Origin of the sequence: Alloyangia mangrovi (genome assembly GCF_002300555.2) — a bacterium.
Lineage (GTDB): Bacteria > Pseudomonadota > Alphaproteobacteria > Rhodobacterales > Rhodobacteraceae > Salipiger > Salipiger mangrovi.
Genome location: NZ_NTHN02000029.1, coordinates 1 through 55,838, shown reverse-complemented (window position 1 = coordinate 55,838; position 55,838 = coordinate 1). Strand labels below are relative to the sequence as shown.

The window sequence follows — 55,838 nt, the reverse complement described above, 5'->3', positions numbered from 1 at the left end:
CTCGCTGCGATCATGGGGGTGGGCGGCGGCTTCATCATGGTGCCGGCGATGATCTACCTGCTCGGCATGCCGACCAAGGTGGTGGTCGGCACCTCGCTCTTTCAAATCATCTTTGTCAGCGCCTTTACCACCCTGCTGCATGCCACGACCAACTACACGGTCGACATCATGCTGGCGCTTGTGCTGATCCTCGGCGGGGTGATCGGCGCCCAGATCGGCACCGCCTTCGGCACCCGGCTGAAGGCCGAGCAGCTGCGCATCGCGCTGGCCTCGCTGGTGCTGCTGGTCTGCGGCAAGCTGGCGCTCGATCTCTTCATCACCCCCTCCGAGCTCTACGAGCTGGTGTCGCGATGAGGGTGCTTGCGGCTGTCCTGCTCCTGCTCGCCGCGCTGCCCGCACGGGCCGAGGAGGTGGTGATGGGGCTCAGCCAGTCGAACGTGTCGATCACCACCGACTTCGACGGCTCCGACATCCTCATCTTCGGCGCGGTCAAGCGCGAGGTGGCGATCCAAGAGGAGCCGCCACTGCAGGTGATCGTCACCGTCGAGGGGCCGCTAGAGCCGGTCACCGTCTGGCGCAAGGCGCGCAAGCTCGGCATCTGGGTCAACGCCGAGGCCGTCGACGTCGACAGCGCGCCGGGCTTTTACGCGGTCGCCACCTCGGCGCTCTGGGCCGAGAGCATCTCGGCGGTGGAGGATCTGCGCCACAAGGTCTCGATCCCGCGCGCCATCCGTTCGGTCGGCGCACCGATGGAGATCATGGACAGCGAGGCCTTCACCGAGGCGCTGATCCGCGTGCGCGAGCGGCAGGGGCTCTACAGGGTCGAGGAAGAGAGCGTCGAGCTGCGCGAGTCGACGCTGTTCGACACCTCCATCTCGATGCCGGCCAACATCTCGGAGGGGCGCTACCTGTCCCGGGTCTTCCTGACCCGCGCGGGCAAGGTCGTCTCGGTGCATGAGAGCGAGATTCAGGTCGGCAAGGTCGGGCTGGAGCGCTGGCTCTTCACCCTGTCGCGGCAGATGCCGCTGGTCTACGGGCTGCTGTCGCTGGCGATCGCGGCGCTCGCCGGCTGGGGCGCCTCGGCACTGTTCCGGGCGATCCGTTCGGGATGAGCCGCCAGCCCCCCGGAACCCGCGCCGACTATTGCGCCTTCTTTCCCATCGCCACGCGGTGGAAGGACATGGACGCCTACGGGCATCTCAATAACGCCTCCTACCTGTCCTACCAGGACACGGCGGTGACGCTCTGGCAGCTCGAGGCGGGGATGGAGATCTACCGGCCCGGCGGGCTTCGCTTTCTTGCGGCGCAGAACGGCTGCACCTACCATGCCGAGGCACGCTTCCCGGACGTGCTGCATGCCGGGGTGCGCTGCGGGCATCTGGGGCGCAGCTCGGCGCGGTTCGAGGTGGGTTTCTTCCGCAACGACGACGACCTGGCCTGCGCCGAGGGGTTCATCGTGCATGTCTCGGTGGACGGCAAAACCCGGCCCGAGCCGATCCCCGACCGCTTCCGGCCGGTGATCGAGGCGATCATGCGCCGCGGCTGAGACGGGGTCTTGGGCCGGAAAAGCGCCGGCCCGCATCCCGGTAGAGAGAAGGAGACACCGATGAGCACGCTTCCCGTCGATCCCCAGCGCTTCCTCGGCGACCTGCACATGCTGCGCTCCTTCGGCGCCACCGGCACCGGCAAGGGCGTCTGCCGCCCGGCCTTTTCCGAGGCCGATCTCGCAGCGCGCGATTGGCTGGCCGGGCGCATGGAGGAAGCGGGGCTGCGGGCGCATTTCGACCCGGTGGGCTCGGTCTTCGGGCTGGTCGACGGGCCATCGCTGCTGATCGGTTCGCATTCCGACAGCCAGGTCGAGGGGGGTGGCTGGATGGTGCGCTGGGGGTGATCGCCGGGCTCGAGGTGGCGCGCGCGGCGCAGGAGTCAGGCGGCCCGCCGGTGTCCTGCGTGTCCTTCCAGGACGAGGAGGGGCGCTTCGGCGTCACGACCGGCAGCGCGATCTGGGGCGGCAACATCTCTCTGGCCGAGGCCGATGCGCTGAAGGCGCCGGATGGAACCCCCCTTGCCGAGGCGCGGAAAAGGCTGGGCGCACGCGCCGGGGCGTTTCTTGATCCCGACCGGTTTACCGGCTTTCTCGAGATGCACATCGAGCAGGGGCCGGTGCTCGACACCGAGGGCGGCAGCCTTGGTGTGGTCGATGCGATTGTCGGGCTGCGCAACCTGACAATGTCGCTGAAAGGCGCGCAGAACCACGCGGGCACCACGCCGATGCACCTGCGCAAGGATGCCTTTCAGGGGCTTGCGGCCTTTACCACCGCGCTCAACGACCGCTTCCGCAACGTGGTGACCCCGGCGACGGTCTGGACCATCGGTCACGTCGAGCTGCACCCCAACGCCCATGCCATTGTCCCCGGCGAAGTGCGCTTCACCCTGCAATGGCGCGACGGCTCACCCGACCGTCTCGACCGGATGGAGGCCATCGCCCGCGAGACGGCAGAGGAGATCAGCGCCGAGCGTGGCCTCGGGCTGGAGTTTGCGCCGATGCTGAAGCTCGCGCCGATGACCATGGACGCCCGCCTGCGCAAGGCGCTGGAAGAGGGCGCCGAGGCGGCTGCGCCGGGCGGCTGGCGGGTGATGCCCTCGGGCGCGCTGCACGATGCGACCAATCTGTCGAACCTGATGCCCGTGGCCATGCTCTTCGTGCCCTCGATCGGCGGCGTCAGCCATGATTTCGCCGAGGACACGGCGGAGGCGGACCTCGTCACCGGGCTGAAAGCGTTGGCCGCGGCGGTGAGCGCGCTCGGTTGACGGCGGGAACCGGCGCGGGGCAGCGGCGTTTGTTCGGTGACACAGATCGGAGGACCGAGCCATGAAGGATGCCCCAATCGCGCCGAAAGCGATCACCGCGAGCCCGCAGCAACTCGATTTGCTGAACCACCTGCAGGCCCGCAGCATCGGCGCCCGCGGCTGGTTCGACGAGATGGTCGAAAAGGCCGACCCCGAGTTCCGCTTCGTCGCCGTGCGCTTCCACGGGCTGCACGTCGAGCAGGTCCAGCGCCTGACTTCTCTGATCACCGCCGTGGGCGGCGACGCCGACCCCTCGGACAACATGAGCGCCGCGCTGAAGCGTGCGGGCCTCTCGGTGCGCGCGGTCTTCGGCGGCATCGACGGCGACATGATGGACCGTATCCGCGAGTCCGAGGCCAAGGTGCTCGCCGGCTTCACCGAGGTGATCAAGGCCATGGAGCCCTCGCGCTACCGCGATGAGCTGGTGCAGATGCAGGCCGAGCTTCAGGACCTTCTGCAGGCGGTGCAGGGCGAGGAACGCTCGCTTCCGGAAGATCCGAAGGAAGGGTGAGCCCCACTCAGCCCCACTCTACATCCCCGAGGAAGATATACCCGGCGCCGTAGATCGTCTTGATCAGGCGCGGGTTTTTCGGATCCTCACGGAGCTTCGTGCGCAGGCGCGAGATGCGGACATCCATGGCCCGGTCGAAACTCTCGCCCGCCGCTCCGCCGAGGCTTTCCTGCATGTGTGCCCGGGTGATCAGCCGTTTCGGGCTTTCCAGAAACAGCCGCAACACCTCTCCCTCGGCATGGGAAAACGGCGTCTCTTGTCCCTCGGCATCTTCCAGCGCGTAGCGGTCGAAATGCGCGGTCCAGCCGACGAAGCTGGCGGTCTCGCCCCGCGAGGGCGCAGCGCGCGGGCTGCGCAGCCGGGCACGCACCCGGGCCACGACCTCGGCCGGATCGAAGGGCTTGATGATGTAGTCGTCGGCCCCGAGCTCGAGCCCGGTTACCCGGTCCTGCACCTGCGCCCGTCCCGAGACGATGATCACCACCGCCCCCTGTTCCAGCGCCAGCCGGTGCACGAGGCTCAGCCCGTCGCGATCCGGCAGGCTCAGGTCGACCAGGCAGACGTCGGGCGTGGCGCGCTTCAGCGCCGCCTCGAACTCGGTGGCGCGGGCGAAGGCCATGGTGCGGAAGCCGGCCTCGGTCAGCGCCTCCGACAGGATCGCCCGGATCGCCGGCTCGTCGTCAAGGATGGAGATCAGCGGCGCGCTCATGCGTGCACCCCGTTCAGGAAGGTGGCGAGCTGGCCTTGGGTGAAAGGCTTGGCGATCACCGGGGCCGCGGCCTCGGCGGCGGCGCGGCGGGGATCGCCCGGCGGCAGCGAAGTCATCAGCCGCACGTCGAGCCCGGGCAGGGCAGCGGGAAGGGCCGAGCCGGGCTCGTCCCCCTCCAGCATCAGGTCCGAAAGCACGAGGTCGAGCGAAAGCCCCTCGGCCAGCGCCCGGGCCTCGGCGACCGAGCTCGCCTCGACAACTGCGTGGCCAAGCCCGGTGAGCATGTCGCGCAGCTGGGCGCGCAGCTCGGTGTCGTCCTCGACCAGCAGCGCCAGCCCGCGCGGACGATCCGGCGCGCTCGGCGCGCGGCGCAGCGGCAGGCGCAGCGTCACCCGGGCGCCGGGGGCAGCGTTGCCGATCTTGATCGTGCCGCCCGCCAGCTTGACCATGTCATAGACCATCGCCAGCCCCAGCCCCGAGCCGGACCCTCCCTTGGTGGTGAAGAAGGGATCCAGCCCGTGCTTCAGCGCCTCGGGCGAGAACCCCGGGCCGCTGTCGCTGACCGCCAGCTCGAGCCAGGTGTCCTTGACGCAGCGCATCTCGACCCGGATGTGCCCGCCTCTCGCCCTGCAGGCGTCCCGCGCGTTGAGCACGAGGTTCAACGCGGCGTCCTGCAGGAGGCCGCGGTCGAGCAGGAAGGCGCCCTCGGGCGCGGGGGCAATCTCCAGCATGACGTTCCCGGGCAGGGTCGGGCCGGTCAGCACCTGCAGATCGCGCAGGAAATCGCCGGGTGCCACCGCCTCGGGGGTCCAGGCGCGGTGCGAGGTGATCCCGGCGATCCGGTCCAGCAGGTCGCCGCCGCGCCGCGCCGCCTGCAGCGTGCCCGCGGCGAGGTCCGCCGCCTCGGGCGGCAGCTCCATGCGCACCAGCTTCGACTGCATGCCGAGGATGATGGTCAGCAGGTTGGAGAAGTCATGCGCCAGTCCCGAGGTGAGCTGCGCCGCCAGCTCGCGCCGACGGGCGTGCTGCAGGGCGGCGCGGGCCTGCGTCTCTTCGGTCACATCGAGCGAAAGGATATAGACCCCGCGCTCCGAAGGATCGGGGGTGAAGACCGCGCGGATCCGCCGCGAGGAGCCGTCGTCGGTGAATTCGAAGATGCTCTGCGTGCCTTCGAGCGCGCGCTGCAGATGCGGGCGCACCTTGGTGTAAGCGGGCCCCAGCGCTTCGGAGACATGCAGCCCGATGATCTCCGAGGGGCGACCCGGCATCACCTGCGACAGGCGGCGGTTGGAATAGGTGTAGCGCCCCGCGGCATCGACCCGGGCGATATGCGCGGGCATCATCTCGGTGGTGAGGCGGGTGCGCGCCTCCATCTCGGTCAGCTCGCGCCGGGCCTCTTCCAGCGCGGCATTGGTCGCGGCGAGCTGGCGGTTGCTGGCGGCCAGTGCCTCGGCGCGGCGGATCACCTCCTCCGACAGCAGCTCCGAGCGGGTACGCAGCAGCGCCTCCTGCGCCTTCACGGCGGTGATGTCGGTATAGACGGTCACCCAGCCGCCCTGCGGCAGCGGTGCCCCCTCGACCGAGATGGTCCGGCCGTTGGCGCGCGTGCGTTCCATGTAATGCGGCGCAAAGGCGCGGGCCTGGTCGACCCGGGCACGGATGAAGTCCTCGGGATCGTCCACCGTGCCATATTCGCCCGCATTCACGAGGTGGCGGATGGTTTCCTCGAAGCAGGCACCGGGCCGGGTGAGCCGTTCGGGCAGGTCGAACATCTGCGCGAAGGGGCGGTTGCAGACGGCCAGCTTCAGCTCGCGATCATAGATCGAAAGCGCCTGCTGGATCAGGTTCAGCCCCGCCTGTGTGAGCGCGTCCTTGTCCATGAAATCTCCTCCGCCCCAAGGGCTAGCACCCTGCCGCAACCGAGAGAAGCGCGCCGCGACGTCGCAGGGGATCCTGCCTTTTCTTCTAGGCAAAAATATCCCGGGGGAGTCTGCCGCAGGCAGGCGGGGGCAGCGCCCCCATCGCTGCCGCGTTACAATTCGTTAGATTCGGGCAAAGATCACGAAAACATTGACGCTCAGGCTGGCCGAACCCCTTAATGGGGCTGACTCGCAAAATAGCGCGTCCCAGACTGCGGAGGAGGCGGCCTGAGACGTCCGGGAGACGACAAAATCCCGGGAGCCTAGGGAGGAGACACTTTGGCTTACATGTCCGAGGGCGCGGAAGGTCTGCGCTCCGTTCCGGCCCTGTTGCAGCGCAACGCCACGCGCTTTGCCGGCCGTCCCGCCTATCGGGAGAAGGAGTTCGGCATCTGGCAGAGCTGGAGCTGGGCCGAAACGCAGGAGGAGATCGAGGCCTTTGCGCTCGGTTTGCTGAACCTCGGCGTGGCGCCGGGCGACCACGTGGCGGTCATCGGCCGCAACCGTCCGACGCTCTACTGGGCCATGGTCGCGGCGCAGATGGCCGGGGCAGTGCCGGTGCCGCTTTACCAGGACGCGGTGGCCGACGAGATGGAATACGTCCTGCAGCACTGCGGCGCACGCTTCATCATCGCCGCCGACCAGGAGCAGGTCGACAAGGTCATCGAGATCCAGGACGACCTGCACCAGTTCGAGCACATGATCTACGTCGATCCGCGCGGCATGCGGAAATACGACCACCGCGCGCTGCACGACTACGCCCACGTTCAGGCGCAGGGCCGCGCCGCCCGGGATGAGCTGATCGGCGAGCTTGATCGTCGCCGCAATGGCCTGGGCTACGACGACACCTGTGTGATGCTCTACACCTCGGGCACCACCGGCAAGCCCAAGGGCGTGGTGCTGTCGAACCGCAACATCATCGAGACCGCCAAGTCCTCTTCGGAGTTCGATCACCTGACCCCCGGTGAGGAGGTCCTTGCCTACCTGCCGATGGCCTGGGTCGGCGATTTCATCTTCTCGATCGGGCAGGCCTACTGGAACGGGTTCTGCGTGAACTGCCCCGAGTCCGCCGAGACGATGATGACCGACCTGCGCGAGATCGCGCCGAGCTATTATTTCGCCCCGCCAAGGGTTTTCGAGACGCAGCTCACCCAGATCATGATCCGGATGGAGGACGCTGGTGCGATCAAGCGGAAGCTCTTCCACCACTTCCTGAACCACGCCAAGGTGGTCGGGCCGAAGATCCTCGACGGCAAGCCGGTCGGTCTACTGGAGCGTCTGCGCTACGCGCTTGGCGAGTTCATGGTCTACGGGCCGCTGAAGAACACGCTGGGTTTTTCCCGGGTCCGTGTCGGATACACCGCCGGCGAGGCGATCGGGCCGGAGATCTTCGATTTCTACCGGGCGCTGGGGATCAACCTCAAGCAGCTCTACGGCCAGACCGAGGCCTCGGTCTTCATCACCCAGCAGCCAGACAACGAGGTGCGGCCCGACACCGTGGGCGTGCCGTCACCCGGTGTCGAGATCCGCATCGCCGAGAGCGGCGAGGTTTTCTACCGCTCGCCCGGCGTCTTCGTGGAATACTACCAGAACCCTGAGAGCACCGCGGGCACCAAGGACGCCGAGGGCTGGGTCGCCACCGGCGACGCGGGTTTCATCGAGGAGGCGACGGGCCACCTGCGGATCATCGACCGGGCCAAGGACGTGGGCAAGATGGCGGATGGCGCGCTCTTCGCGCCCAAGTACGTCGAGAACAAGCTGAAGTTCTACCCCAACATCCTCGAGGCCGTGGTCTTCGGCAACGGCCGCGACCGCTGCACCGCCTTCATCAACATCGACCTGACGGCGGTCGGCAACTGGGCCGAGCGCAACAACATCGCCTATGCCTCTTACCAGGAGCTGGCGGGGCACCCGCAGGTGCTCGACACGATCCAGCGTCATGTCGAGGAAGTGAATGCCTCGGTCGCACAGGACGAGATGCTCTCGGGCTGCCAGATCCACCGTTTCCTCGTGCTGCACAAGGAGCTGGATGCGGATGACGGCGAGCTGACCCGCACCCGCAAGGTGCGCCGCAATATCATCGCCGAGAAATACGCCGACCTGCTGACCGCGCTCTATGACGGCTCGGAGAGCATCTACACCGAGACCGAGGTCACCTACGAAGACGGGCGCAAGGGACGGATCAAGGCGACGCTGGCGATCCGCGATGCGCAAGTGGTGCCGGTGGCGCCGATGAAGGTGGCGGCGGAATGATGGACGGGTCGGATCTTGGAATTCTGGGGAAAGACGAAAGGCGGGACGCCGTGAAGGATGCCAGCAAGGGCCGCGAGAAGGACGAGGGCTACGTTACCGAAGACGGACGGCAGATCGGCGGCGTGTTGATGGAGTTGCGGAACATCACCCTCAAGTTCGGCGGGGTTGTCGCGATCAAGGACATTTCCTTTGACATCCGCGAGGGGGAAATCCGCGCGATCATCGGGCCGAACGGCGCCGGCAAGTCTTCGATGCTCAACATCATCTCGGGCTTCTACACGCCGTCCGAGGGCGAGCTCTGGTACAAGGGGGCCAAGCGCCCGCCGATGAAGCCCTACGAGGTGGCACGGCTGGGTGTGGCGCGGACCTTCCAGAACATTGCGCTCTTCGAGGGGATGACGGTGCTCGACAACGTCATGACCGGGCGGCTCACCCACATGAAGGCGGGCATCGCCAGCCAGGCGATCTGGTGGGGCAAAGCCCGCGACGAGGAGATCGCCAACCGCGAGATCGTCGAGAAAGTCATTGATTTTCTTGAGATCCAGAACATCCGAAAGACGCCGGTGGGGCGGCTGCCCTATGGCCTGAAGAAGCGGGTCGAGCTGGCGAGGGCGCTCGCGGCCGAGCCGTCACTCCTGTTGCTCGACGAGCCGATGGCGGGGATGAACGTCGAGGAGAAGGAGGACATGAGCCGCTTCATCCTCGACGTGAACGACGAGTTCGGCACCACCATCTGCCTGATCGAGCACGACATGGGCGTGGTCATGGACCTCTCGGACCGGGTGGTTGTCATGGACTACGGCAAGAAGATCGGCGACGGCCCGCCCGAAGAGGTGCGGAGCAATCAGGACGTGATCGACGCCTATCTCGGCGTGGCGCATTGAAGGAGCAGGCGACATGCTGAACGACATCTTCATCCAACCCTTTGCCGACATGTTCGGCGCGCCGGATTTCCTGCTGCAGGTGCTCTGGGAGGGACTGGTCTCGGGCATCCTCTACGCGCTGATCGCGCTCGGCTTCGTGCTGATCTTCCGCTCGAGTCGGATCTTCAACTTCGCGCAGGGCATCATGGTGGTCTTCGCGGCGCTGACGCTGGTCGGCCTGCATGCCATGGGGATCCCCGCCTGGATCAGCGTGGCGCTGACGCTGGCGGTGATGTTCGTCCTCGCGGTCAGCATCGAGCGGGTGGTGCTGCGGCCGCTGGTCGGTCAGCCGGACATCATCCTCTTCATGGCCACCATCGGCATCACGCTGTTCCTGATCGGCTTCGGCGAGATCATCTTCGGCGGCGAGAACAAGGTGATGATCACCGAGGAACTCGGCATCCCGACGGACTCGGTGGTGCTGGAACCCTGGGGCGGGCTGCTGATCCTCGAGCAGAAGGACATCACGGCGGTCGTCGTCGCGGGTCTGCTGGTGGTGGCGCTGCTGCTCTTCCTCGGCAAGACCCGCATGGGCCGCGCCATCCGCGCGCTTGGCGACGACCACCAGGCGGCGCTTTCGGTCGGCATCTCGCTGCAGACGATCTGGGTGCTGGTCTGGTTCATCGCGGGCATCATCGCGCTGGTGACAGGCATCGCCTGGGGCGCCCGCGCCGGAGTGAGCTTCGCTCTGGAAGTCATTGCCTACAAAGCGCTTCCTGTTCTCATGCTAGGCGGACTCGAAAGCATCACCGGGGCGATCATCGGCGGGCTGATGATCGGCATGCTGGAAAAGCTCTTCGAGATTTACTGGGGCCAGCCGCTGATGGGCGGCAATACCGAAACCTGGTTCGCCTTCGTGCTGGCGCTGATCGTGCTGCTGTTCCGTCCGCAGGGACTGTTCGGAGAGCGCATCATCGAAAGGGTCTAGACCGGCTCCCGGTGCCGAAGCGGTGCCGGGAGGAACTCAACGCAGACGAGCGCCCGCAGGAGGCGGGCCTTTGTCGAAGAAACCAAGGGGGGAGAACGAGATGGCGAAACTTGTGGCGATCCTGAACGTGGTGGCCTGGGCGGGCTTCTGGGCCTTTGGCTACCTCGCGCTGACCGGTACCGAGGGGCACGTAGTTCCGGCGCTGCTGCTGGCGGCGGCGGGCGGCGGAGCGGGGCTCTGGGCCTGGTTCTGGCTGGTGCGGCACTCCGAGGCGATCGGTTACGCCGTGCCGCCGAAGCGCGCCTATCCGGAAGAGACGCACGAACCCGTCTGAGCGCGGTTCGGAAGAGACAAGAGGACCGCAGGATCGGGGAAGAGGAGCCCCGCGCCCGCGGCAGGACCTGAAGGAGCGGCATCGCAGGGTGCCGGGAGAGGGAGAGACGGATGCTCTATCGCACGGCGGGGCAATTCAAGACGAGCTACAAGTCGGACATGGCGCTTTTCCCGGTCCGCCAGGACGCGGTGCTCTTGATGGTGATCCTCGGTTTCGCCTGGGTGGTCTTCCCGCTCACCGCGAGCGAGTTCGCCTTCCAGACATTGCTGATCCCGATCCTGATCTACGCGCTTGCGGCGCAGGGGCTCAACATCCTGACGGGCTACGCGGGGCAGCTGTCGCTCGGGACCGCGGCATTCATGGGGGTTGGCGCCTATGCCTGCTACAAGCTGGTGACGCTGTTCCCCTGGATGAACCCCATCGTGGCGATCCTGCTCTCGGGCATCTTCAGTGCGGGCGTGGGTGTGGCCTTCGGCATTCCTTCCTTGCGGATCAAGGGGTTCTACCTCGCAATTGCCACGCTGGCGGCGCAGTTCTTCCTGGTCTGGCTGTTCGAGAAATGGGGCTGGCTTTACAACTACAACGCCTCTGGCGCGATCCAGGTGCCGAACCTCGAGATGTTCGGGCACTACGTCGCCGGGCCGCAGGCGAGCTCGATCACCCAGTATTACGTGGTGCTGGCGGTCGTCACGCTGATGACGGTGCTCTGCATCAACCTCACCCGCGGCACCCTCGGACGGAGCTGGAAGGCGACGCGCGACATGGACATCGCGGCCGAGCTCATCGGCATCAACCTGATGCGCTCGAAGCTCACCGCCTTTGCCGTCTCGTCTTACGTGGTCGGCGTGGCGGGTGCGCTCTTCGTCTTCATGTGGCGCGGCGCCGCCGAGCCCAACCTCTTCGACATCCCGCTGAGCTTCCGTATCCTGTTCATCGCCATCATCGGCGGGTTGGGGTCGATCCTCGGCAACTACCTGGGCGCCATCCTCATCGTCGGTCTGCCGGTGGTGCTGGGAACGGTGCCGCAGGCGCTGGGGCTGCCGGTCAGCTCGGCCATGGTCGAGCATCTCAACATCATGATCGTCGGCGCGCTCATTGTCTTCTTCCTGATCATCGAGCCGCACGGGCTCGCACGTCTCTGGGCGCTGATCCGGGAGAAGCTGATCATCTGGCCCTTCCCGCACTGAGGAGACGCGGGCCGGGCTTTCCATATCATCGAAGATCTCAGGGAGGAGACAGGATGAAAATGTTGACCAAACTGGCAGGGGCCGCGGCACTTGGCGCGCTGCTCGCCGGAGGCGCCATGGCCGAAGGGCTCTACGCGCCGAACCTCGCCTACCGGACCGGGCCCTTTGCCGCCACCGGCATTCCGCTGATGAACGGGCAGAAGGATTACATGGAGTTGATGAACGCCCGCGACGGCGGCATCGGCGGCATCGCCATCGACTTCGACGAGTGCGAGACCGGCTATTCCACCGAGAAGGGGGTCGAGTGCTACGAGAAGACCAAGGGCAAGGCGATCGTGACCCAGCCCTGGTCCACGGGCATCACCCTGCAGGTGCTGCCGAAGACCAACGTTGACGAGATCCCGATCCTCGCGCCGGGCTACGGCTTTTCGCCCATGGCCGACGGCAAGGTGTTCCAGTGGGCGTTCAACACGCCGCTGAGCTATTGGGACGGGGCCTCGATCCTGATCAAGTACCTCGGCGCGCAGGGCGACCTGAAGGGCAAGAAGATTGCCTTCCTGCACCTCGACCACCCGTTCGGCAAGGAGCCGCTGCCCTTCCTCGAAGCCGCCGCCGAGGCGCAGGGCTTCGAGCTGCTGCCGATCCCGGTGGGTCTCAAGGAGATGCAGAACCAGTCGGCGCAATGGCTGCAGATCCGCCGCGAGCGTCCCGATTACGTGATCATGTGGGGCTGGGGCGCGATGAACGCCGGGGCGATCACCGAGGCGGTCAAGACCAAGTTCCCGATGGAGAACATGTTGGGCGTCTGGTGGGCCGGGCACGATGCCGACCTGAAAATCGTCGGCGACGCCGGCAAGGGCTACAAGTCCGTCAGCTGGTCCTTCCCGAACCCCGAGGCGCCGATCATGGCCGACCTGCAGAAATACGTGGTCGAGCCGGGCAACACCCAGAGCAACGCCGAGGAAATGTCGGGCGTGTTCTACTCGCGCGGGCTCGTCATCTCGATGATCCTCGGCGAGGGCATCCGGGTGGCGCAGGAGCACGCGGGCAAGGCCGAGATTTCGCCGGCCGACCTGCGCTGGGGCCTCGAGAACCTCGACATCACCGAGGCGCGTCTGGACGAGCTGGGAATGACCGGCATGGTGCCGCCCTTCTCGACCTCGTGTGACAACCACACCGGCCACTCCGGCGGCTGGATCCTCGAATGGGACGGCGAGAAATTCGTCAAGGCCTCGGATCTCATCATGCCGGATTCGGACATGATCACCCCGCTCGAGGAGAAGGCGGCGATGGAATACGCCGACGCCAACCAACCCTGGCCGGTGAACGACAGCTGCGGCGGCTGAGCTGACACCTCCGGCGGCGGCGCGGGTGTCGCCGCCGGATTTTGCGTATTTGGGAAGAGAAGAAGATGCTGGACGGAGTGCGAAGCGATTTGACCTCGGCCCGCGACGGCGCGGCGCGCGAGACGCTGCTCGAGGTCAACAACATCGAGGTGATCTACAACCACGTGATCCTCGTGCTGAAGGGCGTGTCGCTCTCGGTGCCTCAGGGCGGGATCACCGCGCTCTTGGGTGGCAACGGTGCGGGCAAGACAACGACGCTCAAGGCGATCTCGAACCTGCTGCAGTCCGAGCGCGGCGAGGTGACCAAGGGTACGATCTCCTATCGCGGCGAGCGGGTGCAGGACCTCGATCCGGCGGCGCTGGTCAAGCGCGGGGTGATCCAGGTGATGGAGGGGCGGCACTGCTTCGAGCACCTGACCGTGGAAGAGAACCTGATGACCGGCGCCTTCACCCGGCGCGACGGGAAAGCCGCGGTGTTGCGCGACCTCGAGATGGTCTACGAGTATTTCCCGCGGCTGAAGGAGCGGCGGAAGTCGCAGGCCGGCTATACCTCGGGCGGCGAGCAGCAGATGTGCGCCATTGGCCGCGCGCTGATGTCGCGCCCGGAGATGGTGCTGCTGGACGAGCCCTCGATGGGGCTGGCGCCGCAGCTGGTCGAGCAGATCTTCGAGATCGTGAAGGCGGTCAACGAGGGCGAGGGGGTCTCGTTCCTGCTGGCCGAGCAGAACACCAACGTGGCGCTGCGTTATGCGCACTACGGCTACATCCTCGAAAACGGCCGGGTGGTGATGGACGGGCCGGCGCAGGCGCTCCGCGAGAACCCGGACGTCAAGGAATTCTACCTCGGCATGTCGGATGAGGGGCGCAAGTCGTTCCGCGACGTGCGCTCCTACCGCCGCCGCAAGCGGTGGCTGGCGTGAATGCGCGCCTTCCTTGCCTTGCCGCTGCCCGAGCCGCTGATCCCCCCGCTGCTGGCGGTGCAGGAGGCTCTGCCGGTCGGGCGGGCGGTGCCCGAGGAGAATCTGCACGTGACGCTCGCCTTCCTCGGCGAAGTGGAGGAGGCGGAGCTGCAGGAGTTGCACCTCGAGCTGGAGGGGCAGGCGCTGCCGGGCTGCCGGTTGCGGGTGACCGGGCTGGAGAGTTTCGGCGGGCGCGCCCCCAGGCTCCTGGCGGCGGAGATCGCGTCCGAGCCGGGGCTGCTCGCCCTGCACGGGCGCGTGGTGCGGGCCTGCCGCGCGACGGGGATCCAACTCGAGCGGCGGCGGTTCCGTCCGCATGTGACATTGACGCGCTTCGGCGCGGGGCTGCGCGGCGAGGCGCTGGCGCGGTTTGAGCGGGGGGTGGCGGGGCAGGTTGCGCTCGCCACCGGGGCAGAGGCGGCCGAGGAGCTGCGGCTTGTCGCCTCGACGCTGAGCCCCGAGGGGGCGATCTACGAGACATTGGCGGCCTATGCGCTGCCACTCCCGTCCGGGGATGCCGGGGGCGGGGCAGGATAGGACTGGGCTGGAAGGGAGGCTCGGATGAGCGGTTACTACGACGATCTGGAGACACGCAGCGCGGCGGAGCGGGCCGCGGCGCTGGCCGAGGCGCTGCCGGAGCAGATCGCCCGGGCGCAGGCGCTGCCGGGATATGCGGAGCTGTTGGCGGAGGTCGACGCGGCAAGCGTCACCACGCGCGACGCGCTGGCGGCCCTGCCGGTGCTGCGCAAGTCCGAGCTCGGCCGCGCGCAGAAGAGCGCCGCGCCCTTCGGCGGTTTCACCACGCGGCCCGCACCGGGTTTTGCCCATGTCTTCCAGTCGCCGGGGCCGATCTACGAGCCGGGCGGAATGGAACACGACTGGTGGCGGCTCGGGCGTTTCCTGCATGCCGCCGGTATCGGTGCGGGCGACATCGTGCAGAACTGCTTCGGCTACCACCTGACGCCCGCAGGGATGATCTTCGAAAGCGGCGCGCGGGCGGTCGGCGCAGCGGTGCTGCCCGCTGGCACCGGCCAGACCGAATTGCAGGTGCAGGCGGCGGCGGACGTGGGGGTGACGGCCTATGCCGGCACGCCCGACTACCTGAAGATCATCCTCGACAAGGCCGAGGCCATGGGCGTCGCGCTGGGGATCACCAAGGCCGCGGTCTCGGGCGGGGCGCTCTTCCCGTCGCTGCGGGAGTTCTACGCGGCGCGCGGCATCGCCTGCCTGCAGTGCTATGCCACCGCCGATCTGGGGCTCATCGCCTATGAGACGCCAAGCATGGAGGGGATGATCGTCGACGAGCGGGTGATCGTCGAGATCGTCACCCCCGGCACGGGCGATCCGGTTCCCGAAGGCGAGGTCGGCGAGGTCGTGGTCACCACGCTCAACCCCGACTACCCGCTGATCCGCTTCGCGACCGGCGACATGTCGGCCGTGCTGCCGGGGATGAGCCCCTGCGGGCGCTCGAACATGCGGATCAAGGGCTGGATGGGGCGCGCCGATCAGACCACCAAGATCAAGGGCATGTTCGTGCGCCCCGAGCAGGTGGCGGCGCTGGTCGCGCGCCATGCCGAGATCGGCCGGGCGCGGGTCGTCGCCAGCCGCGAGGGCGAGATGGATGTGATGACCGTGCGGATCGAGACCTCGGGGCAGGGCGGCGCGCCGGATGCCGGGGCCTTCGAGGCGAGCGTCGCCGAGCTTCTGAAGCTCAAGGGCAAGGTTGAACTGGTGGCGCCGGGCGGGCTGCCGCGCGACGGCGTGGTGATCGAGGACGCGCGGAGCTACGAATGAGGGCGGCGCACCTTTCCCCGAAGAGAGGTGCGAAATCCTTCGAGGGGATTTGCGTTCAGCGCAGCAGGGAGGAGTAGAGCAGCAGGCCCCAGGGCTCCAGCGCCTTGTGGACCTGCGCCCAGCCGGTGCCGAAGGTGATCGGGTCGATCCTTGCGGCCTGCGCGATCTCGCTCAGGCTGCGGTGCCCGTCGATCCCGGCGAGCAGCGGGGCGGTGCCCTTGGGCAGTGTCAGCGTGGTCTGAACGCCACCCATCTTCACCGGCAACGGGCGTCCCTGCGCCACGGCCTTCGCCAGCGCGGCGCGCTGCACGCCGCGCAGGTGCGGGACCAGCTTGCGATCCGAGGGCGCGGCCCTGGTGTTCTGCGCCTCGGCGGGCACGGCGTAGGCGGTGTGCATTCGGATGGTGCCGCGCAGCTTTTCCGCCGTGGCCATCTGGGTGGCCGCGTCCATGCCCTCGGGCACCTCGGTGATCTGCGCCAGATCGTAGAGCGCGGGGGTGGTGAAGCCGGCAAGCTGCCAGCCTGTCCGCTCCAGCGTCTCGAGAAGCTCGGGCACCGCGTAGCTGCGATCCTGCCCGTGCAGCAGCAGGTCGTAGAACCCCGCATCCGAGGCGTGGTGATCGCCGAGGTTGCGGTTGGCGCCAAAGGGGTGGCCTTCGGGCAAATCGGCGACGAGACGCTGCGCGCGGGCGAGGCGCTGCTGCGGCGGGAGCCCCTCGAAGAGCGCACCAAAGGCCTCCTGCAGCGGGTAGACGCCGGAGCGCCCATAGGGCGCGTAGACCATGAAGCCGAGACCCCCGCCGGGGGCGAGGGCGGCGCGTAGGGCGGCAAAGCCCGCCTCGGGCTCGGGCAGGTGGTGCAGGACGCCGCAGCAGTCGATGTAGTCGAACGTGCCGTACTCCGCCGCGTCCAGAAGGCTGGCGGTATGGAAGGCGATACCGCTGAGGCCGCGGACCTCGGCCCGCGCCTCGGCCACCGCGCGCGAGGCGGTGGAGAGGTCGAGGTAGGTGATCTCGTAGGGCTTCTTCGCGGCGGTCAGCAGGGTGGCGAGCTGGATCAGACCGTCGCCGGTGCCGCCGCCAGCGACCAGCACCCGCAGCGGCCGCGACCAGTCGCGGTTGCCGCGCCAGAGCCAATGGTCCATCTCCAGCGGGTGCGAAGGGGAGCCCGTGATCAACCGGGTCTTCTCGTCCTTCGGGTCACGCTCGGGATAGGGGTAGCTTTCGTATTGCTCTTTGACCGTGACCATGCGCTCTCCCCTGTCTCGCGGAAGTTCTGGCACGGTCGGTCATAAAGGCCAACCCTCAGCGTGACTTGCGGGCGATCTCGAGCCGGGTTTCGAGCAGCGCCATGTCCTTTATGAGACGCCGGCGTCGGTCACGGTCGGCGGTCTCGCGCAGCTCCTCGCGCAGGGCGGCAAGCTCGCGGGTGAGCGCCACAGCCTGCGGCACGGCGCCATTGTCCTTGAGGATGCGAGTCAGCACCGCGTTCTCGGGATCATCACACTCGGGCAGCGGCTTTCCTGCGCCCGGCAGGTTGTCGAAGGCGCCCTCGGCCTCGGCCTTGGCAATGCGAGCGTTGATCAGGTCGATGAGCGGGTGATCCATGGCGAGGATAGGGGCGTTGGCCGGATTGTGAGCGGAACGGGGCGAGCATAGCGCGGTGTCCGGCGCGGAGAAAGGGGGGGCGCTTGGCCCGGCTCCGCGCCGGTGCCGCTCAGGGCTTCTTCTTCATCGCGTCCAGAAGCGCCGCGCCGAGTGCGCCCTGTCCGCCGCCCGAGCCGCCTTTCGGCCCGGCGCTCATCGGCCCGCGCGGGGTGTTACCGCCGCGGCCTCCGCCTGTTCCGCCTTTGCCGCGTGGGCCCTTGTCGGGCGCAGCGCGCCGCTCCTGCGCGGCCTCGCGGCCCGCGCCGTCCTTGCGCATGGAAAGACCAATGCGCTTGCGCGGCACGTCGACCTCGGTCACCCGCACCTTCACCACGTCGCCGGCCTTCACCACCTCATGCGGGTCCTTGACGAAGCGGTCCGCAAGCTGGCTGACGTGCACCAGCCCATCCTGATGCACGCCGATGTCGACGAAGGCACCAAAGGCCGCGACATTGGTCACCGTGCCCTCGAGCATCATGCCGGGGCGCAGGTCGGTGATCTCTTCGACGCCATCGGTGAAGCTGGCGGTGACGAAGTCGGGGCGCGGGTCGCGGCCGGGTTTTTCCAGCTCCGACAGGATGTCGCGCACGGTCGGAAGACCGAAGGCGCCGTCGACGAACGCCTCGGCGCGCAGGCCCTTGAGCGCCTGCGGCTGGCCCATGATCTGGCGAATGTCACGGCCGCAGGCGGCGACGATCTTGCGCGCGACGCCATAGGCTTCTGGGTGCACCGAGGAGGCATCCAGCGGCTCGATGCCGTCGCGGATGCGCAGGAAGCCGGCGCATTGCTCGAAGGCCTTCGGCCCCAGTCCGGCAACCTTCAAGAGCGCCTTGCGAGAGGGGAAGGCGCCGGTGCTGTCGCGGTGGCTGACGATGGATTGCGCCAGCGACGGGCCGAGGCCCGCGACATGGGCGAGCAGCGGAGCGGAGGCGGTGTTGAGATCGACGCCGACGGCGTTCACCGCGTCCTCGACCACCGCTTCCAGCGTCTGTGCCAGTTTGCGCTGGTCGACGTCGTGCTGGTATTGCCCGACGCCGATGCTCTGCGGTTCGATCTTCACCAGCTCGGCCAGCGGGTCCTGCAGGCGGCGGGCGATCGACACGGCACCCCGCAGCGAGACGTCGAGATCGGGGAATTCCTTGGCCGCGGTCTCCGAGGCCGAGTAGACCGAGGCGCCGGCTTCCGAGACCACCACCTTGGTCGGCTTCTTCACCGCGGCGGGCAGCAGCTTCAGCACGTCGCCGACAAGGCGCTCGGTCTCGCGACTGGCAGTGCCGTTGCCGATGGCGATGAGCTCGATCTTGTGGCGGGAGATCAGCTCCATCAGCGTGGCGGTGGCGCCGCGCGTGTCGTTCTTGGGCTGGAAGGGGTAGATCGTCGCGGTGTCTAGCAGCTTGCCGGTTGCGTCCACCACGGCGCATTTCACGCCCGTCCGGATGCCCGGGTCGAGGCCCAGCGTCGCTTTGCTCCCGGCGGGGGCGGCGAGCAGCAGGTCCTTGAGGTTGCGGGCAAAGACGTTGATCGCCTCTTCATGGGCGCGGCGGCGCAGCTCGGTCATCAGGTCGACGTACATGGAAAGGCTCAGCTTCACCCGCCATGTCCAGTCGGCGACGCCGCGCAGCCACCGGTCGCCGGGGGCGTCGCTGTGGATGCCGATTGCGCTGGCCACGATGTCCTCGCCGCGGCGGGTCGAGACCTCGGGATCGGGCGCGATGTCGACTGTCACCACCTCTTCCTTCGAGGCGCGCAGGATCGCCAGCGCGCGGTGCGATGGAATATCGGCCCATTTCTCGCGATGGTCGAAATAGTCGGAGAACTTGGCCCCCTCCTGCTCTTTGCCCGGCGCGACCTTGGCCGAGATGAACGCCTCGGCGCGCATGAACTCGCGCAGGCTGCCAAGGAGGGTCGCGTTCTCGGTCAGCTCTTCGCCGAGGATGTCGCGGGCGCCCTCCAGCGCGGCCTTCGCGTCGGTGACGCTCTCGCCGAGGTAGGTTTCGGCCAGCTTGGCGGGATCGGCGCCGCGGTCGGAGACGATTGCGCGAAGCAGCGGCTCGAGCCCGTTCTCGCGGGCGATCATCGCGCGGGTGCGGCGCTTGGGCTTGTAGGGCAGGTAGATGTCCTCGAGCGCGGCCTTGGTCTCGGCACCGGCGATGGATTTCTCAAGCGCATCGGTGAGCTTTCCCTGCTCCTTGATCGAGTCGCGGATCGAGACTCGGCGGGCTTCCAGCTCCCGCAGGTAGGTGAGGCGCTCGGCGAGATTGCGCAGCTGCGTGTCGTCGAGACCGCCGGTAACTTCCTTCCGGTAGCGCGCCACGAAGGGCACCGTGGCGCCGCCGTCGAGCAGCTCGACCGCCGCCGTCACCTGTTTCGGACTGGCCTGGATTTCCCGGGCGATGGTGCTGGCGATACGGGTCTGGGTGTCCACGGGCTGGGTCAACACGGGGGCGGCCTCCTCTGGGTCTTCGAGAAGGCCGGTGTAGCCCCGCCGCGCGGCTGCGCCAAGAGGGCGCGTAAGGGGCGGCTGATCCTTGCGCGCCCCCGAACCTCGCGGCCTAGTGCACCGATCTTGCCCGCCCCGCCAGCCAGCGCTCGTAGTCGCGCTGCGCGCTTTCCAATGTCTCGACGTTCAGCGTGCGGGTGGTGAAGGCGCGCGACAGCGCCTTCACCCGCTTGTTGAGCGCCGGGCCGACGTCCTCGCCGTCCACGCCGAGCTTGTCGTAGAGCGAGAGCAGCCGGTTCTGCACGGTGCGCAGCGACATGCCGCGGCGCTCGGCGATCAGCTTGTCCTGCAGCCCCAGCGCCAGGTCCAGCAACACTGCGTATTCGCTGTCGTCGAGCGCGTTGCGCGGCGAGGCGCTGCGGCGCTGCAGGCGATGGATCTCGCGGTCGACCATGATCTGCCCCTCGAGCAGCACCGCCCGCAGCGCCAGTTTCAGCCGCTCGCGGGTGGCGGTCTTGAGCACGTAGCCATAGGCGCTGTCCTCGGGCACGATGCGGGAGATGCCGCGCAGATAGGCCTCGTCCGAATAGTTGGACCAGAAGAGGATGCGGGTGCCCGGGCGCTCGGCCCAGATCGCGCGCGCTGCCTCGATGCCGTTGCGGCCGTCCATCTGCAGGTCCATCACCACCGCCTCGATATGGGCCGAGCGGGCCTCGGCCTCGCCCGCCGCACCGTCGGTGGCGTGCAGCATCTCGGTCACCTCGGGCAGGGCCTCGGCGAGTGCGTCCTGCAGGTAGGACGCGTGGAACTGGTCATCCTCGACAAGCAGGACTTTCATAGGGGAAGGACTTTCATGCGGGGGTTTCCGGGAGGGTGACGGTGACGCGAGTGCCCGCGTCGGAGACGATTTCGAGATCCGCGCCGATGAGATGGGCGCGGGTGCGCAGGTGCGACAGGCCCGAACGGCGGCCAACTTCGGGGCCGATGCCGATGCCGTCGTCGCTGATTGAGATGCGGAGGCGGTCCTGCGGCTCCGAGCAGACGGTGACAAGGATGCGGTGCGCCCGGGCATGGCGGGCGGCGTTGTTGATCGCCTCCTGCGTGATACGAAAGAGCGCGGTGCGCGCAGTGGTGCCGAGCCGGTCGGGGGCGCCGTCGGTCTCGTCCTCGACATCCACCTCCACGGGCTCGGCACCCACGGCGCGCTCGAGATGCACCCGCACCGCGTGGGCGAAGCCGAAGAGATCGAGCAGGGTGGGCACTGCGGTGTCGATCAGCGCGCGCAGGTCGTCGATCGTGTCGGTCACGCGCTCGGCCAGCAAGTCGCGGTCGAGCGGCGCCTCGCCGGTCAGCTCGCGCAGGATGCGGGTGAGGTCGGCGAGCGTCTGGTCGTGCAGGTCCATGCCGATGCGCTGGCGCTCCTGCTCAAGGGTCTGCGTGAGTTCGAGCGCGCCCTGCCGCAGCCCCTCGGCCTGCTCCTGCGCCCGGGCGCGCAGCTGCGCCGCCTGGCTGGCCTTCGCCGCGCCGTGCAGCGCGTGGAACCACGGGGCGAGCAGATCGGCCAGCGCCTGCGCCAGCGGGACCTGCTCGGGGCCGTAGAACCCCTTGGTGCCATGCGAGAAATTGAGCGTGCCGGTGACCTTGCCCATGACTCGCAGCGGCACGGTGATCCGGGCCCGCAGCCGGTGATTCAGGATCGGCTCGCAGCAGGCGCCGGGGAAGGTCTGCTGCGGATCCTCCATGGCATTGGCCGAGAGCATTGCCGCGCTGCGCCCCTGCAGCACGTCGCGCACCGGCGAGTATTGCACCCGGGTGCGGCGCTGCGACCAGCGGGTCTCGATCCCGGCCTCGTAACTGACCACCCAGCCCGGGGTGTCGTGCAGGCAGATGTCGACATGGCTGAAGGGCAGCAAGGTGGCGATCTCGGGTGCGACGGCGGTGAGCGCCGAGCCGATCTCGACCTCGGTCGAGAGCCGTGCGGACATGCGCTCGAAGACCTCGGTCGAGTCCCCGGCGTGGCCAATTGGCGCGCCCGAAGGCGCGCGGCGCGCGCGCACGGCCGCGGCCATCTGCGGTGAATTCATGATCCCTCCCCACGCGCCTCCTCTTGCGCGTCTCCGCAAGATGACGCGTCTTGCCGAAGAAGAAAACACCCTTTCCCGCAGAGGACATGCGGAAACCCGCAGCCGATCTGCGGGGTGCACACTTTACGCGCGGCTTCCGTCACGGCAGCATGACCAAGCCCGTGGAGGACGGGCATCCAGTGAGCGCCCGGAATAGGGCGATGGGAGGGAGAATGACCAAGACAATGATGCTGCTCGGCGCGGCCGGGCTTGCCGTGGCGGCGAGCGGTGCGCTAGCTGACACCTCGGGCAAGCGCATCGCGCTGTCCAACAACTATGCGGGCAACTCCTGGCGGCAGGCAATGCTGCAGACCTTCGAGGAGGTCGGCGGCAAGGCCGTGGAAGAGGGCGTGGTCGGGGCGGCGGATGCCTATACCACCTCCGAGAACCAGGCCACGGAGCAGGCCGCGCAGATCCAGAACATGATCCTGCAGGGCTATGACGCGATCATACTAAATGCCGCCTCGCCGACGGCGTTGAACGGCGCCGTGGAAGAGGCCTGCAACGCCGGTGTCACCGTGGTCAGTTTCGACGGCATCGTCACCGCGCCCTGCGCCTGGCGCATCGCGGTGGACTTCAAGCAGATGGGCAAGGAGCAGGTCGAATACCTTGCGACCCGCCTGCCCGAGGGCGGCAACCTGCTCGAGATCCGCGGCCTTGCGGGGGTCTTCGTGGATGACGAGATCCACGCGGGCATCGAGGAAGGCGTCGCCGAGAACGGGCAGTTCAAGATCGTCGGCTCGGTGCACGGGGACTGGGCGCAGGATGTGGCGCAGAAGGCCGTCGCGGGCGTGCTGCCCTCGCTGCCCGAGGTGGTCGGCGTGGTGACCCAGGGCGGCGACGGCTACGGCGCGGCGCAGGCCTTCAAGGCCGCTGGCCGCGACACGCCGCTGATCGTGCTCGGCAACCGCCAGGACGAGATGCAGTGGTGGGCCGACCAGCGCGACGCCAATGGCTACGAGACGCTCTCGCTGTCGATCGCACCGGGCGTGGCCTCGCTGGCCTTCTGGGTGGCGCAGCAGATCCTCGACGGCGCCGAGGTGCCCAAGGATCTGACTGTGCCCTTCCTCAAGGTGACGCAGGACACGCTGGACGAGGCGCTGGAAACCACCCCCGAGGGCTCGGTCGCCAACACCGTCTACTCGCTCGACGACGCCAAGGGCGTCATCTCCGGGGCCATGTAAGTACCCATGACCATCGCAGCCGAACCGGCTGCGCCGATCGTCGCCCTGACCGGGGCCGCCAAGCACTTTGGTCCGGTCAGGGCGCTCGACGGCGTGAGCCTGTCCATCTCTCCCGGGGATTGCCTCGGCCTCGTCGGCCACAATGGCGCCGGGAAATCCACGCTTGTGAATGTGGTCAATGGCGGGCTCTCGCCCTCCGCCGGCTCCGTCGACTTTCCGGCTTCCGGGGCGACAACGGCGCTGGCCGCGGGGGTTCGCTCGGTGTTCCAGGAACTTTCGCTCTGCCCGAACCTGACGGTGGCCGAGAACCTGCGCATCTCGCATTCCGCCCTCAGGGGCATGAACTGGCGCGCGCCCGCGCGGGCCGAGATCCGCGCCGCGCTGGATGAGGTCTTCCCGGGCCACGGCATCGACGCCGACGCGACGGTCGACGCGCTCAGCATCGCCGAGCGGCAGATGGTCGAGATTGCCATCGGTTTCGCCCCGCGCGGCACCGAGGCACGGCTGGTGATCCTCGACGAGCCCACCTCGTCGCTCGATGCCGGCATCGCCGAACAGCTGCTCTCCCACATCAAACGGTTCTGCGCACAGGGCGGCGCGGTGATCTTCATCTCTCACATGCTGGGCGAGATCTTCGAGGTGGCGACCCGTATCCTCGTGATGAAGGATGGCAAGGTGGTCGCCGAACGCGCTGCCGGCGGCTTCACCCGGCAGGGGCTGGTCGATGCCATGGGCCATGTCGCCACCGAGGCCGCCGCCGCGCAGGCCGCGCGGGTGCATGGCGAGGAAGTTCTGCACACGCCGGAAGGCCTGCGCGCCCGGAAGGGCGAGATCGTCGGCCTTTCGGGGCTGGCGGGCCACGGGCAGGCCGAGGCATTGGCCCGGCTCTACCTCGGTGCCACCTCGTCGTGGCGCAGTCCGCGCGAGGCGGGCATGGTCTTTGTCGCCGGGGACCGGGGACGCGACGGCTTGCTGCCGCTCTGGTCGATCCTGCGCAATACCTCGATCTCGATCCTGCCCCAGATCGCGAAACGCGGCCTCGTCGATCGCGACAGGGAGGCCGCCGTCGCCGCCGAGTGGAAAAAGCGCATCGGCATCCGCACCGACGACGTGACCAACCCCATCCTGTCGCTCTCGGGCGGCAACCAGCAGAAAGTGCTCTTTGCACGCGCGCTCGCCTCCTCCGCTCCGGTGGTGGTGATGGACGATCCGATGCGCGGGGTCGACGTGGGCACCAAGCAGGACGTCTATGCCATGATCCGCGCCGAGGCCGCCAAGGGCCGCACCTTCCTGTGGTATTCGACCGAGACCGAGGAGGTCTGCCAGTGCGACCGGGTCTTCGTGTTCCGCAATAGCGAGATTTCCGCCGAGCTGACCGGCGAGGCGATCACCGAGGAGCGCATCCTCGAGGCCTCCTTCGAGATGGAAGGGGCCTGAATGGGTTTCTTTGCAAGATACCGTATCCTGCTGCCTGTGGTCTCGTTGGCGGTGCTGCTGGCGGCCACATTCTACATGCAGCCGCGGGCGATGAGCTACTTCGGCATCAACCTGCTCTTCAACCTCGCGGTGCCGATCGCGCTGGCGACCATCGCGCAGATGATGATCATCATGGTCAACGACATCGACCTGTCGCTCGGGGCCTTCGTGTCGCTGGTGGCCTGCATCACCGCGACCTTCCTGAACGACAGCCCGATGCTCGGGGCGCTGATCCTGCTGGCGCTGGTGCTGTGCTACGCGGCCTTGGGCGCGGTGATCCACGCGCTCGAGCTTCCGGCCATCGTGGTGACGCTGGGCATGTCCTTCGTCTGGGGCGGGCTGGCGCTGTTCATCCTGCCGTCGCCAGGAGGCAGCAGCCCTGGTTGGCTGCGCACGCTGATGACCGTCAAGCCACCCTACATCCCCATGGCCGTCTGCGCCTCGGTGATCATTGCCGTGGTGACCCACCTGCTGGTGATCCGCTCCGGCCTCGGCACGGTGCTGCGCGGCGTCGGCGGCAACGCCCGCTCGGTGCAGCGCGCGGGCTGGCCGGTGGTGCGGCTCAAGGCGCTGGCCTACGGGCTGGCCGGGCTCTTCGGGGTCTTCGCGGGAATGGCGCTGGTCGGGCTCACGACCTCTGCCGATGCCAATATCGCTCTGCGCTACACGCTCTTGTCCATCGCGGGGGTGATCCTCGGCGGCGGCGAGTTCACCGGGGGCAAGGTCAGCCCGGTCGGCGCCGTCATCGGCGCGCTGACGCTGACGCTCGCCGCCTCCTTCCTGAGCTTCCTGCGGCTCTCGCCCGATTGGCAGATCGGCGCGCAGGGGGCGATCCTGATCCTTGTCCTGACGGCGCGGCTGCTCTTCACACGCCGCGACGCGCAGGCATGAAGAGGCGCGCATGAAACTCATCTCGAAACCTTGGATCTGGTCCTGGGTCGCCGCCGCCGCCGCCTTTGCGCTGACCGTGGCGCTGACCGGGGGGGCGCGGGGCCGGAGAGCTGGCCTATGCCGCGCTCAGTTTCGGCGCCTTCGCCGCCATCGTCGGGCTCGGGCAGATGCTGGTGATCACGCTGGGGCCGGGCAACGTCGACCTGTCCATTCCGGCGACGATGACGCTTTCGGGCACCTTGGCGCTGAAGGCGATGGGCTCGGATCCGGGCACCGCGTGGATGGGGCTCGGCGTGGCGGTGCTCGTGGGCCTCGGCACGGGGCTTGCCAACTTCGCGCTCATTTACCTGCTGCGGCTGCCGCCGATCATTGCGACGCTCGCCGCGTCGCTCATCTACCAGTCGCTGGCGATCTGGTCGAACCGTGGCCTGCGGATCAAGCCGCCCGCGGGGTTGGCGGAGTTCGCCACCGGTCGCACCATGGGCATTCCCAACGTGGCGCTGGTCGGCCTGGGCCTGTCGATCCTGATATGGTTGCTGCTCGAGCGCTCGGTCTGGGGGCGCTGGCTGCTGGCCTCGGGGCAGAACCTGCGCGCCGCGCGGCTTGCAGGCGTGCCGGTCGAGGCGGTGCGCGCCGCCACCTACCTCGCTGTCACCGTCTTTGCCGCCATCGCCGGCTACCTGCTGGCCAGCTTCTCGGGCGGCGCGGCGCTCAACATGGGGGCCGAGTACCTGCTGATGTCGATCGCCGTGGTGGTCATCGGCGGCACCTCGATCGCCGGGGGCAGCTCCAACGTGCCCGGCGTCTGGGGCGCCTCGCTCTTCATGTTCCTCGTCGTCTCCATGCTCAACTCCTACGGCGCCGGTGCCGGGGTTCGCATGGTGCTGACCGGTCTCATCATCATTGGCATCGTCATTGCCGCCAGCACGAGGAGGGTCCAGAGATGATCCGCACGCCCGAGCATCTGGAGATCCGCGACGAGCGCTTCCGCCGGCTCGTCCACCCGATGGGCAAGCTCGAGCAGCTCTGCACCGGCTTCACCTGGACCGAGGGGCCGGTGTGGTTCGGCGACCGGAATGCGCTGATCTTCTCCGAGATCCCCTCGCAGACGATGTACCAATGGACCGAGGGGCAGGGGCTCAGCGTCTTCCGCGAGCAGAGCCAGTTCAACAACGGCAACACCCGCGATCCCGGGGGGGCGGCTGGTGGGCTGTAGGCATGGGACGCGTGACGTGGTGCGGACCGAGTATGACGGCTCGCTTAAGGTGCTGGCCTCCGAGCACGAGGGCAGGCGGCTCAATTCGCCGAACGACGTGGTGGTGAGCTCCGACGGCGCCGTGTGGTTCACCGATCCGACCTACGGCATCATCTCGAACTTCGAGGGCAACCGCGCCGAGCCCGAGCAATCCGCCCGCCATGTCTTCCGCATCGCGCCCGAGGGCGGCGCGCCGGTGCCGGTGATCTCGGACTTCGCGCAGCCCAACGGGCTCTGCTTCTCGTCCGACGAGCGGCTGCTCTATGTCGCCGAGAGCGGATCGAGCCATGACGACAGCGTGCCTTCGGTGATCCGCAAGTACGCGGTTGAAGGCGGCAGGCTGACCCCGCTCGGGGATTTCGCCACGCTCGACTGCGGGCTGCCCGATGGGATGCGCTGCGACATCGAGGGCAACCTGTGGTCTTCGGCCGGGGACGGGGTGCATTGCTTCGCGCCGGACGGCACGCTGCTGGGCAAGATCCTCGTGCCCGAGGTGGTCGCCAACCTCTGCTTCGGCGGGACGGATGGGCAGCGGATGTACATCACCGCGACCAGCTCGGTCTACCGCGTCTTCGTGGATGTGAAGGGCGCCGAGCCCTGGACCCGCAGCCATCGCTGAGACCGCGCGGCCTTTCCGGGCCGCGCAGGTTCCCGCCCGCCTGTCAAAAACCCGTGTCCGTGTTTCTTGGAACACAGGCCGGGGCCCTCCCGTTGCTTGTCCAGAGGCGCCGAACCGGCGCCGGATTGTAAGACAGATGGAAGGAGGCACCCCATGACTGCCATCGATAAGGCCAAAATCCTGATCATTGCCACCAATGGTTTCGAACAGTCGGAACTGGAATTCCCCCGCGACCAGCTGCGCATGAAGGGCGCCGAGGTCCACGTGGCCACGCTCGACGGCCAGCGGATCAAGGGCTGGGAGGGTGCCGACTGGGGCCGCGAGGCCGAGGCCGACGCCAAGATCTCCGAGATCAACTCTCATGATTACGACGCGCTGGTGATCCCGGGCGGCCAGATCAATCCCGACCTGCTGCGGGTCGAACCCGCGGTCATCAACCTCGTCAAGGATTTCCACAACGAGGGCAAGGTCATTGCCGCCGTCTGCCATGCGCCTTGGGTGCTGGTCGAGGCGGGCATCGTGAAGGGCCGCGAGGTCACCTCTTACCACTCGGTGAAGACCGACGTGGTGAACGCGGGTGGCCATTGGGTCGATGAGCCGGTGGCCTGCGACAAGGGCATCGTCACCAGCCGTAAACCGGACGACCTGAAGGACTTCGTGGCGAAGATCGTCGAGGAGATCGAGGAAGGTCAGCACAACCGCAAGGCCGCGTAACCTTCCGTGGTGGCTTTGCGAAGACTGGCCGCGCCGGGCTTCCGGCGCGGTCTTTTGTGACATGCGCTGCACCGAAGGAGAATAAGGCGTTCTGTTCCCATTTGATGTCGATTGTGCAGGATCCTAGGGCGGGGCGGGCACCTCGGTCCCGCCGTTCCTGGGGCGGAAACACTCTTGCCGCAGATTTTACCTCTCGGTTTCGGTGTCACGTACAGTGCGCGGTAAAACCCCGATATTGTCCCCGCTCTGTCCAAGTCCTGCCCCAATCCGGGGGGATACCGGATCGTGAAGAACGTTTACGAGGTGACGGGTATGGATCGGCTGACCGAAATGGAGGCCTTTGCCACCGTGGTGGACCAGGGTGGTTTCACCGACGCGGCAAAGAAGATGGGGATTTCGAAATCGGCCGTGTCGAAACATGTCTCCTCGCTGGAGGCCCGTCTCGGCGCACGGCTGCTGAACCGCACGACGCGCCGCGTGTCACCGACCGAGATCGGCCTTGCCTATTACGACCGTGCCCGGCGGGTGCTGAACGACGCCGGAGAGGCCGACGCGCTGGTCACCTCGATGCAATCCGCGCCCTCGGGGCTGCTTCGCATTTCTGTCGCCACGGATTTCGGCGTGAACCATCTTAGCCCGGTGCTGGGCGAGTTCCTCGCCGAGTTCCCTGACATCACCGTCAACATGGTGCTCAACAACCGTTACGTCGAGCTGATCTCGGAAGGCTTCGACATGGCGGTGCGGATCGGGGAGTTGGAGGACAGCACGCTCCGTGCCCGCAAGCTGACCGACACGACCAAACGCATGATCGCCTCGCCGAACTACTTCCAGCGCTTCGGGCGCCCGCAGCGGATCGACGATCTGAACGAGCACAAGCTGCTGCATTATTCCAACCAATCCTCGGGCAACGTCTGGAAGGTGACCGCGCCCTCGGGCGAGAAGCGGCAGGTGCGCACCGCGGGCTGGCTGTCGGTCAACGACGGGCAATCGCTGCTCAACGCCTGCATCGCCGGGCTCGGTATCGCCTACCTGCCGTCCTACCTCTACGCGGATGCGATGAAGCAGGGGCTGGTCGAGGATGCGATCCCCGATCTGCCGGTCGAAACACAGGGCATCTATGCCGTCTACCCGCCGGGCCGCTTTACCCAGCCGAAGGTCCGCGCCTTCATCGATTTCCTCGTGCATGCCTTCGCAGAGAAGGGCCCGCACGACTGGTGACCTTGTTTTCCTCGGGCTGAGATCATCAACGGCCCACCTGCGCCCCGGTTCGTCACCGGGGCGTTTTTTTTGTCGGCCGGGCGGGAAGGGTAAAGACGTCTCAGGTCACCTGGGAGGCCGGCAGGGCGAGCCCGTCGAAGAGCATCATGCTGCGGCGCAGAATCATCTCGATGCACTGGGCTGCGCTGGCATCTTCGTAGACCGCCGGACGCAACCCATGGGTGTAGATCGCATAGAAGGCGTCGAGCGCCTCCTCGAGTTCCTCACCGCTCCGGTGGGTGAATTGTGGCGAGTCCCGCAGCGCCTGAAGGATCGGCGCGAGCGCCTGCCTTAATTGTAGGCGGTTTTCACATTCGGTTTCGGCAGGCCATTGCCAATAGTAGGCCTGCATCACAGCAAGAAGCCGCGGATCCTCGAGGTCTCCCGCTACGTAAACCGTCACGATATGGCGCAGTTTTTCCTCGAAGCTGGCGTGCATCGGGACCGACCCGGACAGCGTATCTATCTGGGATGTATTGTTTTCCCGGATCAGGGCGTACAGAAGACCTGCCTTGGAATGGAAATAGACGTTGATCATCGCATGTGTCACCCCGGCCATCCGGGCGATTTGCGTGACCGAAACGTTGTGGTAGCCGTGCTCATCAAAGAGACTGCGGGCAGCGGCGGTCAGTCGCGCGCGCGTCGCGGCGCTCTTCTCGTCACGGCTACGGCGGCGGGTCGCTTGGCTGTCCATATGCCCGAGATTACGGCACGAAACAGGAAAGTCTATGGCATTGTTACTAACAATGTTGAAAATCTGTCGCCCACGAGACATAAGCCGCGGGCGGGTCACGAGTGCCCTTGGTATCTGGAGAGACGTGAATGGACAAGTTTGCTGAGCTGCGCGCCTTCACCCATGTGATGGACCACGGCGGCTTCACAGCAGCAGCGGAAGCGCTTGGCATGTCCAAGGCGGCGGTTTCCAAGAACGTCGCGGCGCTGGAACGCCGGCTCGGGCTCAAGCTCTTTGAACGCACCACGCGTCAGGTGCGTCCGACCACCGAGGGGAACCACTACTACCGCTGGACCCGCCAGCTGCTGGCCGAGGCCGACTGGGCCGACACCTGCGCCCGTGCGCTGGCCGAGCCGCAGGCAGCGGCGCTGCGTGTCGCGGCGCCCGCCGAGTTGGTCGAGCACATGATCCTGCCGCGGCTTGGCCGGTTCCTCTCGTCGCACCCCGACAGCTCGGTGGTCTTCGAAGCCGGGGGCTCCGAGGGGTGCGATCTGACACTGAGCGCCGAGATCGGCGAGGCGATGGACGGCCGGCCTCTCGCGGTCAGCACCCATGTGGTCGTGGCCTCCTCGCTGTATCTTGCCACCCATGGCCGCCCCGAGAGCGCGAGCGATTTGGCAAGTCACCGGCTGCTGCACCTGCCGGCCGAGCAGGAGGGCGTGATCTGGACGCTCACCGATCGCCGCGGCGCGGTCACCCCGGTGACCGCCGAGCGGCGCATCGAGATGGCCGACACCCGCTCGGTGCTCGAGGCTTGCCTCGCGGGGCTCGGGATCGCCTGCCTGCCCGATTTCGTGGTGGCGCGGGACCTCAGCGTCGGTCGTCTGACCCGGATTCTGCCCGACTACGATTCCGCGCGCCGGGTGATCCTGTCGCGCACCGAGACCGGTGGTCCGGCGCGCGAGCTGGCGATGCAGTTCGAGTCCTACCTCGACAGCGCGCTGCGCGAGCAGGGCGCGCCGCTGGCCGGACGCGCCGGCGATCTGGCCCCCTGATCAAGATTTGCGCCGCGACGACCGCGGCGCTCACTCCACCGCGGGCAGCAACACGACCTCGACCCGGCGGTTCTCCTCGCGGCCCGCATCGGTGAGGTTGCTGGCGATGGGCGAGAGATAGCCCGCGCCATCCGCCTCCATCTGGCTTTCGGGCACGCCCCTTTCCAGCAGGTAACTCCGCGCGGCCCGCGCGCGGCGGCGCGAGATCTCGACGTTGGCCGCGACCGAGCCGGTGGCATCGGTGTGCCCGACAAAAAGCACCCGCCGGGCCGGGTCGGCGGCAAGGTAGTCGGCCAGCGCGTCGAGCGAGGCGATGTCGCCCGGCTCCAGCTCATCCGCGCCGCTGGCAAAGGTCAGATCCCCCAGTACCGCATGGCCCTGCGCCTCGAGCGTCTGGATGAGATCCGGCGCGCTGCTGGCGATCACCGGCTCAGTGCCTCCGGCCGCTTCCGGCGAGGGGATGCCCGCAGGCGCCGCGACGCTGGCCCGGATCACCTGCACGAAGCCCGCGGCGGGGCTGCGGCTGACCAGCAGGGTCAGATACGCGCCCTCGGGGCTGCGCGCCGAGAGGTAGCGGTAGCTGCTGAGGTCAACGTACATCGCCGGGCCGCGCATCACCTCGGTGGCGAAGCGGAAATCGAAGCCGCCACAGGCGCGCGCGGCGCAATCGAGCAGGATTTCCCATCCGGCCTCCTCGAGCTGCGCGCGCAGCGGCGCCATGATCTGCAATACGGTGAGCCCCGTAGCTTCGATCCGCCAGGCCTGCCGCTGGATGCGGCCCTCGACGGTGTCGGTGAGCAGCCCCTCCATCTCGGTCCAGGGGGCCACCGGCACGGCGTAGCTGCCGGGATCGGTGATACGCTCCTCGGCGAGCTTGGCCGAGCCGGGCAGGGCGAGCTCGAAGGCTTGCGCCGGCAGGGCGGCGACGAGCGCCAGCACCACCCCGGGGAGAAGGCGCTCAGCGCGCCTGCGCGTGGTAGTCGTCATTCGGCCGCATGTCGGTGGCGCTGGCCACCCGGTTGGTCATGTTGAAGAACGCCGCCACGTTGACGATGTCCCAGATGTCGCGCTCGGAGAAGCCCGCGTCGCGCAGCGCCTCGCGGTCGTACTCGGCGATCTCGGCGCTGCTCTTGGTCATCTTCTCGGCGAAATGCAACATCGCCCTGTGACGGTGGTTAAGGTCGGCGACGCGCCAGTTCATCACCAGCATCTCGCCCAGTTTCGGATCGCCCGAAAGCGCGCGCACCGCGGCGCCATGCGCGGTAAGACAGTAGAAGCAGCGGTTGATCGACGAGACCACCACGGCGATCATCTCGCGCTCGAGCTTGCTCAGCCCCGAGTCCGCAAGCATCAGTTCGTTGTAGAGCCCGGTGAAGGCATCGAGCTTGGCGATGTCGAAAGCATGGGCCCTCAGGACGTTCGGCACCATACCCAGCTTCTCCTCGCAGACATCGAAATATTTCTGTGTCCGCTCGGGAAGCGGAACGACCATCGGCAGGTCGAGGGCTGTGGGCAGGTCCTTGGTCATGCGCTCAGGTTCCGGGCTTGATGCGGTAGTGGTACTGTCCCACAAGCTCCATCCCGAGGGAAGCATAGAGCCCGTTCGCAGCGGCGTTGTCGGTGAGGCAGGCCAGCGACATGTAGCGCGCGCCCCTGCTTTCGGCCCAGACCGCGGCGCGGCGCATCATGGCGGTGCCAACACCCTTGCCGCGGTGCGCCTCGAGGACCTCGAGCGCGTGAACCATGGCGATGCCGTCGTGGATGGCACAATAGCCCGCGCCCGCGGGCTTGTCCGAGACCCGTCCGAAGAGCGCGGTCTTCGGCACCCTGGCGCGTTCCATCACGCCGACGCGGGCAGGGCCGATGCCGCCCGCCACCCAGATTTCGCGCATGACCGCCAGCGGCTCCCAGAGGGCGAAGGCGCTCATCCGGTGTGGCGGCGTCTCGGTGAGCAGGCCGATCTTGCAGACCCAGAGGTTCACCGGATCGATGATCTCGTAGCCGCGCGACTCCAGCGCCACGTCGAGCGCCGTCTCGCCGGCGCGGATCATGAAGAGCGGCTCCTGCCGCATCATTCGCTGCGCCTGCTCGGCGGCCTGCAGATCGTCCGGGCTCCAGCCGTCCTCGGCGGTGATGCAGGACACCCGCTTTCCGCCGCCGCCGCCCTCGCGCAGCAGCCAGGGGCCGGCGGCCACCGTGGAAGCGGCAGGCCAGGTGGTGTCGAGCGTGGCGTAAAGGCGGGGAAGGTCAGGCGTCATTCTTGCACTCTGCCGGGGTCGCGGCGCGGGCAGGGCGCGCGCGGGCCGGAACGGGTTACGGTCTTTGTCCCTATCTATGGCGGCAGCGGTGCCTGAGGGCAATCGCTGCGGCGGGGCGGGGGCTCAGCTCTCGGGAAAGAGCGCGGCGAGACGTGTCATTGCCGCATCAACCCGCGCGCCCTCGGAGCCGCGGATGACGATGTTCGCGCCGTAGACTCCGTCTTTCTGGAACGGGTAGGAGCCGATCGAGAGGTCCGAGAACTCGGCGGCCAGCGCCGAGAGCGGCCCGGCGATCTCGCCTTCGCCGCGCTGGATGCGGAGCGACTGCGACAGCAGCGGCGCGCCGCCGGTCAGGGTCGGCAGCACGCTCGCAACCATCGCCTCGAAGACCGCGGGCACCCCGGCCATCACGTGCACGTTGCCGATGGTGAAGCCGGGGGCGATGGAGACCGGGTTGTCGATCAGCGTCGCGCCCTCGGGAATGCGGGCCATGCGCTGGCGGGCCTCGTTGAACTCGGCCCCCTGGCGCTGGTAGTGCGCGGCGAGCAGGTCATATGCGTCCTGCCGCACTCCGATGGAGGCGCCAAACGCCGCGGCCACAGCATCCGCGGTGATGTCGTCATGAGTCGGGCCGATGCCGCCCGAGGTGAAGACATGGTCGTAGGCGGCGCTCAACGCCTGCACCGCGCCGACGATCGCCTTTTTCTCATCCGAGACCATGCGCGCCTCGCGCAGGTCGATGCCCTGCTTGGTGAACGCTTGCGCGAGGTAATGCATGTTGGAATCACGGGTCCGGCCCGAGAGGATTTCATCCCCGATGACCAGCATTGCAGCGGTGGGGTTGGCCATGGTCCTGCACTCCTAGTGGCGTCTGTCGCCCTTGGTATAGGCCTCGGCCCGGCGCTTTCAAACCCCTCTGAACCTTTTGCTTTTCCAGTGCAGGGTGGCGTCACGACCGGCGCCCATGGGAGTGCGGAGCCCGCGGTTCAAGAGACCTGCGCAAAAATCCGCTGGACAGTTACAGAATCTTCATGTGTTGTGGGCAACGGAATTTGGGTCGGCCAACCGGATGCTACGTCCGGCAGGCCGACCAGGAAGATGGCGCTTTGGGAGGAGTAGCCATCTTCAGCGATCCGGTCGCCCCTTGGGAGGTGTTGGGGCGGCCGGATACTTTTCTTACAAGATATGCTGTCAGACAACGCAAGCGGCGTCCTCGCAAAATGGCGGTGCCGACGCATTTGTCGCAGTGTTCTCAGGGGCAGTTGCTCATTTCGTGAGCAATTATTTCCGGTCGCAGATACGCCTGCCACGCCGAGCAGCTGGAAGATTCGGAAACGGCCGCGAATAAGGACCCGAAGCGCTTCGGTGAGCATCGCTGTTCATTGCGCGCGCCGTCAGGCCCGCCATGCGCTCAGCTCAGAGCGGGTCTGCAATCCTGTGCATTGTTCGCGACGGTGAAAATGGCTAATTTCACTTCACGACGCAGCGATGCGTCAACGGGTTTCCTGGAACTCTCTCCTCCTCCCTGAGTTCCGGAAATTGGCGGCGATCCCTCTCCTCCTCCCTGGGATCGCCGCACCTCCCGCCTTCTCCCAGCCCCCGATCCCAGTCTGCACTGTCAGTCGATAACTGATCCGATCCTCTGCATCTCGGCGGTTTCCTTGTCCGCCGCGGAAGGGTAAGCCTGTCCGATATCCTGCCGGGGCGCCGCCTCGGCCGTACGAGACCGAGGCAGACATGAAACTCATCATCGATACCGACCCCGGGGTCGACGACGCGCTGGCAATTCTCTACGCCGCCGCGCACCCGCAGATCGAGCTGCTGGGGCTGACCACCGTCTTCGGCAATGTCACCGTGAAGCAGGCCACCCGCAACGCGCTCTACCTGGTCGAGCGCGCCGGGCTCGACATCCCGGTGGCCGAGGGCGCGGGCAAGCCGATGCAGCTGCCGCCCTTCACCCCGAGCCACCACGTGCACGGGCCCGAGGGTTTCGGCCATCTGCCCGAGATGAGCCCGAAAGGCAGCAAGATCGATGAAAGCGCCGCCGCGTTCCTTGTGCGCATGGCGCGCGAGCACAAGGGCGAGCTGGTGCTCTGCCCGATCGGGCCGATCACCAATGTCGCCGACGCCATCGCGCTCGATCCCGAATTCGCCACCAACCTGCGCGAAATCGTCTTCATGGGCGGGGCGCTCGACGCGCGCGGCAACATCACCCCCTATGCCGAGGCCAACACCTACCACGACCCGCATGCGCTCGACATCGTGCTGCAGAGCGGGGCGAATATCCGCATGATCGGGCTCGACGTGACCATGGAAGTGCTGCTCACTGCCGAGGACTTCGAGGAACTGGAGCGGCGCGATCCCGAGCACGGCGCCTTCCTGCGCGAGATGAGCCATTTCTACCTCGAGTTCTACCGCACCGTTGGTGCCGAGGGCTGCGGGCTGCACGATCCTCTGGCGGTGATGGCCTGCGTCATGCCCGAACTGGTGGGGCTCGAGCACACGCCGCTGGACGTGGTGCTGGAGGGGCCCGAGATCGGCCGCACCCGTCGCGCCACCGGCCGCCCTGACATCGGCGTTGCGCTGAACTGCGACGGGGCCGACATCAAGCGCCGCTTCATCGAGAGCTTCGGCGGCTGAACCCTTCGCAAAGCAGAACCGCCGGACCATTGCTGGACCGGCGGTTTGCATTTGCGCGACTGCCGGGATCAGGCCTGCGGAATTCCCTTCGGCGGCCCGAGGCGTTTCTGCGCCGCGATGCGGAAGGGCGCGTTCGGCCCGCCGAATCCCTTGTAGCCCGGGCCGCGCTGGATGATCTCGAAGAACATGCCGCCCGCGAAGGCGCGGCTGTAGACCTGGAAAAACTCGGCCTCGCCCTCGCGATCATAGAGGATGTTCCCGGCCCGCAGCTTGTCGAGCAGCCCGTCGGGCATGTCGAAGCGCGCGGCCAGATCGTCGTAATAGTTGCCCGGGATCGGCAGGGGCTGGAAGCCGAGGCCACCCATCCGAGCCACGGTGTCGAAGATGTCTTCGGTCGAGAGTGCGATATGCTGCACCGAGGCGCCAAAAGTGGAGGCGAGGAAGCGGCCCGCCAGCGTGCGGTGGGTCTCGGCACCGTTAAGGGTGATCTTCAGGCGGCCCGCGGCGCTTTCAACCACCTGGCTGCGCACCAGGCCGTCGGGGTCGATCACGTCGACCATGGGCGATTTGCGCATGTCGAAAAGCGAGCTGTAGAACAGCGTCCAGCTCAGCATGTCCTCGTAGGACATGGTCTGCGCGAGATGGTCGACATGGGTGATGCCCGCGCCTTCGTCCTTTCCGTTCGGCAGTGCCTCGAACTCCACGTCCCAGACCTCGCCAAGACCGCTGGTGCCGTCGATGAAATGTAGCACCGAACCGCCGAGACCGCGGATCGCCGGGATGGCGAGCTCGCCCGGGCCGGTGGGCTGCGAGAAGGTCGGCGAGCCGAGCGCATTGGCGCGGGTTACGGTGTCATGCGCCGAGGACACCTGCAGGCCAATGTCGCAGACAGACAGCCCCCGCGTATTCCAGACGTGGGCGGCATGGCCCTCGGTCTCGGAGTTCACCACGATGCGCACGTCACCTTGCTGCCAGAGGGTGATCGCCTTGTTGCGGTGCTTCGCGGCGTTGCGGAACCCCAGCGTGCGCAGCATGGCGGTCAGCGTCTCGACCTCGGAACCGCGGGCGGCGAACTCGACGAAGCTCACGTCCTCGGCGCGCACGCGGGGAGGGATGGCGGGCATGTCGATCTTGGTCTCGGGTTCGGCGCGCCGCACGTCGTCCATCAGCGCGATCAGCGAGCGGTAGCCGTCCTGCGCGGTGGCGCGGGCGTTGCTGCCGCGGAACTGGTCGTTGAAGATCTCGAGGCTGATCGGCCCGCTGTAGCCCGCCGCCATGACCGCCTGCATGAAGCGCTGCACCTCGAGATCGCCTTCGCCGGGCATGTTGCGGAAGTGGCGCGACCAGTAGAGCAGGTCCATGTCGATCGCCGGAGCGTCGGCGAGTTGCACGAAGAAGATCTTCTCGCCGGGGATAGCGCGGATCGACTCCCGGTCGACCTTGCGGCCGAGCGTGTGGAAGCTGTCGAGGATGATCCCGACATTGGGATGATCGGCCTGGCGCACGATTTCCCAGGCATCGCGGTGGTCGTTGATGTGACGGCCCCAGGCCAGCGCCTCGTAGCCGAGGCGGATGCCGCGCTCCTTGGCGATCTCGCCCAGTTCCGCAAGATCGCCCGCGGCCCGCTTGATGCCGCCCAGCGAGCGCGGGTGCACCGACGAGCAGATGAGGATGAGATCCGTCCCCAGCTCTTGCATCACGTCGAACTTGCGCTTGGCGCGGTCGAAGGCCTTGGAGCGCAGCGGCTCGGGCAGGCATTCGAAGTCGCGGAAGGGCTGGAACAGCGGGATCTCCAGCCCGTGGTCGCGGATCATCCGCCCCACGTCCCGCGCGCCGCCATCATGGGCAATGAAATCCTGCTCGAAGATTTCCACGCCGTCGAAGCCTGCGGCGGCGATGGCCTCGAGCTTCTCGGGCAGGGTGCCCGAGATCGAGACGGTGGCGATCGCGGTTTTCATGGGGTTTGCCTCCTCAGTAGCCGAGCACGCGCGGCAGCCAGATGACAGTCTGGGGCACAAAGGTCAGGATGAACAGGACCAGCACCTCGACGAAGAAGAACGGCATGATCGCGCGGATCAGCTTGGCCATGCCCACGTTCGCCACGCCTTCGGCGACGAAAAGGCACAGGCCCAGTGGCGGGGTGATCAGGCCGATCATCAGGTTGAAGATGACCAGGATGCCGAAGTGCGTGGGATCGACGCCCATCGACACGGCGATCGGGTGCAGGATCGGCACCAGCACCAGCATCGCGGCGATGCCTTCGAGGAAGAGGCCCACGAAGAGGAAGAGCACGATCACCGCCAGTAGGAAGGTGGTCTTGCTGTCGACGTTGGCAAGAACCCAGTCGGTCAACATGTTCGGCACGCGGTTGTAGGTCAGCAGCCAGTTCGCCGCCGAGACCGCAGCGATGATGATCAGGATCACCGCGCTGTCGCGCATCGCGCCCGAGAAGATCCGCGGCAAGGCCGAGAGGCGGATGTTGCGGTAGACGAAGAGTCCGAGGATCAGCGCATAGCCCACCGCGAAGCTCGCGGCCTCGGTCGGGGTCACGATGCCGAGCAGGATCGAGCCCACCACCAGCACCGGCATCAGGAGCGGCAGGATGCCCTGCAGCAGCGCCTGGCCGTTCGACGGCCCACCAAGTCCAGCGGCCTCGTGACCTTTGTCGATCTTGACGGTCATCATGACGTAGCCCGACAGGAAGATCGCGAGCAGGATGCCGGGCACCACGCCCGCAAGGAAGAGCGCCGGGACCGACACGCCCGAGACGATCAGCGCGTAGATGATCACCGGGATCGACGGCGGGATGATCGGGCCGATCACCGAGGAGGCTGCGGTTAGCGCGGCGGCATAGGCACGGTCATAGCCATGCTTTTCCATCTCGGGGATGAACACCCGGCCGATCGCCGAGGTGTCGGCCACGGCCGAGCCCGAGAGGCCCGCGAAGATCACCGAGGCCCAGATGTTGACCAGCGCGAGACCGGCGCGCATGCGGCCCACCAGCACGTTGGCAAAGGCGATGATCCGCCCGGTGATGCCGCTCTCGTTCATCAGCTCGCCGGCCAACACGAAAAGCGGGATGGCCAGAAGCGGGAAGGAGTTGAGACCCTTGAAGATCTCGGTCGGCACGATGCGCAGCGTGTAGGGCGCCTCGCCGGTGCCCATGAAGAAGAGCAGCGCCGCGAGGATGGCCACCGCGATGGGGGCCCCGGCCAGCAGGCCACCGATCAGGATGATGTAGACCATGGGATCAGACCTCCGCGGCGCGGCCCGACAGCCGCTGCATGAGTTTCAGCGCCGCCGCGATCGCGAGCAGCGCGCCGCCGAAGGCGATGGCATATTGATAGGGGCCGACCTTGCCGAGCCAGGTGAGCGCCTCGATGCCGGTGCTCTGCGCCAGCGCATCGGCAGTGCTCTTGAGCCCGGAGGAGGCGACGTCGCCGCGGCGCAGGGCGAAGACGTGTCCGGCGTAGCCAAGCGCGATGCCCGTTGCGACGCCGACAGCGTCTGCGGCAACGAAGAACCAGTGGCGGACGCGCTTCGGGAGCATGTCCGACACCACGGTGAAGCGGATGTGGTTGTCGCCAAGATAGGCCAGCGCCAGGCCGAACATCACCCCGTAGATCGTCAGGTAGATCGGCAACTCCTCGCCCCACGGGACGGAGCGCCCCACGGCGTAACGCCGCAGCGAGTTGACGAAGATGATGATGAAGACCAGCGCCATGCTGAGACCTGCGCCGAAGGCGAAGACCCCCCTTGCGCCGCGGATGAGACGATCCATCTTGGCTCCTCCAAAGGAAAGGCCGGGCCGCGCAGGGCGGGCCCGGCCGGATGTCATGCCGTGTTACTGGGTCGCGTCTGCAACGGCCGATTGCAGTCGGTCGATCCACTCGGCGTCATCGCCGAGCTCGCCGCGCAGGTAGTCGACCACCGCGGGCTGAGCTTTTTCGGCGAAGGCTGCAATCTCGTCCGAGGTCGGTGCATAGACCTGCATGCCCTCTGCCTGTGCCTTGCCTACGCCCTCGGCGGTGTTCCACTGCTGGATCGCGCGGCCCATGGTGCCGGCGACGCGTGCGGCCTTGCGGATCACTTCCTGCTGCGCCGGCTCGAGCATGTCATAGAACTCGTCCGAGATCACGATGAAGTCCGCCGCATAGACGTGGCCGTCGAGCGTCATGTACTTCTGCAGCTTGTGCAGGCCGTTGTTGTAGATCACGCCGACCGGGTTTTCCTGGCCGTCGACCACGCCGGTCGAGAGCGCGTTCGGCAGTTCGGTCCAGGCGATCGGGGTCGGCTCGCCGCCGAGGCCCTTGACCATTTCCACGTAGAGCGGGATCGGCTGCACGCGGAACTTCAGCCCGGCCATGTCGTCGGGCGATTTGATCTCGCGGGAGTTGTTGGTGAAGTTGCGGAAGCCGGTCTCGCCGTAAGCGAGGGTGCGCAGGCCGGTCTCTTCGAGGCAGTGCTGCGCCAGCTCGTCACCGAAGGGGCCGTCGAGCACGTCCCAGGCGACGGTCGCCGAGGAGAAGGTGTAGGGAATGTCGAGCACCGAGGCCGCCGGGCAGACCTTGGACATGGCGCCCGAGATCAGCGCGACCTGGGTCAGGTTGTCCTGCACCTGCGCGACGAGCTCGTCCTCGTTGCCGAGTGCGCCCGCCGGGAAGATCTCCACGGTCATGTCGGATTCGCTCTCGACGATGTTCTTGAAGATCTGCGCCGCGGCGCCTTTCTTCGAGCCGGTCCAGTCGTCGGGGTCGACGTGGGCGACGCGCAGGGTCTGCGCTCCGGCGGTGCTGGCAACGAGGCCGCCGCAGAGCGCGGTGGCGGCGAGAAGGGTTTTGGTGATCGAACGCATGAGTTCCTCCCTTAGCGTTTCTGTGTGCCCGCGTCCTGCGCGGGCAGATCGAAGGCGTCAAAGGTCGCCTTCATGCGAACCGGATCGGCGGGCCGCCCGGTGAAGAGTTCGAAGGCGCGGACCGCCTGGAAGACCGCCATGCCCGAGCCCGGCAGCACCCGGCACCCCTTGGCGCGCGCGGTGGCGATGAGCTGGGTTTCAAGCGGGAAGTAGACGATGTCGGCGACCCAGAGATCGCCATCGATCAACGCTGCGTCGATCGCCATCCCCGGCAGCTTGGCCATGCCCATCGGAGTCGCATTGACCACGCCGTTCGGCTTGTCCTCGGCAAAGAGCGCGGCGATGTCGCTGACGGGTTGGGTGCGGGTTGCGGGGAAGTTCGAGGCGACCTGCGCCGCCAGCGCTTCGGCCCGCGCCGGGTCGGTGTCGAAGATCGACAGCTTTTGCACGCCGCATTCCGCCAGCGCATTGGCCACCGCGACGCCCGCGCCGCCGGCGCCCAGAAGCAGCGCGTGGCCTGTGCGCGCGCCGTCGAGCCCGCGGCGGAAGCTCTCGCCAAAGCCCCACATGTCGGTGTTGTGACCGATGCGTTTTCCGCCCCGGAACACCACGGTGTTCACCGCGCCCACGGCGCGGGCGTTTTCGCTCAGCTCGTCGAGCAGGGCGATGACCTCGATCTTGTAGGGGTAGGTGATGTTCAGCCCGTCGAAGCCCGCGGCTTCGGCCGATTGCACCATTTGCGCCAGCGTCATGCCAGCGCGCTCGGGCGCATCCATGTCGAGTTTCTTGTAGCTGGAGAAGAGCCCCTGCGCCCGGGCTTCCTGCATCTGCATCAGAGGTGTGCGCGACAGCGCGATACCCTGACCGATCAGGCCGGCCAGCAGGCAGTCTTCCCGTGTCAGCACATTTTCCAAAGCGGCCTCTCCCCCCTTCGCCGTGATGGGCCGCGTCGCTGCGGCCGGGCCCCGGAGCTTTGAACTGCCGGGTTAATTTGTTGCAACATTGAACCCGCGGGTTAAATTGTCAAGAGAATTGAACCTACCGGTTAGGACTGTAGGATTGCCTTGAGGCGGAGGAGCATGAGAAAGCCAATGGAAGGTCCCGAGAAGTCGCGGAAATGGAAGCAGAACCCCGAGGCGGTGAAAGCCGACATCCTGCGGGTGGCACGGGCCGAGTTTGCGCGGACGGGCCTCTCGGGGACGCGAATCGAGGACATCGCGGCGGGTACGAAGACCTCGAAGCGGATGATCTTCTATTATTTCCAAGACAAGCAGTCGCTCTACGAGGCGGTGCTCGAGGATTGCTACGCCGAGGTGCGGGGTGGGGAGTCGGAGCTCGATCTTGAGGGGCTGCGGCCCGACGTGGCATTGCGGGCGCTGCTGGAGTTCACCTTCGACCACCACCGCCGCAACCCCGAGTTCATCCGCCTCGTGATGATCGAGAACATCCACGATGCGCGGCACATGAAAAAGATGCACGCGCTGGCGGCGAAGAACGAGCGCGCCATCGGCGTGGTCGAGCGGATCTGCCGCGCGGGCTGCGAGGCGGGGCTCTTCCGCCCGGACATCTCGCCGGTCGCGCTGCACTGGCAGATCAGTGCGGTGAGCTTCTTCAACGTCGCCAACCGAGCGACCTTCTCCACCAACTTCGGGCCGGAGCTGTTCGACGAGGCGGGGCAGGCGCTGCTGCGGCGCACGGCGGTGCGCGGCATCCTTGCCTCGGTACTGAAAGACGTGAGTCAGCTCGACGCGCTGTGTCCGGCGGATCCCGCGCTGGCCTAAGGCCCGGGCACCAGCCGCGCGGCATCGAGGATCGAGAAGACCGGCCTGCCGGTGACCCGCCGAAGCGCCGCGGCATAGGGCGGCAGGTTGCCGCATTCGAGCACGATGGCGGCGATCTCGGGCGAGCGGGCGACGAGCGCCTCGGCGGCGCGGCAGACTTCGGCCTGCATCTGCGCCGGATCGAAGGCACCGTGCTGGCGGTCCTTGGGGGCGAGGAAGGTCTCGGCGAAAAGGGGGCAGTCCTGCAGTCCGCCGATCCGCACGTCTTCCGGCGCGGCCCCGGCGGCACGGATCGCCGCATCCCCCAAGGCCGGGGCCGAGGCGGTGAGCACGCCCACCGGGCGCCCTCCGACCATCTGCCGCACAGTGGGCAAGAGGCAAAGACCCGACAGCAGCACCGGGACGGGCAGGGCCGCGGCGATCTCGCGCTGCACGGTGATCAGGAAGCCGCAGGTCGAGGTGATCAGGCAGGCACCCTGTGACACCAGCTCTTCGGCGGCGCTGCGGAACCCCTCGACCAAAGCAGGCGCAGGTCGGCCATCCTTGACGATGTCGGGGCTGCCCGCGCCGGGCACCACGCGGACACGGGCGGGCAGGTGGTAGCTTTCGGGATTGCCCGCATCACCCGGGATGCGCGGAAAGCGCGTGTCGAGGCTGAGGATGCCGATGAAGGGGGACATGCGTCACCTCGGGATAGTCCGGGGGGCACGCGGGGGGCGTGCCCCCGGAGAGGATCATTGCTTGGCCTGCACCATGTCCGGCAGCCAGGTGGCGAGGCCGGGGAAGGCCACCAGCACGCCCACCATCAGCACCATGATCAGGAACATCGGCAGCGCCGTGCGGGCGATGTAGCTCATGTCGTGGCGGGTCATCCCCTGCAGCACGAAGAGGTTGAAGCCGACCGGTGGGGTGATCTGCGCCATTTCGACCACCACGACGATGAAGATGCCGAACCAGATGAGGTCGATCCCCGCCGCGCGGATCATCGGCTCGATGATCGCCATGGTCAGCACCACCGCCGAGATGCCGTCGAGGAACATGCCGATGATGATGTAGAAGACCGTCAGCGCCGCGATCAGCGCGACCGGCGAGAGCTCCCATGCGGCGATCACCCCGGCCAGCGCGCGCGGCACGCCGGTGAAGCCCATGGCCAGCGTCAGGAAGCTCGCCCCCATCAGGATCAGCGCGATCATCGCCGAGGTGCGGGTGGCCCCCATCAGGCTCTGGCGGAAGGCCTCCCAGCTCAGCGAGCCCTGCAGCGCCGCCAGCACCAGCGCGCCGATGACGCCGAAGGCCGCGGCCTCGGTCGCCGTGGCGATGCCGAGATACATCGAGCCGATGACCACGAGGATCAGCACGATCACCGGGATCAGCAGCGTCGAGGCGCGCAGCTTCTCGGCGAAGGTGGTGTGCGGCTCGGGTTCGGGAGCCTGGTCCTTGCGCACCACCGACCAGATCGCGATGTACGCCATGAACATCGTCGCCAGCACGATGCCGGGAATGACGCCCGCCATGAAGAGCCCGGTGATGCTCTGCTGCACCGTGACGCCATAGACGATGAGCGTCAGCGAGGGTGGAATCATCAGCCCGAGTGTCGCGGCACCCGCGAGCGTGCCGATGATCATGAACTCGGGGTAGCCGCGCTTGCGTAGCTCGGGGATCGACATCTTGCCCACGGTCGTCAGCGTCGCCGCCGAGGAGCCCGAGACCGCCGCGAAGACCGTGCAGCCCACCACGTTGGAATGCAGCAGCCCTCCGGGGAAGCGCGAGAGCCAGGGCGCAAGCCCCTTGAACATGTCCTCGGAAAGCTTTGTACGATAGAGGATTTCGCCCATCCAGATGAATAGCGGCAGCGAGGTCAGCGTCCAGCTCGAGGAAGAGGACCAAACGGTGATGCTCATCGAGCTGCCGGGGTTGCGCGGGGTGAAGCCGATCATCCCCATGTAGGCCACGCCCATCAGCGCCAGCCCGACCCAGAGGCCGGAACCCAGCAGGAAGAAGAGCACGAAGAGGAAGATGCCGATCTTCAGCCCCACCGCGTCGCGGTCGAAGCCGGTCATTAGGTGCACGGCGGCGTAGAGCACCAGCGCGCTTGCCGCGAGCATGGCCAGACGGGCCTTCGTCGATCCCAGCGCATCGCGCAGCATCGGCTTGCGCGGGGCATCGACGCCCATCTTCTCGGTGAAGAGCAGCCCCAGCAGGCTGTCGATCACCGCGATGGCCAGCAGCACCGCGCCGACCGCCATGGCGATCTGCGGGATCCACAGCGGGGTGCCATCCTGGCCCTGGCTGATGTCGTTGATCTTGTGGCTCAGGATCGGCGCCTTCACCGCGTACCAGGCGAAGAAGAGCGCGACCGCCGCGCCTGCGGTGTAGCACCAGATCTCGATGCCGCGGCGCCAGGCGCCACCGCGTTCGACCAGCATGCCGACGCGGATGTGCTCGTTGCGCCGGAACGTGTCGGCCAGCGCCAGGAAGGATGCCGTGGCCATGGCATAGCCGGCATAGTTCGCGCCGCCGGGGAACAGCACGCCGGTCCAGCGGGTGACCATCTGGGCGACGACAAGGCAGAGGATCGAGACCAGCGCCAACGCTGCCCCGAAGCCGGAGAGTGTGTAGAGCCCGTCGGTGAGGCGGCGCAAGGTGGAGCCGGCAGTCATCGCGTCGCGGCCTCCCATGTCTGTATGTGACGTCATGGCTTTGTCAGCACTGCGCGGACGCGCTCCGCGGCTCGGGCGGCGGGGTCGGCGCCCCGGACCTGCCGGGGCGCCCCGCGTCTGCATCGACCGTGCTTACTGGGCTTCGTAGGCGTCGACGATGGCCTTGCCCTCTTCGCCCGCGTTCTCCAGCCATTCGGCGGTCATGGTCTCGCCGATCTCCTGCAGCTTGGCGGTGATTGCCTCGCTCGGCGGGTTCACGTCCATGCCGTTGTCGGCCAGCGTCTTGACGAAGCCGCCCGCCAGTTCAGCGGCCTTATCGGCGCCGCGGGTCTGGGCGGCAGCCGCCTCGTCGAGCACGCAGGTGCGTGCCGCGTCCGACAGGCCGTCGAGCGCGTCCTTGTTGACGAAGACGGTGTTGCGCGGCAGCCAGGCCTTCACGTCGTAGAAGTTGGTCATGTCTTCCCAGACACTTTCATCCACCCCGGTGGCGCCCGAGGAGATCATCGCCGAGACGACGCCGGTGGCCAGAGCCTGCTTGAGATCCGCCGCCTCGACCTGCGTCGGCACCATGCCGGCGAGCTCTGCCACGCGCGCAGTGATCGAGTTGTAGGCACGGAACTTGGTGCCTTCCATCGCCTCGGGGCTGTCAACGGGCTTGGAGAAATACAGGCCCTGCGGCGGCCAGGGCACCGAGTAGAGCGGCACGATGTTCTGCGCCTCGAGCACCTTGGCGAGTACCGGTTCTGCGGCGGCGCGCAGCTTCTCGGAGGCCTCGAAGGAGGTCGCGAGGAAGGGGATGGAATCGTAGGCAAAGACCGCGTTCTCGTTGGCATGGGCCGAGAGCAGCCGCTCGCCGATCTGCGCTTCGCCAAGCTGCACGGCGCGCTTGATCTCGTCGCCCTTGAACAGCGAGCCGCCGGCATGGATGACGATCTCGAGCTCGCCGCCGGTGCATTCCTTGACCGCATCCGCGAAGATCTGCGCGTTCTCGGTGTGGTAGTTGTTGGCGGGGTATGCCATCGGCATGTCCCAGGTCTCGGCCGAGGCGGCGCCGGCCAGCGCGGTGGTCAGCGTCAGGAACGCGGCTGCGGTGAGTTTCATGATGTACCTCTCTGTGGTTTTTCGGGTTTTGTTATCCGTTCCCGATCCGGTCTATGTGGGCCCCGGCGGAAAGATTTTGCAATCACGTTTGCAGAAGTTGCGCGGCAATGGAACGGGCGAAATTGCATCGGCGGCACGCGGATGGGTGATCGCCCTTTGCGTCGCGGATGCGCCATGACCCTGAAGGCTGACGCAAAGGCAGTGTCCGGACCGTGCAGAGACGCAACCGCAGGCGGAACCACCCAAGGCGGCCACAACCACGGCCATAAGCGCGGGGGCTGCACGAAGGATCGCGCCTTGTTGTAGAAATGCGACACTAAACTGAGTGATTTTGTCTGGAATATTGCGGTAGCGGAGCGAAGATGGTTCTGCTTCGCCGCGCCAGCTTCCGCCAGCGACCCTCAAGACATCGTGAAACCTTCAGCGTAGAGAGGATCGCTCATGGCATCCGTACGTGCACGGCTTGCCTCTGGCACAGCCGTATTTCTCCTGTCCGCCGCCCCGCTGACCCCGGCACTGGCGCAGGACCTCATCCTTGACGACGACAGCGGCTACGAACTCGGCACCATCGTTCTGACCGCCGAGGAGCAGATCAAGCAGGCGCTCGGCACGTCGACGATCACCGCTGCGGACATCGAGAAGCAGCCCGTGGTCAACGATGTGGCCGAGATCATCCGCAAGATGCCCGGCGTGAATCTCAGTGGCACCTCACCCTCGGGCCAGCGCGGCAACCAGCGCCAGGTCGACATCCGCGGCATGGGTCCGGAGAACGTGCTGATCCTGATCGATGGAAAGCCGGTGCTGTCGCGCACCTCGGTCAAGATGGGCCGCTCGGGCGAGCGCGACACCCGCGGCGACACCAACTGGGTCCCCGCAGAGATGGTGGATCGCATCGAGGTCATCCGCGGCCCGGCGGCGGCGCGCTATGGCTCGGGCGCAGCGGGCGGCGTGGTGAACATCATCACCAAGGCCCCGGAGGAGGACCTGTTGCAGCTCGGCACCTTCTTCGACGTGCCCGAAAGCAGCCTCGAGGGTGCGACCCAGCGCTACAACCTGCTTTGGGCCAAGAAGCTGAACAACGACTTCTCGCTGCGCTTCTCGGGCAGTTACAACAAGACCGACGCAGATGACCCCGAGCTCAACGCCGAGACCATCGAGGGCGAGACCTGCACCGACCGCACCGGCGCTGAAACCGAATGTGGGTACGATGCGGGCAGCGAGGGCGTGGTGAACAAGGATGCCTCGCTGCTGCTGCGCTGGACGCCGAGTGACCGCAACAGCTTTGATTTCGATCTCGGCTGGTCGCGGCAGGGCAACATCTACGCTGGCGACAAGCTGCTCGGCAGCGGTCTGACCGAGAGCGGCGGCACGATTGTCGATGATCTCGCCGAGGACGGCGACGAGACCAACGTCATGGAGCGCTACACCGCCGCGATCACCCACAACGGCAGCTACGGATGGGGCGAGACGCGCAGCTACCTGCAGTACGAGCACACCGACAACACCCGCCTGACCGAGGGTCCGGCCGGCGGCTCCGAGGGTATGATCAACGCGACCGACGAGTGGGATACAGCGCTGCTCGACGCTATCGCGGCGAAGTCCGAGACCTACATCGACCGCAGCTTCCTCGGCCGCCCCTCGGCGCTGACACTCGGCGCGGAAGCGCGCTACGAGCGGCTCGACCTCGGCGACTACAGCTCCTTCTCGTCGCTCACCACCGATGACGGGAGCATCGACTCCGCCTCGGGCGACGAGATCACCGAGCAGCTGACCCTCGGCCTCTATCTCGAGGACAACATCGAGTGGACCGACCGGCTGACGCTGACCCCCTCGGTGCGCGTCGACTGGGCCGACAGCTTTGGCTACAACTGGTCGGGCGGGCTGAATGCCTCCTACGCGGTCAACTCGGAGTGGACGGTCAAGGGCGGCGTCGCCCGGGCGTTCAAGGCGCCGACGCTCTACCAGCTCTCGGACACCTACGTCTATACGACCCGCGGCAATGGCTGCCCCTACCCCTATGTCGGCGACGGACCCTGCTACGTGCTGGGCAACGACGATCTGGATCCCGAAACCTCGATCAATTCGGAAATCGGCGTGGCCTATGCCGGCCTGAACGGCATCAACGCGACGCTGACCTATTTCCACAATGACTACCGCAACAAGATTCAGGCGGGCACCGAACAGGTCGGGACAACGCTTGTGGGCTCGAGCACGGCGCGGCTCTACCAGTGGGAAAACATCCCCGAGTCGACGGTCGAAGGGCTCGAGGGCAGCTTCTCCATGCCCTTCGGCGATCGGGTTTCGCTGGCGGTCAACGGGACCTACATGATCGAGTCGAGCCAGAAGCTGAAGATCAAGGGCGGCACCAACTCGGATGGCGAAAGCTTTGACGACATCGAGGTCGACGTGCCGCTGTCGCTGGTTCCCGACTACACGATCAATGCCGCGGTGACCTGGAACGTGAACGACAAGTTCAGTCTCATTCCCTCGCTGACCCACTACGGCGCAATCGAGGCGACCGAATACAGCGCGTCCACCGGCTATGCTCAGGACGACGTCGAGGACCGCGACCCCTATACGCTGGTCAACCTCGGGATGACTTACCAGTTCGACAACGGCTTCGACCTCAAGGCCGGGGTGACCAACGTCTTCGACACCGAGATCCTGCGCTCGGGCGACGGGGCGAACACCTATAACGAGCCGGGCCGAGCCTATTACTTCGGTCTGACCAAGACCTTCTGATCGCCGAACTTCGAAATGGAAAAACAAAGCGTCGCCCGAATCTTGCGGGCGGCGCTTCATGTTGTCTTAGGTGCCAGGTCTGCGCCAGGCACAAAAAAAGCCGCGAGCGGAGAAACCGCCCGCGGCTAGCAACGAATGAGGCGGGGATCAGAAGTCCCAGTCTTCGTCCTCGGTGGCCACGGCCTTGCCGATGACGTAGCTCGAGCCCGAGCCAGAGAAGAAGTCGTGGTTCTCGCTGTCGGGGCTCAGCGCCGCCAGGATCGCCGGATTCACCTCGGCTGCCTCGGGCGGGAAAAGCGCCTCGAAACCAAGATTCTGCAGGGCCTTGTTCGCGTTATAGTGGAGGAAGGCCTTCACTTCTTCGCTCAACCCGATACCGTCGTACAGCTCTTCGGTGTAGCGCGCCTCGATCTCGTAGAGTTCGAACAGCAGCGAGAAGGCGTAATCCTTCAGCTCGGCCTTGCGCTCGGCGCTCTCGCGCTCCAGCGCGCGCTGGAACTTGTAGCCGATGTAATAGCCGTGCACCGCCTCGTCGCGGATGATCAGGCGGATCAGGTCGGCGGTATTGGTCAGCTTGGCGCGGCTCGACCAGTACATCGGCAGGTAGAAGCCCGAGTAGAACAGGAAGCTTTCCAAGAAGACCGAGGCGATCTTGCGCTTCAGCGGGTCGGCCCCGGCGGCGTAGGTCTCCAGCACTGCCTTGGCCTTGGCCTGCAGATGCGGGTTCTCGTCGGACCAGCGGAAGGCCTCGTCGACCTCGCGCGTGGAGCAGAGGGTCGAGAAGATCGAGCTGTAGCTGCGCGCATGCACGGCTTCCATGAAGGCGATGTTGGTCAGCACCGACTCCTCATGCGGGGTCTGCGCATCGGGCATCATCGCCGGCGCGCCGACCGAGTTCTGGATGGTGTCGAGCAGCGTCAGGCCGGTGAAGACGCGGATGGTCAGTTGCTTCTCGGCGTCGGTCAGCGTCGCCCAGCTCTGCACGTCGTTCGACAGCGGCACCTTCTCGGGCAGCCAGAAGTTCACCGTGAGGCGGTTCCAGACCTCGAGGTCCTTCTCATCCTGCAGCCGGTTCCAGTTGATCGCCCGCGGCACTGCGGGGGAGGTGACGGTGTCCTTCATCGCGGATCATCCCTTTCGTGGACCCTGCGGTCCTTGTCTCGTTCGGCGCGCGCGCACGCGCGCCTCATGTTCCACAAGTCAGCTCAGAGCGTGCAGGAAACGCAGCCCTGCACCTCGGTGCCTTCCAGCGCGGTCTGACGCAGGCGCACGTAGTAGATCGTCTTGATCCCCTTCTTCCACGCGTAGATCTGCGCGCGGTTGATGTCCCGCGTGGTCGCCTCGGCGGGGAAGAACAGCGTCAACGACAGGCCCTGGTCGACGTGCTCGGTCGCCGCCGCATAGGTGTCGATGAGCTTCTCGGGGCCGATCTCGTAGGCATCGCGGTAATACTCGAGGTTCTCGTTGTTCATGAAGGCGGCCGGGTAGTAGACGCGGCCGATCTTGCCTTCCTTGCGGATCTCGATCTTCGACACGATCGGGTGGATCGAGGAGGTCGAGTTGTTGATGTAGCTGATCGAGCCGGTCGGCGGCACCGCCTGCAGGTTCCGGTTGTAGAGCCCATACTCCATGACGTCCGATTTCAGCGCTTCCCAATCCGTTCGGGTCGGCAGGGCAATGCCGTCGAAGAGCTTGCTGACGGTCTCGCTCTCGGGGAGCCAGTCGCGGGTGACGTATTTGTCGAAGAAGCTGCCGTCGGCATATTTCGACTTCTCGAACCCCTTGAAGGTCATGCCCTTTTCCCGCGCCATGGCGCAGGAGGCACGCAGCGCGTGATAGGCAACGGCGGCGAAATAGACCGAGGTGAACTCGACCCCCTCGTCCGAGCCGTAGTGCACGTGCTCGCGGGCGAGGTAGCCATGCAGGTTCATCTGACCAAGGCCAATCGCGCGGCTCTCGTCATTGCCGCGGCGGATCGAGGGCACGGAGTCGATCGCCGACATCTCCGACACGGCGGTCAGCGCGCGGATCGCGGTCTCGATCGAGGCGCCGAAATCCGGGCCGTCCATCGTCTTGGCGATGTTCATCGAGCCGAGGTTGCACGAGATGTCGGTGCCGAGCTTGGAATAGCTCAGGTCGTCGTTGAACTCCGACGCCTCGGACACCTGCAGGATCTCGGAGCAGAGGTTCGACATGGTGATGCGCCCGTCCACCGGGTTCATCTGGTTCACCGTGTCCTCGAACATGATGTAGGGATAGCCGCTCTCGAACTGGATCTCGGCCAGCGTCTGGAAGAAGGCGCGGGCGTTGATCTTGGTCTTGCGGATGCGCTTGTCCTCGACCATCTCCTCGTATTTCTCGGTGACCGAGATCTCGGAGAAGGGCACGCCGTAGACCTTCTGCACGTCATGCGGCGAGAAGAGGTACATCGGCTCGTTGCGCTTGGCGAGCTCGAAGGTCACGTCGGGGATCACCACGCCAAGGCTGAGGGTCTTGATGCGGATCTTCTCGTCGGCGTTCTCGCGCTTGGTGTCGAGGAACTTGAGGATATCGGGGTGGTGCGCGTTGAGATACACCGCGCCCGCGCCCTGACGTGCACCGAGCTGGTTGGCATAGGAGAAGCTGTCCTCGAGCAGCTTCATCACCGGGATGACGCCCGAGGACTGGTTCTCGATGCCCTTGATCGGGGCGCCGGCCTCGCGGATGTTGGTCAGCATCAGGGCGACGCCGCCGCCGCGCTTCGACAGCTGCAGTGACGAGTTGATCGCCCGGCCGATGCTTTCCATGTTGTCTTCGATGCGCAGCAGGAAGCAGGAGATCAGCTCACCCCGGCTCTTCTTGCCGGCGTTGAGGAAGGTCGGCGTGGCGGGCTGGAACCGCCCCGAGAGGATCTCTTCCATGAAGGACATCGCCAGTCCCTCGTCGCCGCGCGCCAGTGCCAGCGCGACCATGACCACGCGGTCCTCGTAGCGCTCGAGGAAGCGTTTCCCGTCGCGGGTCTTCAGCGTGTAGGAGGTGTAATACTTGAACGCGCCGAGGAAGGTCGGGAAGCGGAACTTCTTGGCAAAGGCAGCATCCCAGATCTTCTGCAGGAAGGCGGGCTGGTACTGCTCCAGCACCTCGGCCTCGTAGTAGCCTTCCTCGACGAGGTAGCCGAGCTTTTCCGTCAGCGAGTGGAAGAACACGGTGTTCTGGTTCACGTGCTGCAGGAAGTATTGCCGCGCCGCCATCCGGTCGGCCTCGAAGCGGATGTTGCCCTCCGCATCGTAGAGGTTCAGCATGGCGTTGAGCGCGTGGTAATCCAGCGTCTCGTTCAGGCGGTCAAGCATGGGGTCCCCCAGAAAGCGTCGAGCCCGTCGTTGACGCGGGCGAAATCCTTGGTCGTTCCCGCCAGCTCGAAGGAATAGAGCAGGGGGACGTTGCATTTTTGCGCGATGACGCGGCCGGCAAGGGCGAAGGTCTCGCCGAAGTTGCGGTTGCCGCCGGCAATCACGCCGCGCAGCAGCGCGCGGCGGGACGGGTCGTTGAGAAAGCGGATGACCTGCTTGGGCACCGCGCCCCGGCCTTCGCCATCGGCATAAGTCGGGCAGATCAGCACGAAGGGATCACCGGGCTCGGGCGTCAGCTCCTTGGGCGACACCGGGATGCGCAGCGCCGCCCGGCCGAGGCTGGCGACGAAACGCGCGGTGTTGCCGCTGGCAGAGGAGAAATAGACGAGCCCCGACATGGCCGATCCCTTGTTGCCGATCCCGCCGCGATCAGCTCGCGAGGCGGGCGATCAGGTCCGGGCGGAAGCCCGACCAGTGGTCTTCGCCGAAGGTCACGACGGGCGCCTGGCGGTAGCCGAGCTCGGTGACCAGCGACATGGCCGCGTCGTCCTCGGTGAGGTCGATCACGTTGTAGTCCAGCCCCTTGGCGTCGAGCGCGCGGGTGGTGGCGGTGCACTGCACGCAGGCGGGTTTCGAGTAGACGGTGATCATGCTCTTGCGTCCTCAGCTGCGAAGGCGGGGACGCGTCACCGCACAGGCCTGGCGCCTGCCGCGGTCCTCGCACGCCCCGAACCCTCCGTTCGTGGTCATTCAGTCAGGCCTTCGGCAGGTCTCCTGGCTTGGCGGGTCGTGGGTCCGGCCGCGCCTTCCCGGGGGGGGTCCCCAGTGGCTCATTGGGCCTTCACTCGCCGCTTACAGTTGCGGGGGCAGCACCGGTGTTACACCGATTTCCCTCTTAGCGCCGCGCCGGGCCGTCGCCCGACTCGATGAACCGAAAAGCAACTATATCTAGAACAGGATGCCGCTGATGCGTCAATATGCTGTTGTGCGAGCCCGACTTCAAAAAAATTCGTGTCGGCCGCGAGTGCAGCAAGTCGGCCACGGTTGGCTGCCACGGACCGGGTATTTTCAGGGGGTTCCACGCGCCATGCACTCTCGACAAGTCGGCCCTGCAGGAATGTGCATTGTCCGGCCCGGGGCAGGCGCCTAAATGTGCTCCTGTCGACGCGGCAACGCGTCCAAGGATTTTTTCGGGGTTTTTCTCCTCCTCCCTCAGCCCCGGAAATCGGCGGCGGCCCTTCTCCTCCTCCCTTGGGGCCGCCGCATCCTCCCTCCCTCCGCAAACCCCCGGACAGGCACCCGCCGCCAAGCCATCTGGCTTTCGCGCGCTCGCGCGCCTATGCAGGCGTCACGCACCGTCAGTTCCGCCCCGCAGGAGGTCCGCATGCCCCATATCGTTCTCGTCGCCACCGGCGGCACAATCGCCTCCTACGCAAAGACCGAGGGCGGCGCCGTGACCGCCGGGCTCAACGGCGATGCGCTCCTGAAGAGTCTGCACGCGCCGCTGCCGGGGATCACCGTCGAAGTCGACAATATCGAGGCCGCGGGCAGCAACGCGCTGACGCTCGAGACCATCCACAAGCTCTGCCGCCACATCGATGCGCGGCTCGCCGAGGCCGGCGTTGATGGCGTGGTCGTCACCCATGGTACCGATACCATGGAGGAGAGCGCTTTCCTCGCGCGGCTCCTCGTCGGGTCTGATAAGCCGGTGGTCTTCACCGGCGCGCAGCGCCACGCGGGTCAGGCCGACACCGACGGGCCGCGCAACATGAGCGACGCGCTGCTCTGCGCCGCAAGCCCCGAGCTGACCGGCGTCGGCGCGGTCATCGTCTTCGAGGGCGAGATCCACGGTGCGCGCTACGTCAGCAAGGTGCACAGCTCGCGCGTGGACACCTTCCGGTCGAACGGCCACGGCAAGCTCGGCGAGGTCGACGAGGGCGAGGTGCATCTCTACACCCGCCCGGCGCGCCCGCGTCATGTGATCGAAACGCCGTCTCTGGATCCGAACGTCGAGCTCATGGCGCTCGGGCTCGGCAGCACGCCGCGCTACATGGAGTGGTGTGCCTCAAGCGGCGTCTCGGGCGTGGTGATCGAGGCCTTCGGTCGCGGCAACGCGCCCAAGGGCTTCGCCGAGGCCACCCGCAAGCTCGTCGCCGCGGGCATCCCGGTGATCCTTGCCACCCGCTGCCCCGAGGGGCGGACCCGTGCCATCTATGGCGCCGACAGCGGCGGCGTGACCATGGTCGAGGCGGGGGCGATCCTCTCCGGCGATCTCAGCGCCGCCAAGGCCCGCCTGCTGCTTGCCGCGCTGCTGCCGCTGCTGCCCGAAGGGGCAGGGCGGATGCAGGCCATTGCCGAGGCGATCGCAAGGGTCTGACCGCTCCGCACGGGCGAGTGCCCGGACAGGTCCGTCGCTCGCTCTGTGCTCAATTTGTTACATCGTAAATATATATATGCGCCCGCGGCCGACCGCCGCAGGCGCAACGTAAACGCGTACGAATCACCTGACCCTGACAGGCCCTCTGGTTAGACTGCCGGTGCAGGAGGAACCTCGGCGGCGGCACCAGATGGGCCAACGGTCCAGATTTTCGCCCGCTGCCCTGCCTCGTCCCGCACAAGGATGCTCATCCTATGGGAGAATTGATATGGACGGAAACGACGTCGATACCGGTGGCAAATGCCCGGTGATGCACGGCGGCCTGACAGAGAGCGGAACCTCGGTCACCAGCTGGTGGCCCAAGGGCCTCAACCTCGACATTCTGAGCCAGCACGATCTCAAGACCAACCCGATGGGGCCGGACTTCGACTACCGTGAAGAGGTGAAATCGCTCGACGTGGAGGCGCTGAAGAACGACCTGCGCGCTCTGATGAAGGACAGCCAGGAGTGGTGGCCCGCCGACTGGGGCTCCTACGTCGGCATGTTCGCCCGCGTCGCGTGGCACGCGGCAGGATCCTACCGCCTCGCCGACGGCCGCGGTGGCGGCGGCACCGGCAACCAGCGCTTCGCGCCGCTGAACAGCTGGCCGGACAACGTCAACACCGACAAGGGCCGCCGCCTCCTGTGGCCGATCAAGAAGAAATACGGCAACAAGATCAGCTGGGCCGACCTGATGATCCTTTCGGGCACCATCGCCTATGAGGTCGCCGGCCTGAAGACCTTCGGTTTCGGCTTCGGCCGCGAGGACATCTGGCACCCCGAGAAGGACGTCTACTGGGGCGCCGAGAAGGAATGGCTCGCGCCCTCCGACAGCCGCTACGGTGACATGCAGAACCCGGCCTCGCTGGAGAACCCGCTGTCGGCCGTGCAGATGGGCCTCATCTACGTGAACCCGGAAGGGGTCAACGGCGAGCCCGACCCGATGCGCACCGCCGCCATGGTCCGCGAGACCTTTGCCCGCATGGCGATGAACGACGAGGAAACCGCGG

Annotated in this window: 52 protein-coding genes, 2 pseudogenes and 1 riboswitch (1 of these 55 running past the window's edge); of the genes and pseudogenes, 29 read left to right on the top strand and 25 right to left on the bottom strand. The window is 66.8% G+C overall.

The window, feature by feature from the left end:
- The 5 genes and pseudogenes from CLG85_RS15980 to CLG85_RS15960 all read left to right on the top strand — a co-directional run.
- A protein-coding gene (locus CLG85_RS15980) for a sulfite exporter TauE/SafE family protein (RefSeq protein WP_095880438.1) crosses the window boundary here: on the top strand, positions 1 to 354 show its final stretch. 552 nt of this gene lie to the left of the window's left edge; 354 of the gene's 906 nt are visible here — the last part of the coding sequence; its start codon lies off the left edge, out of view; the stop codon is at positions 352 to 354.
- Positions 351 to 1,112, top strand: a complete 762-nt coding sequence (locus tag CLG85_RS15975) for a TIGR02186 family protein (protein ID WP_095880439.1) — start codon at positions 351 to 353, stop codon at positions 1,110 to 1,112. Before CLG85_RS15980 ends, CLG85_RS15975 begins: the two co-directional genes overlap by 4 nt.
- The gene (locus CLG85_RS15970; protein ID WP_095880440.1) at positions 1,109 to 1,546 is read left to right on the top strand and encodes an acyl-CoA thioesterase; all 438 of its coding nucleotides are present in this window, start codon (positions 1,109 to 1,111) and stop codon (positions 1,544 to 1,546) included. Before CLG85_RS15975 ends, CLG85_RS15970 begins: the two co-directional genes overlap by 4 nt.
- A 60-nt stretch (positions 1,547 to 1,606) precedes the next feature.
- A pseudogene (locus CLG85_RS15965) lies at positions 1,607 to 2,811 on the top strand (hydantoinase/carbamoylase family amidase).
- A 61-nt stretch (positions 2,812 to 2,872) separates the two neighbouring features.
- On the top strand, positions 2,873 to 3,361 hold the full coding sequence (locus tag CLG85_RS15960; protein ID WP_095880441.1) for a DUF2383 domain-containing protein: 489 nt from the start codon (positions 2,873 to 2,875) through the stop codon (positions 3,359 to 3,361).
- 7 nt (positions 3,362 to 3,368) lie between these two features.
- Here CLG85_RS15960 and CLG85_RS15955 read toward each other — a convergent pair whose 3' ends face one another.
- Both CLG85_RS15955 and CLG85_RS15950 read right to left on the bottom strand, forming a co-directional pair.
- A complete protein-coding gene (locus CLG85_RS15955; protein ID WP_095880442.1) occupies positions 3,369 to 4,070 on the bottom strand; it encodes a response regulator transcription factor in 702 nt (233 codons plus the stop codon).
- Entirely contained in the window at positions 4,067 to 5,950 is a 1,884-nt protein-coding gene (locus tag CLG85_RS15950; RefSeq protein WP_260349578.1) for a PAS-domain containing protein, read from the bottom strand. Before CLG85_RS15950 ends, CLG85_RS15955 begins: the two co-directional genes overlap by 4 nt.
- A 327-nt stretch (positions 5,951 to 6,277) precedes the next feature.
- On the opposite strand from CLG85_RS15950, the gene CLG85_RS15945 reads away from it, so the two are divergent.
- The 9 genes from CLG85_RS15945 (at position 6,278) to CLG85_RS15905 (ending at position 15,713) form a co-directional block, all read left to right on the top strand.
- Complete coding sequence (locus tag CLG85_RS15945) at positions 6,278 to 8,242, top strand: AMP-binding protein (RefSeq protein ID WP_095880616.1); 1,965 nt, start codon at positions 6,278 to 6,280, stop codon at positions 8,240 to 8,242.
- A 128-nt stretch (positions 8,243 to 8,370) separates the two neighbouring features.
- Positions 8,371 to 9,126, top strand: coding sequence for an ABC transporter ATP-binding protein (locus tag CLG85_RS15940; RefSeq protein ID WP_235865281.1), 756 nt, complete (start codon positions 8,371 to 8,373; stop codon positions 9,124 to 9,126).
- Positions 9,127 to 9,139: 13 nt separating this feature from the next.
- The gene (locus CLG85_RS15935; RefSeq protein ID WP_095880617.1) at positions 9,140 to 10,093 is read left to right on the top strand and encodes a branched-chain amino acid ABC transporter permease; all 954 of its coding nucleotides are present in this window, start codon (positions 9,140 to 9,142) and stop codon (positions 10,091 to 10,093) included.
- Positions 10,094 to 10,193: 100 nt separating this feature from the next.
- Entirely contained in the window at positions 10,194 to 10,427 is a 234-nt protein-coding gene (locus tag CLG85_RS15930) for a hypothetical protein (protein ID WP_095880618.1), read from the top strand.
- 110 nt (positions 10,428 to 10,537) lie between these two features.
- Complete coding sequence (locus CLG85_RS15925) at positions 10,538 to 11,614, top strand: branched-chain amino acid ABC transporter permease (protein WP_095880619.1); 1,077 nt, start codon at positions 10,538 to 10,540, stop codon at positions 11,612 to 11,614.
- A gap of 53 nt (positions 11,615 to 11,667) precedes the next feature.
- A complete protein-coding gene (locus CLG85_RS15920; RefSeq protein ID WP_095880620.1) occupies positions 11,668 to 12,960 on the top strand; it encodes an ABC transporter substrate-binding protein in 1,293 nt (430 codons plus the stop codon).
- 65 nt (positions 12,961 to 13,025) lie between these two features.
- Complete coding sequence (locus CLG85_RS15915; protein ID WP_260349577.1) at positions 13,026 to 13,880, top strand: ABC transporter ATP-binding protein; 855 nt, start codon at positions 13,026 to 13,028, stop codon at positions 13,878 to 13,880.
- Positions 13,881 to 14,456 (top strand): RNA 2',3'-cyclic phosphodiesterase, encoded by a 576-nt coding sequence (gene thpR, locus CLG85_RS15910; protein WP_260349576.1) that lies wholly within the window; start codon positions 13,881 to 13,883, stop codon positions 14,454 to 14,456.
- A gap of 24 nt (positions 14,457 to 14,480) precedes the next feature.
- Positions 14,481 to 15,713 carry a phenylacetate--CoA ligase family protein gene (locus CLG85_RS15905; RefSeq protein WP_224845070.1) on the top strand — a complete coding sequence of 411 codons (1,233 nt, stop codon included), beginning with the start codon at positions 14,481 to 14,483 and terminating at the stop codon, positions 15,711 to 15,713.
- Positions 15,714 to 15,768: 55 nt separating this feature from the next.
- On the opposite strand, the gene CLG85_RS15900 is transcribed toward CLG85_RS15905, so the two are convergent.
- From CLG85_RS15900 to CLG85_RS15880, 5 genes are all read right to left on the bottom strand, one after another.
- Positions 15,769 to 16,962: a class I SAM-dependent methyltransferase gene (locus CLG85_RS15900; protein WP_095883149.1), complete on the bottom strand. Its 1,194-nt coding sequence runs from the start codon at positions 16,960 to 16,962 to the stop codon at positions 15,769 to 15,771.
- Between the two features lie 55 nt (positions 16,963 to 17,017).
- Complete coding sequence (locus tag CLG85_RS15895; RefSeq protein ID WP_095883150.1) at positions 17,018 to 17,320, bottom strand: DnaJ family domain-containing protein; 303 nt, start codon at positions 17,318 to 17,320, stop codon at positions 17,018 to 17,020.
- 109 nt (positions 17,321 to 17,429) lie between these two features.
- Positions 17,430 to 19,799 (bottom strand): Tex family protein, encoded by a 2,370-nt coding sequence (locus CLG85_RS15890; RefSeq protein WP_375796930.1) that lies wholly within the window; start codon positions 19,797 to 19,799, stop codon positions 17,430 to 17,432.
- Positions 19,800 to 19,911: 112 nt separating this feature from the next.
- On the bottom strand, positions 19,912 to 20,637 hold the full coding sequence (locus CLG85_RS15885) for a response regulator transcription factor (protein ID WP_095883863.1): 726 nt from the start codon (positions 20,635 to 20,637) through the stop codon (positions 19,912 to 19,914).
- Positions 20,638 to 20,650: 13 nt separating this feature from the next.
- Positions 20,651 to 21,883 (bottom strand): sensor histidine kinase, encoded by a 1,233-nt coding sequence (locus tag CLG85_RS15880; RefSeq protein ID WP_260349575.1) that lies wholly within the window; start codon positions 21,881 to 21,883, stop codon positions 20,651 to 20,653.
- Between the two features lie 212 nt (positions 21,884 to 22,095).
- Here CLG85_RS15880 and CLG85_RS15875 point away from each other — a divergent pair, with 212 nt between their 5' ends.
- From CLG85_RS15875 to CLG85_RS15840, 8 genes are all read left to right on the top strand, one after another.
- On the top strand, positions 22,096 to 23,106 hold the full coding sequence (locus tag CLG85_RS15875) for an ABC transporter substrate-binding protein (RefSeq protein ID WP_095881506.1): 1,011 nt from the start codon (positions 22,096 to 22,098) through the stop codon (positions 23,104 to 23,106).
- 6 nt (positions 23,107 to 23,112) lie between these two features.
- Entirely contained in the window at positions 23,113 to 24,543 is a 1,431-nt protein-coding gene (locus tag CLG85_RS15870) for a sugar ABC transporter ATP-binding protein (protein WP_095881507.1), read from the top strand.
- Positions 24,544 to 25,473, top strand: a complete 930-nt coding sequence (locus CLG85_RS15865) for an ABC transporter permease (RefSeq protein WP_095881508.1) — start codon at positions 24,544 to 24,546, stop codon at positions 25,471 to 25,473. It begins immediately after the preceding gene.
- A 167-nt stretch (positions 25,474 to 25,640) separates the two neighbouring features.
- Positions 25,641 to 26,420 carry an ABC transporter permease gene (locus CLG85_RS15860; RefSeq protein WP_260349573.1) on the top strand — a complete coding sequence of 260 codons (780 nt, stop codon included), beginning with the start codon at positions 25,641 to 25,643 and terminating at the stop codon, positions 26,418 to 26,420.
- On the top strand, positions 26,417 to 26,689 hold the full coding sequence (locus CLG85_RS15855; RefSeq protein ID WP_260349572.1) for an SMP-30/gluconolactonase/LRE family protein: 273 nt from the start codon (positions 26,417 to 26,419) through the stop codon (positions 26,687 to 26,689). Before CLG85_RS15860 ends, CLG85_RS15855 begins: the two co-directional genes overlap by 4 nt.
- Positions 26,679 to 27,347, top strand: a complete 669-nt coding sequence (locus CLG85_RS15850) for an SMP-30/gluconolactonase/LRE family protein (RefSeq protein ID WP_260349571.1) — start codon at positions 26,679 to 26,681, stop codon at positions 27,345 to 27,347. Before CLG85_RS15855 ends, CLG85_RS15850 begins: the two co-directional genes overlap by 11 nt.
- Positions 27,348 to 27,500: 153 nt before the next feature.
- Entirely contained in the window at positions 27,501 to 28,061 is a 561-nt protein-coding gene (locus CLG85_RS15845) for a type 1 glutamine amidotransferase domain-containing protein (protein WP_095881511.1), read from the top strand.
- 312 nt (positions 28,062 to 28,373) lie between these two features.
- Positions 28,374 to 29,279, top strand: coding sequence for a LysR family transcriptional regulator (locus CLG85_RS15840; RefSeq protein ID WP_092420218.1), 906 nt, complete (start codon positions 28,374 to 28,376; stop codon positions 29,277 to 29,279).
- 100 nt (positions 29,280 to 29,379) lie between these two features.
- On the opposite strand, the gene CLG85_RS15835 is transcribed toward CLG85_RS15840, so the two are convergent.
- Positions 29,380 to 30,012: a TetR/AcrR family transcriptional regulator gene (locus CLG85_RS15835; protein WP_095881512.1), complete on the bottom strand. Its 633-nt coding sequence runs from the start codon at positions 30,010 to 30,012 to the stop codon at positions 29,380 to 29,382.
- A 128-nt stretch (positions 30,013 to 30,140) separates the two neighbouring features.
- On the opposite strand from CLG85_RS15835, the gene CLG85_RS15830 reads away from it, so the two are divergent.
- Positions 30,141 to 31,046 carry a LysR family transcriptional regulator gene (locus CLG85_RS15830; protein WP_095881513.1) on the top strand — a complete coding sequence of 302 codons (906 nt, stop codon included), beginning with the start codon at positions 30,141 to 30,143 and terminating at the stop codon, positions 31,044 to 31,046.
- A 30-nt stretch (positions 31,047 to 31,076) separates the two neighbouring features.
- On the opposite strand, the gene CLG85_RS15825 is transcribed toward CLG85_RS15830, so the two are convergent.
- The 4 genes from CLG85_RS15825 to CLG85_RS15810 form a co-directional block, all read right to left on the bottom strand.
- Positions 31,077 to 32,033, bottom strand: a complete 957-nt coding sequence (locus CLG85_RS15825) for an OmpA family protein (RefSeq protein ID WP_095881514.1) — start codon at positions 32,031 to 32,033, stop codon at positions 31,077 to 31,079.
- Positions 32,005 to 32,574, bottom strand: coding sequence for a peroxidase-related enzyme (locus CLG85_RS15820; protein WP_095881515.1), 570 nt, complete (start codon positions 32,572 to 32,574; stop codon positions 32,005 to 32,007). The genes CLG85_RS15825 and CLG85_RS15820 overlap by 29 nt, the downstream gene beginning before the upstream one ends.
- A 4-nt stretch (positions 32,575 to 32,578) precedes the next feature.
- Entirely contained in the window at positions 32,579 to 33,304 is a 726-nt protein-coding gene (locus CLG85_RS15815; RefSeq protein WP_095881516.1) for a GNAT family N-acetyltransferase, read from the bottom strand.
- Positions 33,305 to 33,427: 123 nt separating this feature from the next.
- On the bottom strand, positions 33,428 to 34,153 hold the full coding sequence (locus CLG85_RS15810) for a competence/damage-inducible protein A (RefSeq protein WP_095881517.1): 726 nt from the start codon (positions 34,151 to 34,153) through the stop codon (positions 33,428 to 33,430).
- 888 nt (positions 34,154 to 35,041) lie between these two features.
- Between CLG85_RS15810 and CLG85_RS15805 the strand changes: the two genes are divergently transcribed.
- Positions 35,042 to 35,944, top strand: coding sequence for a nucleoside hydrolase (locus CLG85_RS15805; RefSeq protein ID WP_095881518.1), 903 nt, complete (start codon positions 35,042 to 35,044; stop codon positions 35,942 to 35,944).
- 68 nt (positions 35,945 to 36,012) lie between these two features.
- On the opposite strand, the gene CLG85_RS15800 is transcribed toward CLG85_RS15805, so the two are convergent.
- The 5 genes from CLG85_RS15800 to CLG85_RS15780 form a co-directional block, all read right to left on the bottom strand.
- Positions 36,013 to 37,902, bottom strand: coding sequence for a bifunctional sugar phosphate isomerase/epimerase/4-hydroxyphenylpyruvate dioxygenase family protein (locus tag CLG85_RS15800; protein ID WP_095881519.1), 1,890 nt, complete (start codon positions 37,900 to 37,902; stop codon positions 36,013 to 36,015).
- Between the two features lie 13 nt (positions 37,903 to 37,915).
- Entirely contained in the window at positions 37,916 to 39,190 is a 1,275-nt protein-coding gene (locus CLG85_RS15795; RefSeq protein ID WP_095881520.1) for a TRAP transporter large permease, read from the bottom strand.
- Between the two features lie 4 nt (positions 39,191 to 39,194).
- On the bottom strand, positions 39,195 to 39,725 hold the full coding sequence (locus tag CLG85_RS15790; RefSeq protein WP_095881521.1) for a TRAP transporter small permease: 531 nt from the start codon (positions 39,723 to 39,725) through the stop codon (positions 39,195 to 39,197).
- Between the two features lie 63 nt (positions 39,726 to 39,788).
- On the bottom strand, positions 39,789 to 40,799 hold the full coding sequence (locus CLG85_RS15785; RefSeq protein ID WP_095881522.1) for a DctP family TRAP transporter solute-binding subunit: 1,011 nt from the start codon (positions 40,797 to 40,799) through the stop codon (positions 39,789 to 39,791).
- Between the two features lie 11 nt (positions 40,800 to 40,810).
- Positions 40,811 to 41,704, bottom strand: a complete 894-nt coding sequence (locus tag CLG85_RS15780) for a shikimate dehydrogenase (RefSeq protein WP_095881545.1) — start codon at positions 41,702 to 41,704, stop codon at positions 40,811 to 40,813.
- A 186-nt stretch (positions 41,705 to 41,890) separates the two neighbouring features.
- Between CLG85_RS15780 and CLG85_RS15775 the strand changes: the two genes are divergently transcribed.
- Positions 41,891 to 42,580 carry a TetR/AcrR family transcriptional regulator gene (locus CLG85_RS15775; RefSeq protein WP_095881523.1) on the top strand — a complete coding sequence of 230 codons (690 nt, stop codon included), beginning with the start codon at positions 41,891 to 41,893 and terminating at the stop codon, positions 42,578 to 42,580.
- Here CLG85_RS15775 and CLG85_RS15770 read toward each other — a convergent pair.
- The 4 genes and pseudogenes from CLG85_RS15770 to CLG85_RS15755 all read right to left on the bottom strand — a co-directional run bounded on the left by CLG85_RS15770 (position 42,577) and on the right by CLG85_RS15755 (position 46,341).
- Positions 42,577 to 43,260 carry an aspartate/glutamate racemase family protein gene (locus CLG85_RS15770; protein WP_260349568.1) on the bottom strand — a complete coding sequence of 228 codons (684 nt, stop codon included), beginning with the start codon at positions 43,258 to 43,260 and terminating at the stop codon, positions 42,577 to 42,579. The genes CLG85_RS15775 and CLG85_RS15770 overlap by 4 nt on opposite strands.
- 54 nt (positions 43,261 to 43,314) lie before the next feature.
- The gene (locus CLG85_RS15765; RefSeq protein WP_176476527.1) at positions 43,315 to 44,640 is read right to left on the bottom strand and encodes a TRAP transporter large permease; all 1,326 of its coding nucleotides are present in this window, start codon (positions 44,638 to 44,640) and stop codon (positions 43,315 to 43,317) included.
- Between the two features lie 138 nt (positions 44,641 to 44,778).
- A pseudogene (locus CLG85_RS15760) lies at positions 44,779 to 45,240 on the bottom strand (TRAP transporter small permease); the annotation flags it as partial.
- 132 nt (positions 45,241 to 45,372) lie between these two features.
- Positions 45,373 to 46,341, bottom strand: a complete 969-nt coding sequence (locus tag CLG85_RS15755) for a TRAP transporter substrate-binding protein (RefSeq protein WP_260349566.1) — start codon at positions 46,339 to 46,341, stop codon at positions 45,373 to 45,375.
- Here CLG85_RS15755 and CLG85_RS15750 point away from each other — a divergent pair.
- Positions 46,340 to 46,519 carry a hypothetical protein gene (locus CLG85_RS15750; protein ID WP_141244491.1) on the top strand — a complete coding sequence of 60 codons (180 nt, stop codon included), beginning with the start codon at positions 46,340 to 46,342 and terminating at the stop codon, positions 46,517 to 46,519. The genes CLG85_RS15755 and CLG85_RS15750 overlap by 2 nt on opposite strands.
- 263 nt (positions 46,520 to 46,782) lie before the next feature.
- Positions 46,783 to 49,083, top strand: coding sequence for a FepA family TonB-dependent siderophore receptor (locus tag CLG85_RS15745; protein ID WP_095881527.1), 2,301 nt, complete (start codon positions 46,783 to 46,785; stop codon positions 49,081 to 49,083).
- Positions 49,084 to 49,230: 147 nt separating this feature from the next.
- On the opposite strand, the gene nrdF is transcribed toward CLG85_RS15745, so the two are convergent.
- The 4 genes from nrdF to nrdH form a co-directional block, all read right to left on the bottom strand.
- Positions 49,231 to 50,205 (bottom strand): class 1b ribonucleoside-diphosphate reductase subunit beta, encoded by a 975-nt coding sequence (nrdF, locus tag CLG85_RS15740; RefSeq protein ID WP_095881528.1) that lies wholly within the window; start codon positions 50,203 to 50,205, stop codon positions 49,231 to 49,233.
- Between the two features lie 83 nt (positions 50,206 to 50,288).
- Positions 50,289 to 52,412, bottom strand: coding sequence for a class 1b ribonucleoside-diphosphate reductase subunit alpha (gene nrdE / locus CLG85_RS15735; RefSeq protein WP_095881529.1), 2,124 nt, complete (start codon positions 52,410 to 52,412; stop codon positions 50,289 to 50,291).
- Complete coding sequence (gene nrdI / locus CLG85_RS15730) at positions 52,397 to 52,810, bottom strand: class Ib ribonucleoside-diphosphate reductase assembly flavoprotein NrdI (protein ID WP_095881530.1); 414 nt, start codon at positions 52,808 to 52,810, stop codon at positions 52,397 to 52,399. The genes nrdE and nrdI overlap by 16 nt, the downstream gene beginning before the upstream one ends.
- A gap of 31 nt (positions 52,811 to 52,841) precedes the next feature.
- Positions 52,842 to 53,063, bottom strand: a complete 222-nt coding sequence (gene nrdH, locus CLG85_RS15725; RefSeq protein ID WP_095881531.1) for a glutaredoxin-like protein NrdH — start codon at positions 53,061 to 53,063, stop codon at positions 52,842 to 52,844.
- Between the two features lie 96 nt (positions 53,064 to 53,159).
- A riboswitch (cobalamin riboswitch) is annotated at positions 53,160 to 53,363 on the bottom strand.
- 433 nt (positions 53,364 to 53,796) lie between these two features.
- On the opposite strand from nrdH, the gene CLG85_RS15720 reads away from it, so the two are divergent.
- The gene (locus CLG85_RS15720; protein WP_095881532.1) at positions 53,797 to 54,789 is read left to right on the top strand and encodes an asparaginase; all 993 of its coding nucleotides are present in this window, start codon (positions 53,797 to 53,799) and stop codon (positions 54,787 to 54,789) included.
- A 268-nt stretch (positions 54,790 to 55,057) separates the two neighbouring features.
- Positions 55,058 to 55,838 (top strand): peroxidase family protein (locus tag CLG85_RS15715; RefSeq protein ID WP_311735003.1); only part of this gene is annotated, 781 nt, incomplete at its 3' end.

Coding starts and splice junctions, on each gene's coding strand:
- CLG85_RS15770 (WP_260349568.1), bottom strand. CDS start 43,260: ATGTCCCCCTTCATCGGCATCCTCAGCCTCGACACGCGCTTTCCGCGC.
- CLG85_RS15925 (WP_095880619.1), top strand. CDS start 10,538: ATGCTCTATCGCACGGCGGGGCAATTCAAGACGAGCTACAAGTCGGAC.
- CLG85_RS15755 (WP_260349566.1), bottom strand. CDS start 46,341: ATGAAACTCACCGCAGCCGCGTTCCTGACGCTGACCACCGCGCTGGCC.
- CLG85_RS15720 (WP_095881532.1), top strand. CDS start 53,797: ATGCCCCATATCGTTCTCGTCGCCACCGGCGGCACAATCGCCTCCTAC.
- CLG85_RS15800 (WP_095881519.1), bottom strand. CDS start 37,902: ATGAAAACCGCGATCGCCACCGTCTCGATCTCGGGCACCCTGCCCGAG.
- CLG85_RS15750 (WP_141244491.1), top strand. CDS start 46,340: ATGATGTACCTCTCTGTGGTTTTTCGGGTTTTGTTATCCGTTCCCGAT.
- thpR (WP_260349576.1), top strand. CDS start 13,881: ATGCGCGCCTTCCTTGCCTTGCCGCTGCCCGAGCCGCTGATCCCCCCG.
- CLG85_RS15940 (WP_235865281.1), top strand. CDS start 8,371: ATGGAGTTGCGGAACATCACCCTCAAGTTCGGCGGGGTTGTCGCGATC.
- CLG85_RS15810 (WP_095881517.1), bottom strand. CDS start 34,153: ATGGCCAACCCCACCGCTGCAATGCTGGTCATCGGGGATGAAATCCTC.
- CLG85_RS15905 (WP_224845070.1), top strand. CDS start 14,481: ATGAGCGGTTACTACGACGATCTGGAGACACGCAGCGCGGCGGAGCGG.
- CLG85_RS15805 (WP_095881518.1), top strand. CDS start 35,042: ATGAAACTCATCATCGATACCGACCCCGGGGTCGACGACGCGCTGGCA.
- CLG85_RS15875 (WP_095881506.1), top strand. CDS start 22,096: ATGACCAAGACAATGATGCTGCTCGGCGCGGCCGGGCTTGCCGTGGCG.
- CLG85_RS15915 (WP_260349577.1), top strand. CDS start 13,026: ATGCTGGACGGAGTGCGAAGCGATTTGACCTCGGCCCGCGACGGCGCG.
- CLG85_RS15825 (WP_095881514.1), bottom strand. CDS start 32,033: ATGACGACTACCACGCGCAGGCGCGCTGAGCGCCTTCTCCCCGGGGTG.
- CLG85_RS15895 (WP_095883150.1), bottom strand. CDS start 17,320: ATGGATCACCCGCTCATCGACCTGATCAACGCTCGCATTGCCAAGGCC.
- CLG85_RS15790 (WP_095881521.1), bottom strand. CDS start 39,725: ATGGATCGTCTCATCCGCGGCGCAAGGGGGGTCTTCGCCTTCGGCGCA.
- CLG85_RS15765 (WP_176476527.1), bottom strand. CDS start 44,640: ATGACCGGCTTCGACCGCGACGCGGTGGGGCTGAAGATCGGCATCTTC.
- CLG85_RS15955 (WP_095880442.1), bottom strand. CDS start 4,070: ATGAGCGCGCCGCTGATCTCCATCCTTGACGACGAGCCGGCGATCCGG.
- nrdE (WP_095881529.1), bottom strand. CDS start 52,412: ATGCTTGACCGCCTGAACGAGACGCTGGATTACCACGCGCTCAACGCC.
- CLG85_RS15960 (WP_095880441.1), top strand. CDS start 2,873: ATGAAGGATGCCCCAATCGCGCCGAAAGCGATCACCGCGAGCCCGCAG.
- CLG85_RS15830 (WP_095881513.1), top strand. CDS start 30,141: ATGGACAAGTTTGCTGAGCTGCGCGCCTTCACCCATGTGATGGACCAC.
- CLG85_RS15885 (WP_095883863.1), bottom strand. CDS start 20,637: ATGAAAGTCCTGCTTGTCGAGGATGACCAGTTCCACGCGTCCTACCTG.
- CLG85_RS15775 (WP_095881523.1), top strand. CDS start 41,891: ATGGAAGGTCCCGAGAAGTCGCGGAAATGGAAGCAGAACCCCGAGGCG.
- CLG85_RS15930 (WP_095880618.1), top strand. CDS start 10,194: ATGGCGAAACTTGTGGCGATCCTGAACGTGGTGGCCTGGGCGGGCTTC.
- CLG85_RS15795 (WP_095881520.1), bottom strand. CDS start 39,190: ATGGTCTACATCATCCTGATCGGTGGCCTGCTGGCCGGGGCCCCCATC.
- CLG85_RS15975 (WP_095880439.1), top strand. CDS start 351: ATGAGGGTGCTTGCGGCTGTCCTGCTCCTGCTCGCCGCGCTGCCCGCA.
- nrdI (WP_095881530.1), bottom strand. CDS start 52,810: ATGTCGGGGCTCGTCTATTTCTCCTCTGCCAGCGGCAACACCGCGCGT.
- CLG85_RS15855 (WP_260349572.1), top strand. CDS start 26,417: ATGATCCGCACGCCCGAGCATCTGGAGATCCGCGACGAGCGCTTCCGC.
- CLG85_RS15815 (WP_095881516.1), bottom strand. CDS start 33,304: ATGACGCCTGACCTTCCCCGCCTTTACGCCACGCTCGACACCACCTGG.
- nrdH (WP_095881531.1), bottom strand. CDS start 53,063: ATGATCACCGTCTACTCGAAACCCGCCTGCGTGCAGTGCACCGCCACC.
- CLG85_RS15970 (WP_095880440.1), top strand. CDS start 1,109: ATGAGCCGCCAGCCCCCCGGAACCCGCGCCGACTATTGCGCCTTCTTT.
- CLG85_RS15865 (WP_095881508.1), top strand. CDS start 24,544: ATGGGTTTCTTTGCAAGATACCGTATCCTGCTGCCTGTGGTCTCGTTG.
- CLG85_RS15785 (WP_095881522.1), bottom strand. CDS start 40,799: ATGCGTTCGATCACCAAAACCCTTCTCGCCGCCACCGCGCTCTGCGGC.
- CLG85_RS15920 (WP_095880620.1), top strand. CDS start 11,668: ATGAAAATGTTGACCAAACTGGCAGGGGCCGCGGCACTTGGCGCGCTG.
- CLG85_RS15945 (WP_095880616.1), top strand. CDS start 6,278: ATGTCCGAGGGCGCGGAAGGTCTGCGCTCCGTTCCGGCCCTGTTGCAG.
- nrdF (WP_095881528.1), bottom strand. CDS start 50,205: ATGAAGGACACCGTCACCTCCCCCGCAGTGCCGCGGGCGATCAACTGG.
- CLG85_RS15745 (WP_095881527.1), top strand. CDS start 46,783: ATGGCATCCGTACGTGCACGGCTTGCCTCTGGCACAGCCGTATTTCTC.
- CLG85_RS15870 (WP_095881507.1), top strand. CDS start 23,113: ATGACCATCGCAGCCGAACCGGCTGCGCCGATCGTCGCCCTGACCGGG.
- CLG85_RS15880 (WP_260349575.1), bottom strand. CDS start 21,883: ATGAATTCACCGCAGATGGCCGCGGCCGTGCGCGCGCGCCGCGCGCCT.
- CLG85_RS15820 (WP_095881515.1), bottom strand. CDS start 32,574: ATGACCAAGGACCTGCCCACAGCCCTCGACCTGCCGATGGTCGTTCCG.
- CLG85_RS15900 (WP_095883149.1), bottom strand. CDS start 16,962: ATGGTCACGGTCAAAGAGCAATACGAAAGCTACCCCTATCCCGAGCGT.
- CLG85_RS15835 (WP_095881512.1), bottom strand. CDS start 30,012: ATGGACAGCCAAGCGACCCGCCGCCGTAGCCGTGACGAGAAGAGCGCC.
- CLG85_RS15845 (WP_095881511.1), top strand. CDS start 27,501: ATGACTGCCATCGATAAGGCCAAAATCCTGATCATTGCCACCAATGGT.
- CLG85_RS15950 (WP_260349578.1), bottom strand. CDS start 5,950: ATGGACAAGGACGCGCTCACACAGGCGGGGCTGAACCTGATCCAGCAG.
- CLG85_RS15935 (WP_095880617.1), top strand. CDS start 9,140: ATGCTGAACGACATCTTCATCCAACCCTTTGCCGACATGTTCGGCGCG.
- CLG85_RS15840 (WP_092420218.1), top strand. CDS start 28,374: ATGGATCGGCTGACCGAAATGGAGGCCTTTGCCACCGTGGTGGACCAG.
- CLG85_RS15860 (WP_260349573.1), top strand. CDS start 25,641: ATGCTGGTGATCACGCTGGGGCCGGGCAACGTCGACCTGTCCATTCCG.